Annotated in this window: 46 protein-coding genes (2 of these 46 cut by a window edge); 21 read left to right on the forward strand and 25 right to left on the reverse strand. The window is 65.8% G+C overall.

Annotated features, from left to right (window positions below; all coding sequences use genetic code 11):
- Positions 1 to 86, forward strand: partial view of an amidohydrolase family protein gene (locus ACIPPQ_RS01655; protein ID WP_446542472.1) — the final stretch only. Its footprint begins 1,372 nt before the window's first position; the window shows 86 of its 1,458 coding nt (coding positions 1,373–1,458); its start codon lies beyond the left edge, outside the window; its stop codon occupies positions 84 to 86.
- On the opposite strand, the gene ACIPPQ_RS01660 is transcribed toward ACIPPQ_RS01655, so the two are convergent.
- Both ACIPPQ_RS01660 and acnA read right to left on the reverse strand, forming a co-directional pair.
- Positions 83 to 358 (reverse strand): CBU_0592 family membrane protein, encoded by a 276-nt coding sequence (locus ACIPPQ_RS01660; RefSeq protein WP_446542473.1) that lies wholly within the window; start codon positions 356 to 358, stop codon positions 83 to 85. The two genes, ACIPPQ_RS01655 and ACIPPQ_RS01660, sit on opposite strands and share 4 nt — an antisense overlap.
- A 73-nt stretch (positions 359 to 431) precedes the next feature.
- Entirely contained in the window at positions 432 to 3,104 is a 2,673-nt protein-coding gene (gene acnA, locus ACIPPQ_RS01665) for an aconitate hydratase AcnA (protein ID WP_446542474.1), read from the reverse strand.
- Positions 3,105 to 3,438: 334 nt separating this feature from the next.
- Between acnA and ACIPPQ_RS01670 the strand changes: the two genes are divergently transcribed.
- The 4 genes from ACIPPQ_RS01670 to ACIPPQ_RS01685 all read left to right on the forward strand — a co-directional run bounded on the left by ACIPPQ_RS01670 (position 3,439) and on the right by ACIPPQ_RS01685 (position 7,624).
- Positions 3,439 to 4,470, forward strand: coding sequence for a PP2C family protein-serine/threonine phosphatase (locus ACIPPQ_RS01670; protein WP_446542475.1), 1,032 nt, complete (start codon positions 3,439 to 3,441; stop codon positions 4,468 to 4,470).
- Positions 4,463 to 5,527 carry a serine/threonine-protein kinase gene (locus tag ACIPPQ_RS01675; protein ID WP_446542476.1) on the forward strand — a complete coding sequence of 355 codons (1,065 nt, stop codon included), beginning with the start codon at positions 4,463 to 4,465 and terminating at the stop codon, positions 5,525 to 5,527. Before ACIPPQ_RS01670 ends, ACIPPQ_RS01675 begins: the two co-directional genes overlap by 8 nt.
- A complete protein-coding gene (locus ACIPPQ_RS01680; RefSeq protein WP_446542477.1) occupies positions 5,527 to 6,600 on the forward strand; it encodes a serine/threonine-protein kinase in 1,074 nt (357 codons plus the stop codon). The genes ACIPPQ_RS01675 and ACIPPQ_RS01680 overlap by 1 nt, the downstream gene beginning before the upstream one ends.
- Positions 6,601 to 7,024: 424 nt before the next feature.
- On the forward strand, positions 7,025 to 7,624 hold the full coding sequence (locus ACIPPQ_RS01685; protein ID WP_446542478.1) for a hypothetical protein: 600 nt from the start codon (positions 7,025 to 7,027) through the stop codon (positions 7,622 to 7,624).
- 50 nt (positions 7,625 to 7,674) lie between these two features.
- Here the strand turns inward: ACIPPQ_RS01685 and ACIPPQ_RS01690 are convergent, their stop codons facing one another.
- From ACIPPQ_RS01690 to ACIPPQ_RS01730, 9 genes are all read right to left on the reverse strand, one after another.
- Complete coding sequence (locus ACIPPQ_RS01690) at positions 7,675 to 7,836, reverse strand: Flp family type IVb pilin (RefSeq protein ID WP_446542479.1); 162 nt, start codon at positions 7,834 to 7,836, stop codon at positions 7,675 to 7,677.
- 5 nt (positions 7,837 to 7,841) lie between these two features.
- Entirely contained in the window at positions 7,842 to 10,178 is a 2,337-nt protein-coding gene (locus ACIPPQ_RS01695; RefSeq protein ID WP_446542480.1) for an EAL domain-containing protein, read from the reverse strand.
- 115 nt (positions 10,179 to 10,293) lie between these two features.
- Complete coding sequence (locus ACIPPQ_RS01700; RefSeq protein WP_446542481.1) at positions 10,294 to 11,475, reverse strand: GGDEF domain-containing protein; 1,182 nt, start codon at positions 11,473 to 11,475, stop codon at positions 10,294 to 10,296.
- Positions 11,476 to 11,576: 101 nt separating this feature from the next.
- Positions 11,577 to 12,581 carry a LacI family DNA-binding transcriptional regulator gene (locus ACIPPQ_RS01705; RefSeq protein ID WP_446542482.1) on the reverse strand — a complete coding sequence of 335 codons (1,005 nt, stop codon included), beginning with the start codon at positions 12,579 to 12,581 and terminating at the stop codon, positions 11,577 to 11,579.
- A 101-nt stretch (positions 12,582 to 12,682) separates the two neighbouring features.
- Positions 12,683 to 13,675 (reverse strand): DUF2891 domain-containing protein, encoded by a 993-nt coding sequence (locus ACIPPQ_RS01710; protein ID WP_446542483.1) that lies wholly within the window; start codon positions 13,673 to 13,675, stop codon positions 12,683 to 12,685.
- Position 13,676: 1 nt separating this feature from the next.
- Complete coding sequence (locus ACIPPQ_RS01715) at positions 13,677 to 14,615, reverse strand: DUF979 domain-containing protein (RefSeq protein ID WP_446542484.1); 939 nt, start codon at positions 14,613 to 14,615, stop codon at positions 13,677 to 13,679.
- On the reverse strand, positions 14,612 to 15,295 hold the full coding sequence (locus tag ACIPPQ_RS01720) for a DUF969 domain-containing protein (protein ID WP_446542485.1): 684 nt from the start codon (positions 15,293 to 15,295) through the stop codon (positions 14,612 to 14,614). The genes ACIPPQ_RS01715 and ACIPPQ_RS01720 overlap by 4 nt, the downstream gene beginning before the upstream one ends.
- 234 nt (positions 15,296 to 15,529) lie before the next feature.
- The gene (locus tag ACIPPQ_RS01725; RefSeq protein WP_446542486.1) at positions 15,530 to 19,138 is read right to left on the reverse strand and encodes a hydantoinase B/oxoprolinase family protein; all 3,609 of its coding nucleotides are present in this window, start codon (positions 19,136 to 19,138) and stop codon (positions 15,530 to 15,532) included.
- Positions 19,122 to 20,741, reverse strand: a complete 1,620-nt coding sequence (locus ACIPPQ_RS01730) for a CHASE domain-containing protein (RefSeq protein WP_446542487.1) — start codon at positions 20,739 to 20,741, stop codon at positions 19,122 to 19,124. Before ACIPPQ_RS01730 ends, ACIPPQ_RS01725 begins: the two co-directional genes overlap by 17 nt.
- Before the next feature lie 170 nt (positions 20,742 to 20,911).
- Here ACIPPQ_RS01730 and ACIPPQ_RS01735 point away from each other — a divergent pair, with 170 nt between their 5' ends.
- Positions 20,912 to 21,562, forward strand: a complete 651-nt coding sequence (locus ACIPPQ_RS01735; protein WP_446542488.1) for a glutathione S-transferase family protein — start codon at positions 20,912 to 20,914, stop codon at positions 21,560 to 21,562.
- A gap of 964 nt (positions 21,563 to 22,526) precedes the next feature.
- Here the strand turns inward: ACIPPQ_RS01735 and ACIPPQ_RS01740 are convergent.
- From ACIPPQ_RS01740 to ACIPPQ_RS01755, 4 genes are all read right to left on the reverse strand, one after another.
- Complete coding sequence (locus ACIPPQ_RS01740) at positions 22,527 to 24,125, reverse strand: ABC-F family ATP-binding cassette domain-containing protein (protein ID WP_446542489.1); 1,599 nt, start codon at positions 24,123 to 24,125, stop codon at positions 22,527 to 22,529.
- A gap of 200 nt (positions 24,126 to 24,325) precedes the next feature.
- On the reverse strand, positions 24,326 to 26,476 hold the full coding sequence (locus ACIPPQ_RS01745; RefSeq protein WP_446542490.1) for a S9 family peptidase: 2,151 nt from the start codon (positions 26,474 to 26,476) through the stop codon (positions 24,326 to 24,328).
- A gap of 75 nt (positions 26,477 to 26,551) precedes the next feature.
- Complete coding sequence (locus tag ACIPPQ_RS01750; protein ID WP_446543092.1) at positions 26,552 to 27,871, reverse strand: L,D-transpeptidase family protein; 1,320 nt, start codon at positions 27,869 to 27,871, stop codon at positions 26,552 to 26,554.
- On the reverse strand, positions 27,868 to 28,116 hold the full coding sequence (locus tag ACIPPQ_RS01755) for a hypothetical protein (protein ID WP_446543093.1): 249 nt from the start codon (positions 28,114 to 28,116) through the stop codon (positions 27,868 to 27,870). The genes ACIPPQ_RS01750 and ACIPPQ_RS01755 overlap by 4 nt, the downstream gene beginning before the upstream one ends.
- A 229-nt stretch (positions 28,117 to 28,345) precedes the next feature.
- Here ACIPPQ_RS01755 and pip point away from each other — a divergent pair, with 229 nt between their 5' ends.
- On the forward strand, positions 28,346 to 29,437 hold the full coding sequence (gene pip / locus ACIPPQ_RS01760; protein ID WP_446542491.1) for a prolyl aminopeptidase: 1,092 nt from the start codon (positions 28,346 to 28,348) through the stop codon (positions 29,435 to 29,437).
- Here pip and ACIPPQ_RS01765 read toward each other — a convergent pair.
- A complete protein-coding gene (locus ACIPPQ_RS01765; RefSeq protein ID WP_446542492.1) occupies positions 29,417 to 32,257 on the reverse strand; it encodes a M16 family metallopeptidase in 2,841 nt (946 codons plus the stop codon). The genes pip and ACIPPQ_RS01765 overlap by 21 nt on opposite strands.
- A gap of 234 nt (positions 32,258 to 32,491) precedes the next feature.
- Positions 32,492 to 33,112: a hypothetical protein gene (locus ACIPPQ_RS01770; protein ID WP_446542493.1), complete on the reverse strand. Its 621-nt coding sequence runs from the start codon at positions 33,110 to 33,112 to the stop codon at positions 32,492 to 32,494.
- A 162-nt stretch (positions 33,113 to 33,274) separates the two neighbouring features.
- On the opposite strand from ACIPPQ_RS01770, the gene ACIPPQ_RS01775 reads away from it, so the two are divergent.
- The 5 genes from ACIPPQ_RS01775 (at position 33,275) to ACIPPQ_RS01795 (ending at position 37,184) form a co-directional block, all read left to right on the forward strand.
- The gene (locus ACIPPQ_RS01775; RefSeq protein ID WP_446542494.1) at positions 33,275 to 34,177 is read left to right on the forward strand and encodes an SPFH domain-containing protein; all 903 of its coding nucleotides are present in this window, start codon (positions 33,275 to 33,277) and stop codon (positions 34,175 to 34,177) included.
- Positions 34,178 to 34,186: 9 nt separating this feature from the next.
- Positions 34,187 to 34,390 (forward strand): toxin-antitoxin system HicB family antitoxin, encoded by a 204-nt coding sequence (locus ACIPPQ_RS01780; protein WP_446542495.1) that lies wholly within the window; start codon positions 34,187 to 34,189, stop codon positions 34,388 to 34,390.
- 2 nt (positions 34,391 to 34,392) lie between these two features.
- Positions 34,393 to 34,635: a hypothetical protein gene (locus ACIPPQ_RS01785; protein ID WP_446542496.1), complete on the forward strand. Its 243-nt coding sequence runs from the start codon at positions 34,393 to 34,395 to the stop codon at positions 34,633 to 34,635.
- Between the two features lie 95 nt (positions 34,636 to 34,730).
- Positions 34,731 to 35,402 (forward strand): ribulose-phosphate 3-epimerase, encoded by a 672-nt coding sequence (rpe, locus tag ACIPPQ_RS01790; protein WP_446542497.1) that lies wholly within the window; start codon positions 34,731 to 34,733, stop codon positions 35,400 to 35,402.
- 3 nt (positions 35,403 to 35,405) lie between these two features.
- Positions 35,406 to 37,184 carry a heparinase II/III family protein gene (locus tag ACIPPQ_RS01795; RefSeq protein WP_446542498.1) on the forward strand — a complete coding sequence of 593 codons (1,779 nt, stop codon included), beginning with the start codon at positions 35,406 to 35,408 and terminating at the stop codon, positions 37,182 to 37,184.
- A 42-nt stretch (positions 37,185 to 37,226) separates the two neighbouring features.
- Here ACIPPQ_RS01795 and ACIPPQ_RS01800 read toward each other — a convergent pair whose 3' ends face one another.
- Positions 37,227 to 39,572 (reverse strand): TonB-dependent receptor plug domain-containing protein, encoded by a 2,346-nt coding sequence (locus tag ACIPPQ_RS01800; RefSeq protein ID WP_446542499.1) that lies wholly within the window; start codon positions 39,570 to 39,572, stop codon positions 37,227 to 37,229.
- Positions 39,573 to 39,790: 218 nt separating this feature from the next.
- On the opposite strand from ACIPPQ_RS01800, the gene ACIPPQ_RS01805 reads away from it, so the two are divergent.
- The 4 genes from ACIPPQ_RS01805 (at position 39,791) to ACIPPQ_RS01820 (ending at position 44,785) form a co-directional block, all read left to right on the forward strand.
- Positions 39,791 to 41,212, forward strand: coding sequence for a fibronectin type III domain-containing protein (locus tag ACIPPQ_RS01805; RefSeq protein ID WP_446542500.1), 1,422 nt, complete (start codon positions 39,791 to 39,793; stop codon positions 41,210 to 41,212).
- 11 nt (positions 41,213 to 41,223) lie between these two features.
- Positions 41,224 to 42,246 carry a phytase gene (locus ACIPPQ_RS01810; protein ID WP_446542501.1) on the forward strand — a complete coding sequence of 341 codons (1,023 nt, stop codon included), beginning with the start codon at positions 41,224 to 41,226 and terminating at the stop codon, positions 42,244 to 42,246.
- Between the two features lie 198 nt (positions 42,247 to 42,444).
- The gene (gene purH / locus ACIPPQ_RS01815) at positions 42,445 to 44,037 is read left to right on the forward strand and encodes a bifunctional phosphoribosylaminoimidazolecarboxamide formyltransferase/IMP cyclohydrolase (protein ID WP_446542502.1); all 1,593 of its coding nucleotides are present in this window, start codon (positions 42,445 to 42,447) and stop codon (positions 44,035 to 44,037) included.
- A gap of 94 nt (positions 44,038 to 44,131) precedes the next feature.
- Complete coding sequence (locus tag ACIPPQ_RS01820) at positions 44,132 to 44,785, forward strand: YqaA family protein (protein WP_446543094.1); 654 nt, start codon at positions 44,132 to 44,134, stop codon at positions 44,783 to 44,785.
- A 36-nt stretch (positions 44,786 to 44,821) separates the two neighbouring features.
- Here ACIPPQ_RS01820 and ACIPPQ_RS01825 read toward each other — a convergent pair whose 3' ends face one another.
- The 6 genes from ACIPPQ_RS01825 to ACIPPQ_RS01850 all read right to left on the reverse strand — a co-directional run bounded on the left by ACIPPQ_RS01825 (position 44,822) and on the right by ACIPPQ_RS01850 (position 52,688).
- A complete protein-coding gene (locus ACIPPQ_RS01825) occupies positions 44,822 to 45,367 on the reverse strand; it encodes a VOC family protein (RefSeq protein WP_327453301.1) in 546 nt (181 codons plus the stop codon).
- Positions 45,364 to 46,452, reverse strand: a complete 1,089-nt coding sequence (gene hppD, locus ACIPPQ_RS01830; RefSeq protein ID WP_446542503.1) for a 4-hydroxyphenylpyruvate dioxygenase — start codon at positions 46,450 to 46,452, stop codon at positions 45,364 to 45,366. The genes ACIPPQ_RS01825 and hppD overlap by 4 nt, the downstream gene beginning before the upstream one ends.
- Positions 46,453 to 46,594: 142 nt before the next feature.
- The gene (locus ACIPPQ_RS01835; protein WP_446542504.1) at positions 46,595 to 48,475 is read right to left on the reverse strand and encodes an ABC-F family ATP-binding cassette domain-containing protein; all 1,881 of its coding nucleotides are present in this window, start codon (positions 48,473 to 48,475) and stop codon (positions 46,595 to 46,597) included.
- A gap of 45 nt (positions 48,476 to 48,520) precedes the next feature.
- Positions 48,521 to 50,080: a DHA2 family efflux MFS transporter permease subunit gene (locus ACIPPQ_RS01840; RefSeq protein WP_446542505.1), complete on the reverse strand. Its 1,560-nt coding sequence runs from the start codon at positions 50,078 to 50,080 to the stop codon at positions 48,521 to 48,523.
- A gap of 17 nt (positions 50,081 to 50,097) precedes the next feature.
- The gene (locus ACIPPQ_RS01845) at positions 50,098 to 51,261 is read right to left on the reverse strand and encodes an HlyD family secretion protein (RefSeq protein WP_446542506.1); all 1,164 of its coding nucleotides are present in this window, start codon (positions 51,259 to 51,261) and stop codon (positions 50,098 to 50,100) included.
- On the reverse strand, positions 51,261 to 52,688 hold the full coding sequence (locus ACIPPQ_RS01850) for an efflux transporter outer membrane subunit (RefSeq protein ID WP_446542507.1): 1,428 nt from the start codon (positions 52,686 to 52,688) through the stop codon (positions 51,261 to 51,263). Before ACIPPQ_RS01850 ends, ACIPPQ_RS01845 begins: the two co-directional genes overlap by 1 nt.
- Positions 52,689 to 52,753: 65 nt before the next feature.
- Between ACIPPQ_RS01850 and ACIPPQ_RS01855 the strand changes: the two genes are divergently transcribed.
- Positions 52,754 to 53,386, forward strand: a complete 633-nt coding sequence (locus ACIPPQ_RS01855; RefSeq protein WP_446542508.1) for a TetR/AcrR family transcriptional regulator — start codon at positions 52,754 to 52,756, stop codon at positions 53,384 to 53,386.
- A gap of 83 nt (positions 53,387 to 53,469) precedes the next feature.
- Entirely contained in the window at positions 53,470 to 54,762 is a 1,293-nt protein-coding gene (locus tag ACIPPQ_RS01860) for an Hsp70 family protein (RefSeq protein ID WP_446542509.1), read from the forward strand.
- Here the strand turns inward: ACIPPQ_RS01860 and ACIPPQ_RS01865 are convergent, their stop codons facing one another.
- Positions 54,763 to 55,659, reverse strand: coding sequence for an EamA family transporter (locus tag ACIPPQ_RS01865; RefSeq protein ID WP_446542510.1), 897 nt, complete (start codon positions 55,657 to 55,659; stop codon positions 54,763 to 54,765). It lies immediately after the preceding gene.
- A gap of 82 nt (positions 55,660 to 55,741) precedes the next feature.
- On the opposite strand from ACIPPQ_RS01865, the gene ACIPPQ_RS01870 reads away from it, so the two are divergent.
- The 3 genes from ACIPPQ_RS01870 to ACIPPQ_RS01880 form a co-directional block, all read left to right on the forward strand.
- The gene (locus ACIPPQ_RS01870) at positions 55,742 to 56,239 is read left to right on the forward strand and encodes an Lrp/AsnC family transcriptional regulator (RefSeq protein ID WP_446542511.1); all 498 of its coding nucleotides are present in this window, start codon (positions 55,742 to 55,744) and stop codon (positions 56,237 to 56,239) included.
- 183 nt (positions 56,240 to 56,422) lie between these two features.
- A complete protein-coding gene (locus ACIPPQ_RS01875) occupies positions 56,423 to 56,929 on the forward strand; it encodes a hypothetical protein (protein ID WP_446542512.1) in 507 nt (168 codons plus the stop codon).
- Positions 56,930 to 56,932: 3 nt separating this feature from the next.
- A protein-coding gene (locus tag ACIPPQ_RS01880; protein WP_446542513.1) for a DNA-packaging protein crosses the window boundary here: on the forward strand, positions 56,933 to 57,671 show its 5' portion. Its footprint extends 596 nt past the window's final position; the window shows 739 of its 1,335 coding nt (coding positions 1–739); its start codon is at positions 56,933 to 56,935; its stop codon lies beyond the right edge, outside the window.

Here is a 57,671-nt window from a genome sequence, read left to right on the forward strand (position 1 = left end):
TGCTGGATCGTGCGGCACTCGACAAGATGCTCGCCGACGCGCGCGCGAAGGTTGTGGCCTGGAATGCCGAGGCGGCCAAGCCTTAGAGCAGCGCAGCGCGCGCGACCTGCCGTGCGCGCCAGACACTCCACAGGGTGAACAAACCCATCGCGGCCCAGATGACGTTGAGCACCGCCGAGGGCAGCGCGCCATTATAGCCCGAATTGATGATGAAGCCGCCGGCGCCGATCACGTTCATCCATTGATAAAGATAGCTGCGCCCTTCGAGCCTGCCGAGCGACAGCAGGATGTATGCGGCGAGGATGATGACGGCGGCCGCCCAGCCGATGGCTTCGATCACGATCACTTCGGCGCTCATGCGCATCCTCTCCAAACAAAAACGCCCGCCCCGGTGAGGGGGCGGGCGCTTTTAGCATCAGCTGTCTGCCGCGTCAGGCGGCAAGCTTGCGCAGCACATAATGCAGGATGCCACCGTTCATATAATATTCGACCTCGTTCGCCGTATCGATGCGGCAGAGCGTGTCGAAGCTGAAGGTCGAGCCGTCCGCGCGCGTGACGTTCACGGTGACGGTCTGGCGCGGCTTCAGATCCGCGACACCGGTGATGGTGAACTGGTCGTCGCCGGTCAGGCCCAGCGTTTCGCGGCTCTGGCCTTCGAGGAACTGGAGCGGCAGCACGCCCATGCCGACGAGGTTCGAGCGGTGGATGCGCTCGAAACTCTCGACGATCACGGTGCGGACGCCGAGCAGGTTGGTGCCCTTCGCCGCCCAGTCGCGCGACGAGCCGGTGCCATATTCCTTGCCCGCAATGACGACGAGCGGGGTGCCGTCGGCCTTGTGGCGCATCGCGGCGTCGTAGATCGGCATGACTTCGCTGCCATAGCGCGACATGCCGCCTTCGATGCCGGGGACCATTTCGTTCTTGATGCGGATGTTGGCGAAGGTGCCGCGCATCATGACGTCGTGGTGGCCGCGGCGGGCGCCGTAGCTGTTGAAGTCGGCCTTGCTAACCTGATGTTCCATCAGCCATTTTCCGGCCGGCGAGTCCGCCTTGATCGAACCGGCGGGGCTGATGTGGTCGGTCGTGATGCTGTCGCCGAGGATCGCGAGCGGCTTTGCGTTCACGATATCCGACACCGGCGCCGGCGTCATCGTCATGCCCTCGAAATAGGGCGGGTTCGCGACATAGGTCGAGCCCGCGCGCCACTGATAGGTGTCCGAGCCTTCGACCTCGATCTTCTGCCAATGCTCGTCGCCCTTGTAGACATGGGCGTAGCGCGCCTCGAACATGTCGCGGTCGACCGCGCCCGCCACCGTCTCGGCGACTTCCTGGTTGGTCGGCCAGATGTCTTTCAGGAACACGTCGTTGCCCGACTGGTCCTGCCCGATCGGGGTGGTGGTGAAATCCTCGATCACCGTGCCCTTCAGCGCGTAAGCGACGACGAGCGGCGGCGAGGCAAGGAAGTTCGCGCGCACGTCGGGCGACACGCGGCCTTCGAAGTTGCGGTTGCCGGAGATGACGGCGGCGGCGACGAGGCCGTTTTCGTTGATCGCCTTCGAAATCGGCTCGGCGAGCGGACCCGAATTGCCGATGCAGGTCGTGCAGCCATAGCCGACGAGGTTGAAGCCGATATTGTCGAGATGCTTCTGGAGGCCCGCCTTGACCAGATAGTCGGTCACGACCTGCGACCCCGGCGCGAGCGAGGTCTTGACCCACGGCTTGGGCTTGAGGCCCAGCGCGTCGGCCTTTTTCGCGACGAGCCCCGCGGCGACGAGCACCCCGGGGTTCGAGGTGTTGGTGCAGCTGGTGATCGCGGCGATGGTGACGTCGCCGTCGCCGATGTCGAAATCCTCGCCCTCGACCGGAACGCGCGTCTGCGCCTTTTTATAGGTGTTGACCATGTCGGCGTTGAACACATCGTCGACGTCGGGAAGCGAGACGCGGTCCTGCGGACGCTTCGGCCCCGCAAGGCTGGGGACGACGGTCGACAGGTCGAGTTCGAGCGTGTCGGTGAACACGGGGTCGGCGGCGCCCTCGACAATCCAAAGCCCCTGCGCCTTGGCATAGGCTTCGACCAGCGCGATATTCTCGTCGCTGCGCCCGGTCAGGCGCATATAATCGAGCGTCTTGTCGTCGACGCCGAAGAAGCCGCAGGTCGCGCCATATTCGGGCGCCATGTTGGCGAGCGTCGCGCGGTCGGCGAGGCTCAGCGAGGCGAGGCCGGGGCCGAAATATTCGACGAAGCGGCCGACGACGCCCTTGGCGCGCAGCATCTGCGTCGCGGTGAGCACGAGGTCGGTCGCGGTGACGCCTTCCTTCAGCGCGCCGGTGAATTTGAAGCCGACGACTTCGGGGATCAGCATCGACACGGGCTGGCCGAGCATCGCGGCTTCCGCCTCGATCCCGCCGACGCCCCAGCCGAGCACGCCGAGACCGTTGATCATCGTCGTGTGGCTGTCGGTGCCGACGCAGGTGTCGGGATAGGCGACGGTTTCACCCGACGCATCCTCGCTCGACCACACCGCCTGCGCGATATGTTCGAGATTGACCTGGTGGCAGATGCCGGTGCCCGGGGGGACCGCCTTGAAGTTCGACAGCGACTTCGAACCCCATTTCAGGAAGTCGTAGCGTTCGCCATTGCGATAATATTCGATTTCGACATTCTGCTCGAACGCCTTGGGGTGGCCGAATTCGTCGACCATCACACTGTGGTCGATGACGAGATGGACGGGGACGAGCGGGTTGATCTTCGTCGTGTCGCCGCCGAGCGTCGCGATCGCATCGCGCATCGCGGCGAGGTCGACGACGCACGGAACGCCGGTGAAATCCTGGAGCAGCACGCGCGCGGGGCGATACTGGATCTCGCGGTTCGAATGCGGGTCCTTCTGCCAGTCGACGATCGCCTGAACATCGTCGGTCGACACGGTGAAGCCGCCATCCTCGAAGCGCAGCAGGTTTTCGAGCAGCACCTTCATCGAGAAGGGTAGGCGCGAAACGTCGCCGAGCTTGGCTGCAGCCTTGTCGAAAGAATAATAGGCGTAATTCTTGCCGCCGACGCTCAGCGTCGAGCGGGTGCCCAGCGTGTCGTTGCCCGTGGTCGTCATAGGATTGCAGTCCCCATGTTGGCGCGGCGGGGAATGACTGTCCGGTGGCGAAGCGGGAGAGCGGGGCCAACGGGAGTCGCACGCGCGGGTTTATGTTGGCGCCGCCTTACGCCGAGGGGTGGGAAATGCAAGGGGGTGGGGGAGGGTGGCGAAGGATTGGACCGTATATCTGTCCCGACCGAGCCTTCGCCAAAATCACACGCTTTTAATCTGCCAGTTGCAAGGCTAGCTACAAGCGATGTCAACAGATTCCTTTTCACCCTACGCATCCCTTCGCCGAGAGATCGCAGAACGTCTGAGTTCATTCTTTGTCACGACGACGGATGGACGCAGTATGAGCCTTGATGCGGGAGCAGCGGTCGCCACATCGCAAGGTCCGCATAGAGAGCGGAACGAAGACCGATGTGCAATCGTGAGATTTCGTTTCGGCTCAATGCGACCAGATTTGCGCCTCGGTATATTGTGTGACGGTATGGGCGGAATGGCGAAGGGGGGCGAGGCTGCATCACTCGCTCTCGGAGCGTTTATTGCAGAATTTGCGACGATAGACCCGGACTGTCCACTCCATGATCGTCTCGACAAAGCTTGCAGATTTGCAAACGTTGCGGTGTACAATTCGTTCAGAGGTGAGGCGGGTACGACGCTGACCGCAATTGCATTCGGTGTAAGCACCCGCTGGGCTGTCCATGTCGGGGACAGCCGCTTGTATGGACTTGATGATCGAAGGCAAATTGACCTCCTCACTCAAGATGACACAGTTTCAGGGGCGGTAAATGCTCATCTAGGCCAGAGTGATGAGGACGATATGGATAATCGTCTTCTCCAGTTTGTCGGAATTGGCGACACTCTCGATCCGCACTTGATGGACGTTTCGCAAGATTGGGATCACAGCCTTTGGCTGCTCACTTCTGACGGCGCTCATAGCGTTGGGCGAAAGGTCTTGGCGGGAGTTTGTGAGGGGAGCAAAAACCCTCTCGATTTGGTTCGAAAACTGGTATTCGTTTCAGAGGCCATCAACACACAAGATAATGCGACTGCTATTTGCATTAGATCAGGACACGTAAAGTCCAGCGACGAAGAGCACGAAGGCTTAACCATTCAAATCACTGCGCCAGATAGAAATTTGGATATTTGGCTCCCGCCCAGCGTAATCAAAATTCCCCCCATAAAAGAGGCGAGTACTGCAACGATAGAAACGGCCGATGTGGGCGGAAATGATTCGAAAATTCCACTTCCTCGTGCCGCTCGGACCAAAAAGTCACGTGCCAATCGCAAGAAACGGGGCGCCCAAAAGTCAATGGAAGAGGCAAAAGATTCTGAACTTCCAATGGACGTTATTTTTCAGATAGGTGATGAGAATGATTAATCTTCCTCATCGCTATTCAAATATATTGAAACAGTTCCCTAATGGAGGAATGGCTGATACTCTGCTGTGTGAGGATTCCAATCTTCAGCGTCAGGTGGTCGTTAAGAGTCTGAAGCCGGGAATAGAGGCGCATAGATTGCTTGACGAATTAGCAGCGCTTTCAGCAATCCGCTCCCGATATGTCGTTCAAGTGTTAGATGTAATTATAGACGGTGGGCAGCCAGTGGGCTTCGTCGAAGAGTATCTCCCTGGGGATGAGCTGGCACCATGCGACCCCGCTACAGCGACGACCGACGATGCTCTAAGAGTACTTTACCCAATTGCGGCCGGGATATCGGAAATCCATGCGCATCAACGGGTACATAGAGATATCAAGCCGGAAAATATGCGCTACGACGCAGAGGGGCATCTCAAGATATTCGATTTCGGTCTAGCGAAACTTGAGACAGCGATTGGTACTAATGTTCTCTATTTCTCCGACGGTTACGCTGCTCCGGAATCGTTCAAGAAGAATTCTAGCGGGCTATACACTTTTGACTATCCGCTTGACGTATACGCGTTTGGCTGTGTTGCTGTTTGGTTGCTTAACGGCGGAGCAATTTTCCCGGAGATGACGGGTGTTGTGCCTTCCATACCGGCTGGATTTGATTTCAATAATCTTCCAGTAAAAGTGAGCCCGGTCACGGCCGGAATCTTGCTCCAATGCTTGTCAGCTGACCCCGCCGCCCGTCCCACAATGTCTCAGTGCAGAGATCATTTGAGCGCCGAGCTCTTACGTGACCGGCATAAGATGATGCTAACCTCAAAATCGGGTCAGGCCATTCTCAGTTCGAGCCAAAGAAGTGGTACTATAAAGGGGAATGGTAGTTCGATTAGCGTAAATTACGATGGCCTCCATTTCTCGGTATCTTCCGTGACGGGGGTAGTCGCAATTAACAACGCGGCTGCTGTGGTCGGCCAAATATTGACAGGGTCTACGGTCATAGTTTTGCGGCAGGCTGGAAGCTGGGCGCTTTCTGTGACGTGTGATGTCTCTCATCCGGAGGTCGTATTGTAGTGGCCATATTGAACTCTCATTCAGCACCAATTTCAGGTCGTTACCAAATAATAAAATGGATCGGTGCAGGCGGTATGCAAAATGTATACGCTGCTCATGATTTATTATTTAAGCGAGACGTCGCCATCAAGACTCCGAAAGAAGGTGCAACTCTTAAGAGATTTGAAAAATCAGCAGTGATGAGTGCCAAGGTGAATCATATAAATGTGGCTAAAACTTTGGACTATGTCGAAGATATTGGAGTTCCTTTTCTGGTAGAGGAACTCGTGAACGGCGAAGATTTCTCAAAATTCTTTCCTAAAATAATACCGATAATGCCTCCATCGGCCTGCGCGCGTATCTTTCATCAATTGGCAAGGGGGTTGGCAGCCTCGCACCACGCTGGCGTGGTTCATAGAGACTTGAAGCCAAGTAATATAATGGTCGTAAATGGCGCGCGGCTTTCATCCGTCAAAATTACCGATTTTGGGATTGCCAAAATGGCAGAAGCTGAGATCGGAGAGTGGGCGGAGGTAGGCAAAGGCGGCACTACCTCCTCTAAAACCGTGCTAGGAGCGATCCCGTACATGGCGCCAGAAAGCGTCACAAATTTCTCTGAGGCCTCCGCACCAGCGGATGTGTGGGCTATAGCTGCCATTGTTTATCAGCTTTTGTCTGGAAAACTTCCTTTCGGAGAAGGGCTTTTGAGTATTCCTGCCATCCTTAAAGGCGATACGCCGCCGGTTCCTCAAGCAATATCAGCGTTGCAGTTTCGGGAATTAGGCACAGAGTTGTATGACATTATAGTGAAGTGCTTAAACCCTGACCCTAAAATCCGAATAACGGCAGAAAATCTAGTGTTAGCTTTGGAGCCGCTTTGTTATGCGGTTGATGAATATGAGATGGGAAGCATCACGAAGGTGCATACCTCCTATTTGGGATTTCTGCGCTCCGATGATGGTGTTGATGCAATGTATCACATCGAGAGCTTCTATGGAGGTGTGAGTCCGGCGGTGGGTCAGCGAGTTTGGTTTGCTCGCCATCCGGGAGAGGGCAATGATCGAGCCTTCCCACTTGTTAGGTTGGCAGGTTGAGTTTCTAACTCGCGGTTACAGTTGCATCAGACTCAAGCACTACCCCACTAGCCATCCAGCCAATACTAACAACTGCCGATACCGAGTATCACCGATATTTTGATCATTCCCCCACTCCAATGAGTAATAACGGTCCGCCTAGGCCAAGTGCCGGGTCGCAATCCTTGTTGGGGAAATTTTGCTTTCCTAATTTGTCCAAATAGGTTCAAAATCATTCCGATTCATTCCAGGTGATTCGGGAGATGGAGCTATGGGGCGTAAGGTAGCGCGTGGTTCGCAAGGGAAATCGGGGGAGACGGGCGGCGTGGGGGATCATGCCCTCCCCGCTGCGACTAGCGGGCAAGCCCGCAAGTCTCGCACCCCCTCCCGCAAGCGGGAGGGGATCAAAGAGGGGCGGGAGGGGTTTAAGCACGCCAATCCCTTCATGCCGGGGCTGCGCGTACGATCGGACGGGTGGACTGCGGCGCGGACGCGGGTGTTCCTTGCGACGCTGGGGCGCACGGGGTGCGTCACCGATGCGGCGCGGATCGCGGGGGTCAGCACGACCTCGGTCAATCGATCGCGCGCGCTGTTCGCGCCGTTCGACAAGGCGTGCGGCGAGGCGATCGCGCGGGCGCTGCGCGGGCTGGAGGCGGTCGCTTACGAGCGCGCGGTCGAGGGGCGCGAGATGGTGATCCTGCGGAACGGAAAGGAGGTCGAGCGGCGGATCGTGCCGTCGGACGGGCTGCTGGGGCTGCTGCTGAAACGTGGCGATCTGAAGAGTGGACGCGACATTCAGCTTACGCCGGAGGAGGCGCGAGCCTATGAGCTGCCCGAGGCGGTGCGGCACCGTTTCCTGTCGCGCGAGGAATATTTCGACGGCATCGTTTTCGACAAGTCACGCCGCGACTGGGACGCGGGCAAGGTGCAGGGGCCGACGTCCGAAGAGACCGACGCCGCGATCATCGCGCGGCTCGCCATCCTGCGCAAACAGCGCGGGTGGAATACCCCGCTTTGCAGCAAGTGCGGCGAGGAGGCCGATTAGCGGGAACGCGCGCGGCGCGCGCCTGCCGCCGCGCGCCGCGCCGCCGGTGGTCAGGGCAGCGCGTCGGCGATCGTCGTGAAGATCGCCGCGAGGTTCAGCCCGAGCATCTGGAAGGCGATGATCGACGCGAGCGCGATCAGCGCCGCGATCAGCCCATATTCGATCGCGGTGGCGCCGCGCGTGTCGCGGAGGAGGCGGGGTTTCGTTGTCATCGGGTTCACCCGTCCGAGCGCGCTTCGCGCGGGGTTGCGGCGGCATAGGGATCGCCCGCGGGATAGCCGAAGAAATAGCCCTGCGCCTGCGGGCATCCCTCGTCGAGCAGCATCTGGCGCTGTTCCTCGGTCTCGACGCCCTCGGCAACGATCGGCATGTTGAAGCTGCGCCCCAGACCGACGATCGCGCGCACGATCGAGCGCGCCGCGTCGTCGTCGTTGAACGAACTGACGAAGCTCTTGTCGATCTTGATCTTGTCGAACGGAAACGCCTTGAGGTTGCTCAGCGACGAATAGCCGGTACCGAAATCGTCCATCGCGATGCGCACGCCCATCGCGCGGATTTCGTGCAGGATCTTCAGCGCCGCCTGCCGGTTGCGGATGAAGGCGGTCTCGGTGATCTCGAGCTCGAGCCGGCGCGCGTCGAGCCCCGACTGCTCCAGCGCGTCGCGGACGATCGCGGGCAGGTTGGGAACCTGGAACTGGATCGTCGACACATTGACCGCGATCGAGACATTGTCGGGCCAGCCCGCGGCGACCGCGCACGCCTCGCGCAGCACCCATTCGCCGATCGGGAGGATCGCGCCAATCTCTTCGGCCACGGGGACGAAATCATCGGGCGGGATATCGCCGCGTTCGGGATGCTCCCAGCGCAGCAGCGCCTCATAGCCGACGACCGATCCGAAGGCGGTGGCGACGAGCGGCTGGAAGACGAGGTAAAGCTCGCCGCGACCGATGGCGTGGCGCAGGTCATGCTCGAGCGCGCGGCGTTCGCGCGCGATCTCGTCCATTTCCTGGTCGAAGAAGGCGGCATGCCCGCGGCCGTTGTTCTTGGCGCGGTAGAGCGCGGTGTCGGCGTTGCGCTGGAGCGTTTCGGCATTGTCGCCGTCCTGCGGGAACAGCGAGACGCCGATGCTGACCCCGACCGCCATCGGATCGTGCGCGACGTCCATGTCGATAGCGACATTTTCGAGGATGCGGCTGGCGAGCTTGCGCGTGTCGTCGGGGCTGGACACCGCCGTCTGGATGATCAGGAATTCGTCGCCGCCGATGCGCGCGACGAGGTCGTCGCCGCGCACCGATGCGCGCAGGATGTCGGCGATGCGGCACAAGATCTCGTCGCCGGCGCCGTGGCCGAAAATATCGTTCACCGCCTTGAAGCGGTCGAGGTCGAGCGCGAGCAGCCCGAAGGGCTCTTTCGCATCGATCGCCGCGTCGAGCGCGTGCACGAAATGCGCGCGGTTGGAGAGGTCGGTCAGCGCGTCGTGCGACGCCAGATGCTCGATCGCGCGCTGCGCGCGCTTGCGGTCGGACAGGTCGCGGATCGCGATGACCTGACAGCTGCGGCCGCGATATTCGATCGTCCGCGTCGCGATTTCGAGGATCTGGTCCTCGTCGGGACTGCCCCGCAGCCGCGCCTCGGCCGAATAGCCGGTGGGAATGTCGAAGGGGCCGCCGTCGATCGCGACGAACCAGTCGCCCGGCGCGCTGCCGAGCAGGGCGCCGCTGCTCACCCCGGCGAGTTCGCAAAGCTGGCCGTTGACCTCGACGATCCGGCCGTCGTGCGTGATCGCCAGCGCTTCGAGCGTCGCTTCGGCCAGGCCATGCGCGTCGGTGAGCCAGCGGTCGACGAGCGAGCCGGTGAGCGCGAGCGCGATGAGCGCGGCATTGGCGAACACGATCGCGGGCACCAGCCAGTCGCGGCTGGCATAACCGGTGAGATCGGCGCCGCGCGTCGGGTCGGGGACGAGCGTCGTCGCCGACATCGCGGTGAAATGCAGCGCGACGATCGCGAGCACCGACAAGGCGGCGGGCAGGGCGATCTTGCGCCACCCCGACGCGCGCGAAAAGACGAGGAGCGCGGCGGAGAAACACGCCCACGACAGCGCGGCCGACACGAGGATCGGGACGACCTCGTAGGTGACGCGCGCGGGGGCGATGATCGAGGCCATGCCGGTGAAGTGCATCGCCGCGACCCCGACCGCCGCGCCGGCGCCCGAAATCACGCAATCGCGGGCGGTCGGCGCCGCGCCGAGCCAGCGGAAGGCGGCCCAGAAGAATGCGATCGCGATCGTGACCGACAACAGGGTCAGGCTGGCATCGAAGCGGATCGGCATCGACCCGCGATAGGCGAGCATCGCGACGAAGTGCGTCGCCCAGACCCCGACGCCCTGCGCAATCGCCGCGACGACGATCCAGTGCCGGCGGCGCGTGTCGATGCAGAAGGTCGACCGGTTGAGGATGACGAACAGGCAGGCGTTGCCGAGGATGCAGACAAGCGCGGCGACCAAGACCAGCCGCAGGTCATGCTGATAGGCAACGCATTCGAGGACAGTGAACATAATAATCCCCCCGGTCCCCGCATTGCTTCCTATCGGGAACGAGTAAAGATTATCTTATTTAGAGGCGGTCGATACTTTTTTCTGCCAGTCCATTGTTATATCTGACTTTAAAAGATCAGCTGCCGTTTGCGGCGAGGCGGATCGCCTTGGGGGTGAAGGCGCGGACGCGATTTCGCCCCGTTCGCTTTGCTTCGTAGAGCGCCTGATCGGCGTCGGCCATCAGCGCCGAGAGGCTGGTGCCGGGCGCGCCGATCGCGATCCCGATGCTCGTCGTCGGACAGAGCCTGGCGGGGATGCGGTCGGCACAGGCTGCGGCGAGCCCCTTGCGAACCGCTTCGGCGAGCTGGCGTGCGGCCTCGATCCCCGCGCCGGGGACGAGCAGCGCGAATTCCTCGCCGCCGATGCGCCCCGCGATCATTCCCGGGGGGCCGATCAGGCGGACATGCGCGCCGAAGGCGGCGATGATCGCGTCGCCGACCGCGTGGCCGTGATTGTCGTTGATCGACTTGAAATGGTCGAGGTCGGCGATCATCAGCGCGACGGGGCGATCCTCGTCGATGCAGCGGCGAAGCGCGGCGCCGGCCTGCGCCTCGAACCCGCGACGGTTGAGCAGGCCCGACAGATTGTCGTCGTCGACCTGCCGACGCAGTTCGCTGATCTGGTCGATCGCGACCGCGACCATCAGGCTGATCGCCGCGACCACCGACACCATCGCCTGGCTGAACTGGACGGTGGTCCAGTAGACCGACTGCTGGAAGCCGACATAGTTGTCGAAGCCGCCGACAAGCGAAAGCAGCACGATGGGACGGATGATGAGGTTCAGCGCCGAAAGCGCGGCGACCCAGAAGAGCACGCGATCGATGAGATAGGGTTTGTCGATCGGCCAGAGCGAGCGCACGACCATCGCGGCGATGATCCCTGCGCCGATGCTGACCGACAGGATGCGCGCGGCGATGTCCGGCTGGCCGAGGAGAAACCAGAGGAAGACGGTGATCGACACCGCGACCGTTAGGCCCATCGCGCGCCATGGCACGGGCAGGCCGTAGCGCTTGATGATCGCCGCGGCGAACAGCACCCCGGTCGCGAGGAAGCCGAGATTGGCGGGCAGCCGCTGCAATTCCATCGGCAGCACGGGGCCGACATCCTGGATCAGGAAGGCGAGCGCCGAGGCGGTATAGGCGCCCGCCGCATAGGCGACATAGCGTTCGCGGCGGTTCAGCCACAGCAGGAAAAAGGCGATGGCGAAGAGCAGGCCGATGCCCGGGTTGAGCAGCGAAATGAAAAATTGACCGTTCACACTACCGCTTTCTGCCCCCGCCCCCATGGGTAGCAGTGCATAGATAACGACTTGTTACTTTTCGGGGAGTTAAGTCACGGTAACGCGTCCGAAGCGGGGCGTCAGGCGGTGCCGCGCACCACGAGGTGGACCGGGATGCGCGTGCCGCTGCGCGTGCGTTCGTCATCCTCGAGCGCCATCGCGACGAGCGCCTCACCCGCAGCGTCGAGGTCGGGTTCGAGCGTGGTGAGCGCGGGATCGGCGAGCGTGCCGGCGCGGATGCCGTCGAAGCCGATCAGCGCAACGTCCTGCGGCACACGGCGTCCCGCGTCCTTGAGCCCCTGCAATACTCCGAGCGCGAGCATATCGCTCGCCGCGAAGATCGCGTCGGTTTCGGGATGCGCCGCGAGCAGCGCCTGCACCGCGGCGACGCCCTGCGCGTGGCGGTCGGCGGCGGCGGGCGGTTCGGCGACGACGGGAGTGATGCCGTGCGCGCCAAGCGCCGCGGTGAAGCCGTCGCGGCGCTCGTCGAACTGGCGCTGCGGCGACTGCTGCGGCCCGACGAAGGCGATGTGACGGCGGCCCGTCGCGACGAAATGTTCGGCGGCGAGTTGCCCGCCAATGTCATTTTCGCTGCGCATCCAGTGGAAGGGGCTGCCGGGGCTGCCCCAGCAGACGAAGTCGAGCCCCGATGCCTGTGCATCCGCGAAATATTTCCACGCGTCGCGGTTGCTGGTCGTGCCGATCACGATCATCGCGTCGGCGAGTCCCGAGGCGACGAAATCGGCGCGGAAATTGTCGGGATTTTCCTGGAACGAGACGAGCAGGTTGAAGCCGCGCGCCGAGGTCGCCGCGGCGATGCTGCCGAGCAGCGCGAAATAGAAGGGGTTGATCGCGCTGCGATCCTCGCCGGGACGGCAGATGGTGACGAGCGCGATCGTCTCGCTGCTTTTAAGGCGAAGCGACGAGGCATGGCGGTCGACGACATAGCCCAGTTCGCGCGCCGCGGCAGAGACACGCGCGCGTGTTTCCGCGTTGACGCCGGGGCTGTTCCTGAGCGCACGCGACACGGTCGATTGCGACACGCCGGCGCGCTCGGCAACGTCGAACGAAGTGGGACGCAGCATCTTTCCGTTCACCTTGGCCTCTCTCCCCCCTTGCGCCGTCTCTCGCCGCGAGGGCGGGGCTTGTCAATCGGCGAGGCCGTCCGCTTCTCGGCAATAACGGCCTAAAGACCGTCGAGCGCGAGGAGCGCGAAGCTCGCGAGCCAATGTTCGCCCATATAGTCGCCGGTGACGTGCGGGAGGGCGGCGGCAAGGTGGCGCTGCGCCGCGGCTTCGGCAACGGGCGCGACGCGGTGGGCCGGGCCGAGCGCGGCGGCGATGGCGCGCCAGCTCCACGCGCGGCTGAGATTGAGACCGTCGAGATGCGCGATCTTGCCGTCGCTGCGGTCGGAGACGGTGGCGGGGGTGAAGAGGGTCGCGGGACGCTGTTCCGCCGCGCGCGGCAGGAAGGTGTCGAACCAGCTGGCGAAATTGCCGCCGAGGACGACGGCCATCAGATGCGCTTCGGTAAGTGCCGAGGACAGGAATTCGTCGCCGCCGGGTTCCCATGCCTGACAGTCGCGGTCGCCGGTGAACCAGTCGCGGGTTCGGGCATCGATCAGGCTGACCAACGCGGGATCGCGGGTTTCAGCCCAGTGGCGCGCGAGGAACAATGCGAAGCTGATGTTGAAATGGGTGCCGACGCGCAAGGGGTAGGTGAGCTTGGGCAGGAAGACGTGGAAGCGCGCGGCGAAAGCGGCGGCGAGCGGTTCGAGCGCGGCCGCCCATGGTGCGTCGTGGCGTGCCGTCTCGGCGTGGAGCGCGAGGAGCCAGGCCCAGCCATAGGGGCGCTCGAAGGCCGCTGCGTAGGGCCGGTCGAGGAAGACGAGCTCGCCTGCGACCTTTTCGGGGACGAGCATCGCGTCGGCGCGGTCGCGGATGTCGGCGACGATGGGGAGATCGGGGAAACGGCGCGCGAGGCGGAGGATCTGCCACCAGCCATGGACGCAGCTGTGCCAGTCGAAGCTGCCGTGGAAGATGGGGTGGTGCTCGCGCGGGGGTTTTGCGTCCCCGGGGCCATTGAGCACGAGGTCCATCTTGTACGGATACTCGCGGCCCAGATGCGAGAGGGTTGCGGTAGCGAAACGGGTCGCGTGATCGGGGGTGAGGTGCGTCATATCAGAATGCGAAAAGCCAGATGAAGGCGATGTTCACCGCGAGCAAGGGCAGCGCGGTACCGATCTGCGCCTTGATCACGCCATAGGGATTTTTGAGTTCGAGCAGGGCCGCGGGGACGAGGTTGAAGTTCGCCGCCATCGGGGTCATCAGCGTGCCGCAGAAGCCTGCGAGCATACCGATCGCCGCGACGACCGCGGGGTCGCCTTCATATTGCATGATGAGCAACGGCATGCCGACCGCGGCGAGCATCACCGGGAAAGCGGCGAAGGCGTTGCCCATCACCATCGTGAAAAACGCCATGCCGAGCCCGTAGGCGAGCACCGCGCCGAACAGGCTGCCGTGCGGGATCGCGGTGCCGATCAGGTCGCCGACGACTTCGCCGACGCCGGCCAGTGCAAAGACCGCGCCGAGGCTTGCGAGCATCTGCGGCAGGATTGCGGCCCAGCCGACCGCATCGAGCAGGCGGCGGCCCTGCTGCGCGGGCAGCAGGAGCGGCGGCTTGAGGCGCGCCATGCCGACGCCGAGCGCGATGAGCACGCCGAGCGCGAGCGAGATCAGCGTCGCCTGCTTGGGGTCGGCGAGGCCGGGCACCCATTTGAAGAGAAAGGTGCCCGCGAGCGCAACCGCGGGGATGATCAGCGCGACGAGGAGCAGGAACGGGCCGTGGCGCGCGGCGCGTTCGGCTTGGTCATCAGCGGGCACGTCGCCGCCCGGCGCGCGGCCGATCTGGCCGGTCCCCGCGATCGCGACGAGCGCGAGGACGAGCAGGCCATTGCCGAAGTCGCCGAGCCAATCGCCGCCGAGCATCGAGAGCGCGAGCAGCGCCCAGAAGGCGGCGTTGCCGAAACGTTTCGGGTTACTGCGGTCGGCGACGCCGAGCGCGGCGAAGAGCGCGAAGGTGAGGCCCGCGAGGACATAGACGAAGCCGAGCGTGATCATGCGCCCGCCTCCTGCGCCAGGGTCTTTTGCGCCATGCGTTTCTCGAGGCGGCGGAGACGGAAGCCGTGGATGAGGAACGCCGCGATCGCGGTCGGGATCGCCCAGAGCGAGAAGTGCAGCGGTTCGATGACGTAACCATAGCCTTCGAGCAGGCCCTTCATCAGCAGGATCGAGCCGATCGCGAGGAAGATATCCTCGCCGAAGAAGAGGCCGACATTGTCGGTCGCGGCGGAGAAGGCTTTCACTTCCTCGCGCTGGTCGTCGGTGAGCGCCTCATTCCGAGCCTCGGCCGCGGCTTCGGCCATCGGCGCGACGAGCGGACGGACGGTCTGTGGATGCCCCGCCACCGAAGTGAGGCCGACCGCCGCCATCGCCTGGCGGAGCAGGAGGTAGGAGGTGAGCAGGCGGCCGAGCGTCGCGCCCTTCATCCGGCCGATGAGGCTGCGCGCATGTTGCTGGAGCCCATAGGCTTCGAGCAGGCCGATGACGGGGAGGACGATCCAGACGATCGAGACGTAGCGCGTGTCGTTGAACGCCTTGCCGAAGGCGGCGATGATCGCAGCGACGTCGAGTCCCGCGGCGAGGCCGGTCGCGAGCGCCGAGGCCATGATGACGAGCAGCGGATTGAAGCGGAGCAGGAAGCCCGCGATGATGATGAGGATACCGATCAGCACGAGCATGACTATTTTCCTCCCCCTAGATGGGGGAGGCAGTGAGCCCCGGACCTGATCCGGGGCGCAGCGGTAGGGGTGCGGTCTCGGCCTGAAGTGGTGGCGCGAGGACGCACCGTCACCCCCATCCAACTCCGCCTAGCCGCTTCGCGACAAGGCTGCGTATCCTTCCCCCATCGAGGGGGAAGAAGGATTGCGTTCATCCCGTCATCCCCGCGTGGGGTAGACCGCGCTGTCGCCAAATTACCTCTCCCCTGATTTCCCGTATCCGCCGCCGCCGGGCGTTTCGATCACGAAGGCGTCGCCCGCGGCAAGGTCTGCGCTCCCGGTGGCGGCCAGTATCTCGACGCGGCCGTCCGCGCGTTCGACCCGGTTGCGCCCCGGTGCGGCGTCTTCGCCGCCCGCGAGACCTTTCGGCGCGACCGTGCGGCGGTTCGCGAGGATGTTTGCGGCCATCGGCTCGCGGAAGCGGATGCGGCGGGTGGCGCCGTCGCCGCCGTGCCAGCGGCCCGCGCCGCCCGAGCCTTTGCGGATCGAGAATAGCTCGACGATCACGGGGAAGCGCGTTTCCATGACTTCGGGGTCGGTCATCCGGCTGTTGGTCATATGCGTCTGGATGACGCTGGTGCCGTCAAAACCGGGACCGGCGCCCGAGCCGCCCGCGATCGTCTCATAATATTGGTAAGCGTCGTTGCCGAAGGTGAAATTGTTCATCGTGCCCTGCGCGGGGGCCATCGCGCCGAAGGCGGCGAACAGCGCGTCGGTGATGACCTGGCTCGTCTCGACGTTGCCCGCGACGACCGCGGCGGGATAGCGCGGGCTGAGCATCGAATCGTCGGGGACGATCAGCGTGACAGGGGCGAGGCAGCCCTCGTTCATCGGGATCGGGTCGTCGAGCATCGTGCGCAGGACATAGAGGGCTGCGGCGCGGACGACGGGCATCGGCGTGTTGAAATTGTCGGGGAGCGTCGCCGACGATCCGGTGAAGTCGATCGTGACATGGCGCGCCGTCCGGTCGACTCTCACGGCGACGGCAACCTCGGCGCCATTGTCCATCGCATAGCGGAACGCGCCGTCGTCGAGGCGCGCGATGAGCTGTCGCACCGCGGCTTCGGCTTGGGCTTGGCCGTGCTTCATATAGGCCGCGACGGTTTTTGCGCCGTGCGCGGCGGAAAGGTCGGCGAGCGCGCTGGCGCCGCGCTGGCAGGCCGCGACCTGCGCCTTCAAATCGGCGATGTTGAGCGCGGGGTTGCGCGCGGGCCATGGGCTGTCGACGAGGTGCGCTGCGACGGCGGCGTCGCGGAAATGGCCGTCGTCGACGATCAGGACATTGTCGAAGAGAATGCCTTCGTCGGCGATGCTCTTGCTGTCGGGGGGCATCGAGCCGGGGGCGATGCCGCCGAGGTCGGCGTGGTGGCCGCGCGCCGCGACGAAAAAGCTCGGGATGTTGCCTTCAACGAACACCGGCATGACGACGGTGATGTCGGGGAGGTGGGTGCCGCCGTCGTAGGGGGCATTGAGGGCGTAGGCGTCGCCGCGCCGGATGCCGCGGCCGTCGGCAGGTCGGCCGTCCGCCCCGGACCGTTGGCGGAGGATGGTGCGGACGCTCTCGCCCATCGAGCCGAGATGCACGGGCATGTGCGGCGCGTTGGCGACGAGGCGGCCGGTGCCGTCGAAGATCGCGCACGAGAAATCGAGCCGCTCGCGGATGTTGATCGACGAGGCGCTGTGCTGGAGCGCGCCGCCCATTTCCTCGGCGATCGCCATGAACAGGCTGTTGAAGATTTCGAGGCGGATCGGGTCGGGGGCGGCGAGGTCTTCGGTCCCGGTGGCGGGCGTTTCAGCGGCGCGGGTGCGGGCGAGGAGCAAGCTGCCCTCGCTCTGGACCGCGGCGTTCCAGCCGGGCTCGACGATGGTCGTCGAAAGCGCGTCGATGACGATTGCGGGGCCGGGGAGGGTGCGGCCGGGGGGCAGGGCGTCGCGCTGGTAGAGCGGGACCCGATGTTCGGCGCCCGCGAGCCATGCAGTGACGATTTCGGGTTCGGGTTCGGTGGTCGGCGCGGGCAAGGACAGGGCTGCGGGAGCGTCGCCCGTTTCTGTCAGCTCGACGCGGATGCGATCGACGACGAGATTGGCATGCGGCGCATAGCCGAAGCGCTGGCGGAAGGCGGCGGCGAAGGCCTCTGCGATTTCGGCGGGCGGGGCGAGCGGGAGCTCGATTGCATTGTCGCTGTCGGCGAGGCGGACGAAGAGCAGCGTTTCGCAGGCCGTTTCGGCGCCGGGCGCAAGGTCGGCGCGGGCCTGTTCCGACAGCTCGGTTTCGGCGCCCGCGAGCATCGCCGCGCAACTTTCGTCGAGTTTGAGGCCGAGCGTGCGTTCGCGGATCGCCGAGGGGCGCGCGAGGCCCATGCCATAGGCCGAGAGCACGCCCGCGAGCGGATGGAGCAGGATTTCGTCGATCCCGAGCGCGTCGGCGACGAGGCAGACATGCTGGCCCGCGGCGCCGCCGAAGCCGACGAGACTGTAACCCTGCGTGACGTCGTGGCCGCGCGCGATCGTGATGCGCTTGATCGCGTTCGCCATTTGCTGGACCGCGATTCTGAGCAGGCCTTCGGCGAGGGTTTCGGGGGTGATGGTCCCGACCTCGGCGGCCATCGCGGCGAACTTTTGCACGACGACGTCGCGGTCGAGCGGCTGGTCGCCGTTCGGGCCGAAGAGCTTCGGAAAATGATCGGGCTGGATCTTGCCGAGCAGGACGTTGCAGTCGGTGACCGTCAAGGGCCCGCCGCGGCCATAGGCGGCGGGGCCGGGGTTGGCGCCGGCGCTTTCGGGGCCGACGGTGAGACGCGCGCCGTCCCAGCGGCAGATCGAGCCGCCCCCGGCCGCGACGGTGTGGATCCGCAGCATCGGGGCGCGGATGCGCGTACCCGCGACGATCGTCTCGTTATCGCGCTCGAGCCGGCCGGCATAATGGCTGACGTCGGTCGAGGTACCGCCCATGTCGAAGCCGATGAGGCGGTCCTTGCCGAGCGGCGCGGCGCTGCCGACCATGCCGACGATGCCGCCCGCGGGGCCCGAAAGGATGGCATCGCGGCCATGGAAGGCGGCGGCGGACGCAAGGCCGCCCGAGCTTTTCATGAACTGCGGATCGACGCCCTCTCCGAGCTGCGCGACGAACTGGCGGACATAATGGTGGAGGACGGGCGAGAGATAGGCGTCGGCGAGCGTCGTATCGCCGCGGCCGACCAGCTTGATCAGCGCGCTGACGTCATGGCTGGTCGAGATTTGGGTGAAGCCCGTTTCGCGCGCGATGTCGGCAAGGCGTACCTCGTGCGCGGGGTAGCGATAGCCGTGCATCAGCACGATCGCGATGCTGGTAAGGCCGCGTGCGCGCGCGGCGGCAAGCGATGCACGCGCCGCGGCTTCGTCGATCGGGGTCAGGACATCGCCGTCGGGACCCACGCGCTCGACGATTTCGGCGACCTCGGCGTGCGGCGGCGGAATGCGGTCGAGGCGGCGCGCGAAGAGGTCGGGGCGATCCTGGTAGCCGATGGTGAGCGCGTCGCCGAAGCCGCGGGTGATCGCGAGCAGCGTCGGCTGTCCCTTGCGTTCGAGCAGCGCGTTGGTGGCCACGGTACTGCCCATGCGGATCGCGAGCGGGGGTAATGCGCCGTCCCCTGCGCCGGTGAGATCGCGGATCGCATTGACCGCCGCATCGCCGGGACGCGAGGGATCTTCGCTGAGATATTTGGTCGTGACGACGGTGCCGTCAGGGCTTCGCACGACGACATCGGTGAAGGTGCCGCCGCGGTCGATCCAGATCTGCCAGCGGTGATCAGTCGGGGGTGCCATTGTCCGGCCAGCGAATGACGATGGCGAGGCTGTTGTCAACCGCCGTACGCTGCCAGCTTCCCTTCAATTGGCGCTCGATCAAGGTACGGATGAACTGGGTCCCGAAGCTTTCGGCGTCGATGTGCGGCGTTTCGCGAAGGTTGCTTTCGACCCAGTTCAGCTCGATGTCGTCGCCGATGCGCCGCCAGCTGACCGCGAGATCGCCCTCGCCGGCGAGCGCGCCATATTTGATGCTGTTGGTGACGAATTCGTGCACCGCGAGCGAGAGCGCCTGCGCGCCCTCGTCGTCGAGGCGGACATCGGGACCGGAGACCGCGGCGAGCTGGTCGGGCGACCGCCCCGCGAGTTCAAGCTCGCGGTGGACGATCCGGCCGAGTTCGACGCTGTCGACAGCACCGGTGACGAGCATCTGCTTGGCGTCCGACAGCGCACGCATCCGGCCGTCGAACTTCGTCTCGAACTCTTCGAGACTTTGGGATTCGCGCAGCGTGATGCGCGCGAGCGCACCGATGCGCGCGAAGGCATTTTTCATGCGGTGCGCCATCTCGCCGATCATCAGTTCGCGATCCTCGGCATGGCGCGCCTTTTGCGCGGCGAGCGCCTGAAAGGCGGTGAGGCGTCGCCGCTGGACGCGGTGGAGCTGCGTCGCGAGCAGGGCGAGCGCGACGCCGAAGATGAAGATGCCGAGCGGGCGGCCGAGGCGTTCGAGGAACCGGCCATAGGAAATACGCATCGTCCAGATGCGGTCGGCGACGCGCAATTTCTGTTCGTGCGCGTCCCAGCCGACCTTGCCCTTGCGAAAGACGAGCGGCGCCGACGGCCCCTCTCCGGCATAGACTTCGAGCCCGTCGACCCCCTTGAGCTGCGACCCGAGGACGGCGTTCATCATATCGCGGGTGCGGAAGGGCGCATAAACAAAGGCTTCGATCGGGCGCACTCCGTCGGCGGTGACGACGGCGCCGGGGCCGGATCCGGCGGGTGCGCGCGCATAGACGGGGAGGTAGATCAGGAAGCCCGGCTGCTTGACCTTCGCCGCCCGTTCCTGTGCGAGCTGGACGATGCCGCTCGCCGCCGGCTGGCCGGTTTGCCAGGCGCGGCGCATCGCCGCGCGGCGGACCGGTTCGCTGTACATGTCGAACCCCAGCGCGACGTGGCGGCGCGGCGTATAGGGTTCGACGAGGACGACCGCGAAGCCGATCGGCTGGTCGGTCGCGGGCCAGACCTTGATGTCCTCGCCATAATTTTCGCGGAGCTTGGCTTCGAGCGCGGCGGGGGTGGCGGCGCGCATTGCCGCAGCGATGCCGACCCCTTCCATCCCCGGCGCGCGGACCTGCGGCTGGAGCGCGTTGAGATAGGCGCGGATGCCGGGGCCGCTTGCGGCGCTGTCCGACTGGTAGAGCGCGCGCACGCCTTCGAGCACCGCGACATGGTCGCGCAGCCGCATATTGACCTGTGCCGCGACCTGTGCGGCCTGGTCGGCCTCGTCGGCCTGGTTGTAAAGGAAGCTGGCGGCGGCGGCAGCGATCGTTGCAAGCAGGATGACCAGCCCGACAAACCGGACCAGCAGCGCCAACAGCCGATCAGCCCATGACGAAGGGCGCATGATTTATCCTGCCTGATGGCTGCCGTAGCAGCGCCCCCCTCCAGCGCCGGATGTTCCATGGCGCGCGGCCGATGGCAAGCCCATTTCGCACACCGCGGCGCGACGGTGCCGGACGGGTTGCGACGCGCAACCTTTCGCCTATGCTGCACCGATCAAAGGGAGGATGCGCGATGATAATCTATGGCTCGCTGGTGTCGCCGTTCGTTCGGAAATTGCTCGGATATCTGGGTGAAAAGGGAATCGAGTTCGAGCTGAAGGGCGTCGGGATCGGCGACCCCGATCCGGGATTTCAGGCCGCATCGCCGCTCGGCAAGATGCCCGCGATGGACGACGATGGCTTCCTGCTCGCCGATTCGAGCGCGATCATCCAATATCTGGAGGCGAAATATCCCGAACCCGCGCTGATCCCCGCCGACCCGCAGGAGCGCGGGCGGGTGATCTGGTGGGAAGAATTCGGCGACACGGTGTTTGCGGCGTGCAGCGGCAAGATGTTCTTCAACCGCATCGTCGCACCGAAATTCCTCGGCCGCGAAGGCGACCTTGCGGCGGCGGCGCAGGCCGAGGGCGAGGAATTGCCGAAGCTGCTTGCCTATCTCGAAAGCGCGATCCCGGCATCGGGCTTCCTCGTCGGCGACCGGCTGACGCTCGCCGACCTCGCGGTTGCCTCGCCGCTGATGAATTTCCGCCATTGCGGCGCGTGCATCGACGCGGCGGTGCATCCGAAGATCGCGGCATGGAGCGACGCGATCCTGTCGCGGCCGAGCATGGCGCCGTGGATCGCGAAGGAAGAGCGGCTGATCGCGCGCGTGATGGCGGCTTGATCGGGATCTGATCGCGTAAGATGGTATCAGCGGCGGGTTTCGACTGATTGCGGACGCGCTATATGAATCGGTTAGCGTTCAAAATCAGACATTCGAATGCGATTTGTCAGAGGTCTGGGTCAGGCATACCAACTCCGCCGCCACCTTTATGAGGCCTCGCGTAATATCCCTCGGGCGCGTCGGGAATACGGGCCGTGCATATCAAAGAGCAGGTATAAGCCAGCAAGGGCGCCACATCAGTCCCGATCCGCTGTGTAGTCCAGAAAGGCTTCGCTTCACGCCCCTCGAATAGCTCATCGCAAACGCTGCAAGTCTCAGGTTGTAAAGCAGCTAGTGGAGCTGACAATCTCGGAAAGGGCAGCCGTGTTTTGATGTTCCCGTACAACGCGCGCGTGCTCATTCTCGTATCGTGCAGGCGGGTGCAGCGTGTGACCTCATAGGGAAGCCAATGCAACGAGTAGGACGTATAAATGTCCAGATTTCTGAGCGAGGACAGCCGTCCAATCTCGGGAGGAAGGCGTCGCAAGTGGCTACCATAGAGCCGTAATTGTTCAATCGCCCTAAGAAATTGTATTTCAGACGGCAAGGTGATGACGCTCGTCCATTGATCTGCAGATATTGCCGCCAATGGTTCTAGAACGGACACTGTTTGTTTGCTCTTGATCAACGTCAGCAGCGCCTGCCAGCCGGGCGCTGATGCATCTTGTTCTTCCACATGCAAATTGGGGACGCTCGGAGTACCCCTCTTTCCTCTTGAAGCGAGACAGGGGCAATGCCCGCCACGATCAACGCGCTGCGCCGTTGATAGGGTTACAGGGTCGATGGTAAAACTTTGCCTCGACCCGCCATTTTCAGATTTACCTAGCAGACGCCTGATTATTGACATTACAACCCCCACGTCCGCTCGTTTATGGCAGTTAGTCGGAGAATATCAATCAACGACGGCCGGTCCGCTTTCCACCCCCTAACGGACATCGTCATTCGCTGACCCCAACTCGATCCTCCGTTCGATCCCTATCGCGCCGAGAAACGCGGTGTCGTGGCTGACGACGAGCAGCGCGCCGTCATAGGCGGCGAGGCCGGTTTCGATCGCGGTCAGGGACTCGATGTCGAGATGGTTGCCGGGCTCGTCGAGGATCAAAAGCTGCGGCGGCTGCGGTGCGCCGAGGACGCAGGCGAGGCCCGCGCGGAGCATCTGGCCGCCGCTCAAGGTTCCGACGATGCGGTCGGCGGCGTCGGCGCGGAAGCGGAAGCGCGCGAGCGCGGCGCGGCACTGGTTGTTCGTCGTCCCCGGATTGAGGGCGAGGAAATTGCCGGCGATCGACAGCGCCGGATCGAGCAGGCTGACACGCTGGTCGAACAGCGCGAAGGGGACGCCGACGCGGACCGTGCCCGACCAGGGCGCGAGCGTGCCGGCGATCAGAGCGAGCAGCGTCGACTTGCCCGAGCCGTTGGGGCCGGTGATAGCCACGCGTTCGGGGCCGGTAATGGTGAGCGACAGATGTTCGATGACGGGCTGCCCCTCGGCATAGCCGGCCGTGACACGGTCGAGGGCGAGCACGGTCCGCGACGCGGGAAGGCCGGTCGACGGCAGGCCGACCGACAGGGGGGCGACGATCTCGATCTTCGCGCGGGCGGCGGCTAGCAGCTCTTCGGCCTCGCCGCGCTGGCGCTCGGCGAGGCGGCTTCCCGCGGCGCGCGTCTCTTCGGCGCGGCGCTTGAGCCCGCCGATAAGGATTTTGGGCATGTCGCCCCGCGCCGCCTTCGCGCGCCCGCGCGAGTCGCGGCGGTCCTGTTTTTCGGTTGCGGCCTGCGCCTGCCGCTGCGCCGCGTCGGCGCGCTTTTCAGCGCCCGCGAGTTCGGCTTCGCGCGCCGCCTGCTCGATTTCCTTGCGCGCCTGATAGGCGCTCCAGCCGCCGCCATAGCGGGCGCCGCCAAGGCTGGTGAGTTCGACGATCGCGTCCATTTCCTCGAGCAATTCGCGGTCGTGGCTGACGATGAGGGCACCGCCGCGCCAGCCGGCGAGCAGGTCGCGCACGGCGTCGCGCCCTTCGCGGTCGAGATTGTTGGTGGGTTCGTCGAGCAACAGGAAATCGGGTGCGGCGAACATCGCGCCGGCGAGCGCGGCGCGCGTGCGCTGGCCGCCCGAGAGCTGCGCAAGCGGGGTGTCGGCGGGGAGCGGCAGGCCAACGCCCGCGAGCGCCTCGTCGATCCGCGCCTCGAGCGTCCAGTCGGCGTCGCCGATTTCCTCGATCGTCGCCGCGCCCGCCTCGGCCTTGCGCAGCAGCGCGAGGCCGGCGCGCGCGCCGAACAGGTCGGCGATGCTTTCGTGCGCCGCGACCTGCACTGTCTGGCGCAGCATCGCGATGCTGCCGTCGATCGCGATGCTGCCCGTCGCGGGCGTGAGCTCGCCGGTCAGCAGGCGCAGCAGCGTCGACTTGCCGACGCCGTTGCGGCCGACGATGCCGGCACGTTCGGACTGGAAGTTAAGGTCGAGGCCCGAAAGGACGGCGCGGCCGTCAGGCGTAGACCAGCCGAGGTTGGAGATTGTGATCGAAGGCATGGATATGGACTTTCCTGGCGGCAAGGCAGTGGGGCGTTGCGGGCAGGTTGTTGTCCATGACGAGATACTCCGATGCGATCGATTGCCCGGCCAATGTAGGGTGGTTGGCGGCCGGGTGCAAATTTTGCCGGCCTCCGCCGGGATGATATATAAGGCGACGCCTGCTTCCCGCCCCAAGGGCGACGCGGCGGGCGGCTCGCCTATTTTGCCGCCATATCCCCCGCCGGGCGGGTCCAGCCTTTCTTGTATTTTTCGAACCAGGCGAGGATCGCCGACGCCTTGGCGGCCGATTGCGAGGGGCGCGCGGCGATGCTGCCGTGGCTGGCGCCGGGGACCTTGATCAGCGCGCTGGGCACGCCGCGGAGGCGGAGCGCGGTGTAATATTGTTCGGATTCGCTGACCGGGGTGCGGTAATCCTCGGCACCGACGATGACGAGCGTCGGGGTTTCGACATTGCCGACGAGCGAGAGCGGCGAGCGCGACCAGAAAAGTTCGGGCTTTTCCCACGGCTCGGCGCCGAGCCAATAGGGGCCGAAGAAACCGGGGCCGTCGGCGGTGAGCGCCTGCGTCGTCCAGTTGATCACCGGTTTTTGCGTGACCGCGGCCTTGAAGCGGTTCGTTTTGCCGACGATCCAGCTGGTGAGCACGCCGCCGCCCGAGCCGCCGGTGACGAAGAGCGCGTCGGGGTCGGCGACGCCAAGCTCGATCGCGCGGTCGACGATGCTGATCAGGTCGAAATAGTCGTTGCCCGGATATTGCTTGTCGATCTCGTTCGCGAAAGCGGCGCCATAGCTGGTCGAACCACGCGGGTTCGCCGAGAGCACGGCATAGCCGCCCGCGGCGTAGAGCTGGTTGTCGGTCGAGAAATGGCCGCCATAGGCCGCGAAGGGGCCGCCATGGATTTCGAGGATCAGCGGCACGCGCTGGCCGTCGCGGTAGCCGGGCGGGAGGGTGAGCCAGCCCTCGATCGTCTTGCCGTCGTGGCTCGATGCCACGGTGATCTTGCGGACCTCGCCGAGCGATTTCACTTCGCGAAGCGAACGGTTGAGGTCGGTGAGGATGCGCGCGGTGCCGCCGCGATTGAGCTGGACCTCTGCCGGGCGGGTCGCGGTGCCGCCGGTGAAGGCGATCGCCCCGCCGTCGGACACGGTGAAGCTGCCGCCCGTATAAGGCCGGTCGAGCCCGCCGCCCGAAAGCCCGGTCGCGGCGGTGCGCACCGCGCCGTCGAGCCCGATGCGTGCGACCTTGGTTTCGCCGTGATCGTCGTACTGCGCATAGAGCGACTTGCCGTCGGCGGCCCACTGGATCGCGTCGATGCCATAGTCCCAATTGCCCGTCAGGCTGCGCTTGCCCGATCCGTCGCGGTTCATGACGTAGAGCTGGGTGTTCTCATAGGCGCGCAATTTGTCGTCGAAGCCGAGATAGGCGATCTTGCTGCCGTCGGGCGAGACGAGCGGGTTGGTGTCGGGGCCGTTGCGGTCGGTCAGCGCGGTGACCACGCCGCTCGTCACGTCGAGCGCATGGATTTCGCTCTCGACCGGGTCCTTCTCCCAATCGGGTTTGCGGTTCGCGCTGAAATAGAGGGTACGGCCGTCGCGCGACCAGCTCAGCGGGCCGCCGTCATGATAGGGGCCGAAGGTGAGCTGCCGCGGCGAGCCGCCCGTCGCGGGAACGACGAAAATCTTTCCGAAGCCCGATTCGAGATAGCCTTCGCCGTCGGCGCGGTAGGCGAGAAGGTCGTGGACCTCGAGCGGCTCGGCCCATTTCGCGCCCTCGGGCTTGTTCTTCGGTGCCGAACCGAAGCTGGGGCCGTCGTCCTTGACGAGCATCGTGTAGGCGATCGAGCGACCGTCGGGGGACCAGGCGAGGTTCGACGGGCTGGTCGGAAGGCCGGTGAGGCGCACCGCCTCGCCGCCGTTCATCCAGCGCACCCAGAGCTGCGCACTGCCGCCCTCGGTCGAGGCGAAGGCGAGGCGCTTGCTGTCGGGCGACCAGCGCGGCGAAAAGGCGCCGCCGCTGCGGCCCGCGACGGGAGTTTCTTCGCCCGTCGCGGTGTCGATAAGCCAGATCGAGCTGACCGCGCGGTCGGACATGATGTCGTTCGAGCGGCGGACATAGGCGATGTGGCGGCCGTCGGGGCTGATCTGCGGATCGGACGCGATCGAGAGGTCGAAGAGGTCGGCACCGGTGAGGCGGCGCTCGGGGCCCTTGCGCGCGCTGCCGACGGCGGCGGCGGACACGGGCGCGGCGGTTTCCGCGGCGGGTGCGGTAGCCGCCGGCTCTTCCTGCGCGAAACCCGGCTGGGAGGAGAGCGCGAGCAGGCTCGCACCGAGGATGGCCAGTTTGCGCATGAAGATTCGCCCCTTTTTCAGTGAGGAGGCAGGTCTGTACGTTTCGCCGGAGCGGGTCAACCGCCCGGCCGCGCCTCAGCTGTCGCGGCCGTAGACATCGTCGCGGAAGGCGAGGCCGCGGTCGGTCGCGACGGCGGTGATATAGGTGAGGTAGACGGGGACCTCGACGGGCAGCGCGACCGCCTGTTCGGGGGTTTTCGATTTGGTCACGATCGAGCGATGGAGCAGCCACTGGCCGAGCGCGGCGGCATTTTCGAGGCGGATGCAGCCGTTCGAAAAATGGCGGTCGGGCTTTTTGAGCAGCGCACGCTCGGGGGTGTCGTGAAGGTAGATGCCCTCGTCGTTCGGGAAGAGGAATTTGACGCGGCCCATCGAGTTGGCGCCGCCGGGCAGTTCGCGGAGGCGCAGCACCTCGTCGCCGGCGGCGACCGCGGGCCAGTCGATTTCGGACGCGTCGAGCTTGCGCGGGTTGGGACCCCAGTCGGAGAGCGCCTCCATGCGCAGCGAGGCGAGGCTGCGCCCGGCGAGCACCTTGGGCGCGATGCTTTTCTGCGCGAGATAGTCGGGGACGTTCCAATAGGGGTTGAGGATCGCCCATTGGAGCTTGCCCGCGAGCATCGGGGTCTGCGTTTCTGGGGCGCCGACGACGACCTTCATCGACCCCGCGCGCTTGCCTGCGTCATAATACCAGAGCTGGCCCGACGAGGCGTCGACGACGATATGATGGACATAGGGGCCCGGCAGGAGGCGCGCGCGGTCGAGGTTGAGGCGGAGGCGCGCCATCGCGTCCTTCGAGGTCCCCTGTGCCTGCGCACGGCCCATGAGGGTGCGGAGGCGGACATAATGTTCGCTCATCCAGCCCATATTTTTCATATAGGCGCCGAAATCCTTGGGGAAGGCGGCGGCGCGGAGCACCGTTTCGGGGTCGGCTTTTTTCGGGCGAAGCGACTTGTCGGCATAATCCATCTTTGCCCCGCCGGGGCTGCGCATGTCGCGGACATAGCGTGCGAAGGCGGCCGAGAGCGCGACTTCGGCGCGCGCAAGGTCTTGCGGGGCGCCGCCGCGGGCGCGCGCGATCAGCGCTTCGAGCTTTTCAAGGTCGTAGGATGCGGATTTAAGGTCGTCGCGCGAGGCGGTCGAAAGATAGCCGAGCAGCGTCACCGCCTCGGGGCCGAGCTTGCCCGAGCGGAGCCAGAGCGGCTTGAAATTGCGTGCGGCGTAGAAGCGTTTGACGTCGCCGCCGGCTTCTGCGCGGATCGCTCCGGCGAGCGGGATCGCGGCCCCCTGCGCTGCGGGCGCGGCGAGGGCCGGCGGGGCGAGGGGCGCGCCGAGCGCCAGAAATGCGAGGAAAAGGGGAGCGCAGCGATGCCGCGCCCCCCGAAGACAGGTAATCAGCCGCGTTCTCCCAGCCGCGACGGGGCGGGCGGCGGCGGGGGCGGCGGCGGCACATAGTTGGGGTGATAGATGCCGTCGGCGGTATAATAGCCGTCGATGATACCATCGCCGTCGCGGTCGGCGGCAACGCTTCCCGGAACCGCACCCGGCGGCGGGGGCGGTGCCATCGCGACATCTTCCTTTTGCGAACAGGCGGAGAGCGCCAGTGCGCCGAGCGCACCGAGCAAAATGGGTTGGAAACGCATGAGACCACTCCTTTTTGATGCCCATGGAAATCGCTTTCCACGCGCGCGTGCCCAACCCCGGAATTTCAGCCATGCGCCGCTTTGGGGGCGCGTCATCCGTCCCGCGATCAGAGGTGTTTTTTGAACGATGGCCCGCGCGATAAGTTCCCCGCAGCCCGCGAGACGGTGGACATAGCGCCGCGACCGTTTAGGCCCGTGGAAACGGAATCATCGACAAGGGTGCATGGACATGGATTTTTCGCGGTTGCAGGCTTCGAGCAAGATCGGCGACGACTGGGCCTATCCGCAGCCGCCGTGCCTGAACTTCGGCTGGCTCGAAGTCGATCGCGACCCGGCGCATCGCATTTACTGGGAGGAATATGGCAATCCCGACGGTGAACCGGTGATGTTCCTGCACGGCGGGCCGGGCGGGGCGTGCGCGCCGGTCATGGCACGCTTTTTCGATCCGAAGCGCTATCGCGTCATCCTGTTCGACCAGCGCGGGTGCGGGAAGAGCGAGCCGACGGTGGCGTCGGCGGGCCCCGCGGTTGCGCTCGCCAAGAATACGACCGCCGACCTGATCGGCGATATCGAGAAATTGCGCGAGGAGCTGGAAATCGGCGGGCCGATGCACGTGTTCGGGGGGAGTTGGGGGAGCACGCTGGCGATGGCGTACGCGATCGCGCACCCCGACCATACCGCAAGCCTGATCCTGCGCGGCATCTTCCTCGGCGCGCCCGAGGATCTGCTTTACCTCTATCAGGGCAATGCCGCGACGTGGGAGGCGGATCCGTACGGGCTGACCGAACCCGGCGCCTATATGAAATATCCCGATGAATGGGCCGAGCTGTTGTCGGTGCTGACGCCGGCCGAGCGCGGCGACGTGATGAAATCGTACAAGGCGATTTTCGACATGGTGCCTGCCAACGACGCCGAGAAGGAGCGCCAGCTCAAGGCCGCGCTGACATGGTCGTTGTGGGAAGGCGTGATCTCGAACATGATTCCCGAGACCGCCGATACGGGCAAGTTCGGCGAGGCCGATTTCGCGCTGAGTTTTGCGCAGATCGAGGCGCATTATTTCGCGAACGAGCTGTTTATCCCGGCGGGGCATTTCTTCAGGCATATTGCGACGCTTGCCGGTATCCCGGTCCATATCGTGCACGGGCGTTTCGACGAGGTGTGTCCGCTGACGCAGGCGTCGCGGCTGGTCGCGGCGCTGCGCGATGCGGGGTCGGAGCCCGCGACCTATGTCGTCACCAACGCGGGACATAGCGCGATGGAGCGCGAGAATGCCCTCGCGCTCACCGCGATCATGGACGGGCTACCGCGGATCGGCGCCTAGTGTCGGCGACTCGAGGTCGAGCTTGTCGGCGGGGATGACGACGAGGTCGGGACGGAGCGCACGGAGCTTGTCGATGAATTTGGCGGAGTCGCCGACGACGATCAGCGAGGCATTTTCGGGCGTGACATTCTTTGCCGCGATCGCGTTCGCGGCCGCGGGGGTCACCGCGCCGAGCCGCGCGGCGTAATCGAGCGCGTCGGCGGGCTGGAGCCCCTGCAGGATCAGCCCCGCGACGATCGCGCCGTATCCGCCGCCGGTTTCCTGTTGGCGGCCATAGGCGCCCTCGAGAAAGGCGCGGCGCTTGGCGAGCGCGTCGGGGGTGATCGGTTCGGCGCCGAGCCGTTTGAACTCGTTCAGGAAGATTTCGGCCACCTCGGTCGCGGTTTCGTTCTTCGTCTGCGCGCTCGCGCTCAAAAGCGCGGCGTCGGCGCGCGCGGGCATCGAACTATACGCGCCATAGCTGAGCGCGCGCTTGCTGCGCACCTCGTTGAAGAGGCGGCCGTTCGAGCCGACCCCGAGCACCGAATTGGCGAGGAGGAGCGAGGAGTAGTCGGCGTCGGCGCGGCTGACCCCGCGCACCGCGGCGAGCACCGCCGCCTGCCCCGCGCCGGGGAGGTCGACGACGATCGTGCGCGGCGGCAGCGCGGCGCCCGCGCGCGATTTGGGGAGCGCAGGCGCGCGGCCTTCGGGCTTCCAGTCGCCGAACAGGCGCTTTGCGAGCGCGGCGCCCGCGGCGGGTTCGATCCCGCCGGTGACGACGACCGACATGTTCGCGGGATGCCACCAGGCGCGGCGATAGGCGACAAGGTCGTCGCGGGTGATCGCGGCGAGGCTTTTCATCGTGCCGCCGGCTTGTCCGCCATAGGGGGCGGTTCCGTAAAGCAACGGCTGCGCGACCATCGCGGCGATCGCGCCGGGATTGTTGAGCGCGACGCGGAGGCCGTCGGTCATGCGCTTGCGTTCGAGGTCGAATTCGGCCTGCGGATAGCTGGCGTTGCGGATCACGTCGGCGAGGATCGTGCCAACCGCATCGAGGTTCGCCGCGGGCGCGGTGACCGAGAAGATGCTGCCGTCCGGGCTGGCGCCCGCGTTGATCGACGCGCCGAGGCTTTCGAGCGCGGCGGCGATCTCTTCGGCCGAGCGTGTCGCGGTGCCCTTCGCGGCGAGGTCGGCGGCCATGGTCGCGACGCCGGCGCGGCCCTTCGGATCGGTCGACGCGCCGCCGCCGATCACGACGCTGAGGGTCGCGAGCGGGACGCTGCCGGTCTTGACCGCAACGACGCGGACCCCGTTGTCGAGACGGCTTTCGGCGATCTTCGGCGGGGTCACCGCGGGCGCGGCGGCCGGCGCGGGGGGTGCCTGCCGCGCGGCTTCGGCGGCGAGTTCGTTGGGCGTGCCGGTCGCCGCGGGGACGCTGGGGAAGACGGGCATCGGCTTGGAGTTCGCCCAGCTTTTGGGATCGCCGTCGCCCGCGGCGTAGCGCAGTTCGACGCGCGCCTTGGGATCGAGATAGGTTTTCGCGACGCGCGCGACATCGGCCCTCGTCACGCGTGCGATCGCATCGAGGCGCTTGTTCGCGGCGGCGGGATCGCCGGTGAGGACGAGCGCCTCGCCGAGTTCGAAGGCGCGGCCCGAGAAGGTTTCGCGTTCCTCGAGCGTCGAGGCGAGCAGTTCGGTCTTCGCCTCGGTGAGTTCGGCATCGGAGACTTCGGCCGAGGCGATGCCCGTCAGCACCGTATCGAGCGCGGCGGCCACTTTCTCGGGATCCTGCCCGTCGCTGAGGATCGCGAAGGGGGTGAGGCCGCCCGCTTCCTCGGTGAAATCGACGCTCGCGTCGATCTGGCTCGCCATGCCGGTGCGCACGAGCGCCTTGTGCAGCCGCGAATTCTCGCCGCTCGACAGGATCGCGTTCATCACCTCGAGCGCGGCGGTGTCGGGGTGGCCGGCGCCGGGCACCTTGTAGATCGCACCGACCGCGGGCAGCGGGACATTGGGGCCGGTCGCATTGACGCGGCGCGGGGCCATCGGCGGTTCGGTGCCCTTTATCGCGAGTGGGATCGGCTTTGCGCGCTTGGGGATCGCGCCGAAATAATTGTCGACGAGCGACTGGAGCCGCGCCTCGTCGAAATTGCCCGCGACGATCAGGGTTGCGGTGTCGGGCCCGTAGAAGGCCTCGTGAAAGGCGCGCGCGTCGTCGAGCGTCGCGGCGTCGAGGTCGGCGATCGTGCCGATCACCGGGCGGCGGTGCGGCAGGACGTCGAAGGTATTTTCACTGAGGGCAAAGAAGAAGAGGCGGCCGTAGGGCGGCGCGAGGACGCGCAGGCGCAGTTCCTCCTTCACGACATTGCGTTCGGTCTCGAACACCTCCTTGTCGACGACGGGGCGCGCCATGCGCTCGGCGTGCGTCCAGAGCATCGTTTCGAGATATTGGGCGGGGACGGTCTCGTAATAGTTGGTGCGGTCGAAGCTGGTCGACGCGTTGCGCACCCCGCCGACATCCTCGGTCAGCCGGTTGATCATGTTGTACGGCATGTTCACCGTCTTGCGGCTGAGGATATGTTCGAACAGATGCGCGAAGCCCGAGCGTTTTTCGGGGTCGTGCTTCGACCCGACGTCGTACCACACCGACACCATGACATTGGGGGTCGAATTGTCCTGCAGCGAAAGGACGCGCAGGCCGTTGGCGAGGATGCGTTCCTTGTACGCGATCGGCGGCACCTGCGTGGCGGCGCCCGCGGGTTTCGCGGGCGTTTGGGCGTCGGCGGTGACGGCGGCGGCGAGCGCGAGCGTCGCGGCGCCCAGCAACGGAAAGACTTTCATGAAGATGCCCCTTCGAACCTTGAGCCGGAAAACCGGTCGATGGAGGAATTTTGCGAGCGCGGGGGCGATGTCAACAGCTGTTCTACGAAGCGCCGACGGGGTGGGGACGACGGGCATTGGACCGATGAGCCGAGACCGATAGATTTCGGCAGGTCGCTGTTGCTTCGTCCGGGAGAGTGGAGAGGGCGCCTGACGGCCGGTTGCTGACGCCGCAAGGCCTGAATATTCCAGATTTTACCGTTCAAATAACAGATAGGTATCCGCTGGCTCTCCCGGGTGCGCCTTGGAAAGATATGAGCAACCCGGCAAGCCCGGCACTGAGTAGTAATATGCCGTATGCTTCTTTTCCCATTTCGGGCTGAGATTCAGTAGATTAAGTCCAAATGGTATGCTCCCGCATGGCGTAACGAAAACCCCGGAAAGTAGCGCTTTTGCGCCGCTCATCATCGCCCGGTTTAATCTGAATGTCGGGATGCTCTCGCACTCCGCGTAAGCCGCTGGCCGGACCCTGAAATTGCCTAAGCCACGTGCTTCTAAAGACGCTACTCGAGAGGGTAGCGCATCTACTGCTCGAGCGACTTCATTTAGGTCTTTAAGATAATCTAGTTCTTGGCCGCTTTTGCGATCTGGCCCAGGGAATCTCTGCAGCCGTTCGATCTTGGTCGCATCAAGATCGCGGAGAGTGGTATTGAAGCAGAAGGAGCTGGGTTCCCAATCCGTCATGTCGCCCACGAGGAACGCAGCGATTAATGCGTCTTCATGTTGCGTATCTTCAACCGCTCGCACCGGTGACGTGATCGATAGCGATATGATGGCGGTTGCAAGAGCAATCTTTGTCGTGGTGCGATGTCGCATGACGTCGACCCCTATATTGGGTGAGCAAGCTTATCATTTATGCGCAATTCGCTAATGACAGCTTTCCACCCCAAAGTCGCCCCTGCTGAAATCCCGATTGACCGCCGCCCAGTTCGATATAAATATGATATCATCATTATATCGAGTGATTCGGAGGGAAACATGGTCGAAACAGGGACGCCGGCGCTGAACCGCAGTCGCGAGACGCGCGCCGCCACGCAGAGCGGCTATCTGATGCTGTTCATCTGGTTGGTGCTGCTGGGGCTCGCGGCGTGGGCGGGGATCACCAACGCCAACGCCGAATATATGGTCGCGTGGAAATGGGTCGTCGTCGTCGCCTCGGCGGTCGTCGGCCTGCTGATCCTCTGCGGCTTCTACCTCATCAACCCGAACGAGGCCGCCGCGATCCAGCTGTTCGGCGCGTATAAGGGCACCGACCGCGAAGAGGGGCTGCGCTGGGTCCTGCCCTGGCTGACGCGCAAGAAGATCGCGGTGCGCGCGAACAACGTCATTTCGGACAAGATCAAGGTCAACGACCTGCGCGGCAATCCGATCGAAATGGCGGCGCAGGTCGTGTGGCGCGTCACCGACACCGCACAGGCGCTGTTCGACGTCGACGATTACAAGGAATTCGTGATGGCGCAGATCGAGGCCGCGGTGCGCTCGATCGGCTCGCGCTATCCCTATGACGATATCGAGCATCAGGAAGTCACGCTGCGCGGCAACCATGACGAGGTTGGGGTCGAGCTGCGCAAGGCGCTGATCGAGCGGCTGAGCGTCGCGGGGATCACCGTCGACGAATGCGGGCTCACCCACCTCGCCTATGCGCAGGAAATCGCGGGCGCGATGCTCCGCCGCCAGCAGGCCGAAGCGGTGATCGCGGCGCGCAAGAAGCTGGTCGAGGGCGCGGTGACGATGGTCGAGATGGCGCTGACCCAATTGTCCGAGAAGGGCGTCGTCGACCTCGACGACGAGCGCAAGGCGGTGATGGTATCGAACCTGATGGTCGTGCTGTGCGGCGAACGCGACACGCAGCCGGTGGTGAACGCCGGATCGCTCTACTGAGGCTGTCCGGTGTCTGCGTCGTCCAGAAAAGCCTTTGCCCTCCGTCTCGATCCCGCGCTCTATGCGGCGATCGAGCGGATGGCGGCGGCCGACTTGCGCAGCGCCAACGCCGAAATCGAGGTCTTGCTGCGCGAGGCGCTGGCGCGGCGCGGGATGGCAGTCAAACCGCCGGTTCCCGCGAGGCGCGGGCGGCCGCCCAAAGAGGAAAGCTGATCATGCTCCACCTGTTCATGCGCAAGGGGCCATGGTTTCGCGCCAAGCGCCGCGGCTATGGCACCGGCCTGCCGATGGTCTGGGAGGGCTGGTTCTTCCTCGCGCTCCATATTGCGATGATCACGGGGCTGGCGACGGTGCTACAGGGCCAGCCGGTGGCGATGACGATCGCGGTCGTGCTGGCGGGGCTCGCGCCGATGCCGATCTATCGCGCCAAGACCGAGGGCGGGTGGCGCTGGCGATAGGTCCGCGCGACATTACGACATTATTTGGGGATAGCTGTCGATAGCGGCCCCACCCCGCTTGCCCCCGACTCGCTTGATGGTTAAGGCCGGTCTCTATGACCGCCGCCACCGCTCCCGTCCGTATTGCCCCGTCGATCCTCAGCGCCGATTTCGCGCGCCTTGGCGAAGAGGTGCGCGCGATCGAGACCGCGGGCGCCGACTGGGTCCACATCGACGTGATGGACGGCCATTATGTCCCCAATCTGACGATCGGCCCGATGGTGGTGAAGGCGCTGCGCCCGCATTCGACCTTGCCCTTCGACGTCCATCTGATGATCTCGCCGGTCGACCATTTCCTCGACGCCTTTGCCGAGGCGGGCGCCGACATCATCACCGTCCATCCCGAGGCCGGGCCGCACATCCACCGCACCGTCCAGCACATCAAGTCGCTCGGCAAGCAGGCGGGCGTGTCGCTCAATCCCGCGACCCCGGCGAAGATGCTCGATTATCTGATCGACGACATCGACCTGGTCCTGATCATGAGCGTCAACCCCGGCTTCGGCGGGCAGAGCTTCATTTCGAGCCAGCTCCGCAAGATCGAGGCGGTCCGCAAGATGATCGAGAAATCGGGCCGCGACATCCGGCTGGAAGTCGATGGCGGCATCGACGCGGGCACGGCGCCGCTGGCGATCGACGCGGGCGCCGACGTGCTCGTTGCGGGCACCGCGACCTTCAAGGGCGGACCCGACGCTTACGCCGACAATATCCGGCGTTTGCGGGGCGCCTGATCGATGAAGGGGAGACCGCCCAACGCTGCCCCCGCCGACCCGCCGCTCGACTCCGGTGACGAGGCCGCGCCGATCGACGACACGATCGAGCCCGGCAAAAGGCTGATCCGCCTTCCCGCCGACAAGGGGCTTTCGCTCGGCGACCGCGTCGCCAACGCGATCACGCGCCTGACCTGGCGTACGCCGCTCCACGCCTTTCGGCTGAAGGGGCGCTTCCCGCTCAAGCTGCTCGGTGTGCCGACCGACCCCGTGCCGGGCGACGCGCGCGCGGGCACCGCGATCCGCGCCGGCCATTTTCTCCACCGCGGACTGAAGCTGCCGCTCGGCGAACTCGATTTCGCCTCGCTCGCTGTGGCGCCGGCCTTTGCCGATTATCTGCACAGCTTCGCCTGGCTGCGCGACCTCGCCGCGACCGGCTCGCGCGCCGACGGCGCCCCGATCGCCGAAGCGGTCGTGCGCCACTGGCTCGGCACGCATGGTGAGACGGTCAGCGAACCCGCGTGGAAGGCCGACAACACCGCGTGGCGCATATTGTTCTGGGCGTGTCACGCGCCGCTGATCCTGTCGTCGAGCGACCTCGTCTACCGCTCGGCGGTGCTCAACCATCTCGCGCGCGCGGCGCGCCATCTCGACCGCGTTGCCGACAAGACGCGCCCCGGCACCGGCCAGATGGTCGCGTGGGTCGGCATCGTCGCCGCGTCGCTGCTGATGCCCGGCGGCGAACCGCGGCAGGTCTTTGGCGAGGCGGGTTTGCGCAAGGTGCTGGAGACCAGCTTCTACGCCGACGGCGGCAATATCTCGCGCTCGCCGCAGGCGCAGCTCGATGCGATCATGGCGCTGTCGATGCTCGCGAAAATCTATGACATGCGCCGCATCGAAGTGCCGCCGTTCGTGCAGGAAGTGCTCGCGCGCACGGTGCCCGCGCTGCTCGGACTCACCCACAGCGACGGCGGCATGGGCAGCTGGCAGGGCAGCGGTGCGACCTCGGCGGAGACCATCCAGGCGATCGTCGCGGCGAGCGGTATCCGCACCCGCCCGCTGAAGCAGGCGCGCGACTGGGGTTACCAGCGGCTGGTCGCGAACAAGGTCGTGCTGCTCGCCGACGCGGCGCCGCCGCCGATCGCCCGCGTGACCGAGGCGGGCTGCGCCTCGACGCTCGCTTTCGAACTCAGCGACGGCGACGAGCGTATCGTCGTCAATTGCGGCGGCGCGGCGCTGACCGGCGCGACGATCCCCGCCGACCTCGCGCGGGGGCTGCGCACGACAGCGGCGCATTCGACGCTGACGCTCGGCGACAGCAATTCGACCGCGATCCTGCCCAATGGCTCGCTCGGCAAGGGCGTGACCGAGGTCGAGCTCGACCGGCGCGAGACGCCGCAGGGCAGCCGGGTCGAGATGAGCCATGACGGCTATGCGCGGCGCCATGGCCTGATCCACCGCCGCCTGCTGATCCTCTCGCCCAACGGGCGCGAGCTGCGCGGCGAGGACATGCTGCTTCCGGCCCCGCGCACGCGGCGCAAGGGCGACAAGGGATTCACGCTGCGCTTTCACCTTGGTCCGCATATCTCGGCGAGCCTGACCGCGGACAAATTGGGCGCGCTGCTGCGCATCAACGGCGGCCCGCTGTGGCAGTTCCGCACGTCCGAAGGCGCGCTCGATATCGAGCCGAGCCTGTGGGTCGACGGCGAGGGACGGCCGCACCCGACCGAACAGATCGTCGTCACCGGCACTGCGCCCGCGGGCGGCGCGAGCATCGGCTGGATCTTCAAGCATATCGGCTGACGGCGGCAGGCAAGGGACTGCCCGCCGCCGCAACCCGGCGCGTCAGAAGGCGTAACGCGCCATCAGCTGGAAGACCGGGCCGGCCTTTTCGCTTTCGAGTTCATATTCGTCGAAGCTGCGGTCGTTCTGGTCGTCGATCGTCGTGAACTTGTTGAACGTCTCGCGCTTCGCGCCGTTGAGCAGGTTCGAGCCCACCGCGCGGATCGTGAAGCTCTTGCCGAACCGCTTTTCGACGAAGATTTCGAGATCGGCGCCATAGCTGGTGAAAACCTCCTCGCCGACGGTGCGGTCGAAGGCGCCGCCCTGCTTGCGATAGGTCGCGCCGAACGCGGCGCCGATCGACGGAATGTCCTGGATCGCGCCGAAGTTGTAGACATATTTGCTCTGGCCGTTGAAGCGGCGCTCGCCGAATTCGTCGACGATCTTGCTGTCGAGCCACGAGACGTTGCCGAAGACGCCGGTGTCGGGCAGGCCGATGAAACCAAGGTCGGTCGACAGGTCGAACTCGACGCCCCACACCTTGCCGTCACCGATATTCTGCGGCTGGTAGGTGAAGGCGCCCGGTCGGCCGACGATCGGCCCCGTGTTGGTCAGCTCGATCAGGTCCTCGACCTTGCGGTAGAAGACATTGATCCCCGCGATGCCCGAGCGGCCAAGGCGTTGTTCATAACCAAGGTCGAAGCCCCACGCGGTTTCGGGATCGAGCAGCGGATTGCCGAGCAGGTCGTTGTCGCCGAGCTCTTCCTCGAGCGTAGCGGGCGAGAGGAAATTGAATTCGGGGCGCCGGCTGGTGCGGGCGACCGATGCGGTGACCCGGCCGCGCGCGCCGACGTCGATCTTCACCGATGCCGAGGGGAGCAGCTTTTCATAATCATTGTCGATGCGCGTCGCGGGCGGGGTCAGGTCGTTGATGGTGAGGTCGGTCGTTTCATAACGGAGACCGGCCTCCCATTTCACGCCGGGCATGTCGCCCTCGACCAGCACGAAGCCGTCGAGACGCTTTTCCTCGATCGTGTTGATCCCGCCGACGGCGGGCACGAAGGCGCCGAAGGTGCGAACGAACTCGGTCGGGTTGCGCGCAAACTGATCATAGCCCTGCCGATTGGCGGCGGTCAGATTGTAGCGGTCGCGCGGCGCCTCGGTGATCGAGGTCGAGCGGTCCTTGTCCTGCCACAGGCCGCCGAAGAGCAGCTTGGTATTTTCGCCCAGCGGGAATTCATGTTCCAGCCGCACCGAAAATTCCTTGTCGGTGATGCCCGTGCGCGTCTGGTCGCCGGTGAAGCGTGGCAGCGCGCGGTCGAATTCGACCTCATATTCGGTTTCGAACCGGTCTTCGTCGAACCAGGCGTAGCCGATTTTCAGGCTGGTTTCGCCCAGCGACCAGCGGTGCGCGAGCTTGCCGTTGACGCTGTAGTTATCCTGATTGATCTTCGCGACATTGGCGTTGTCGACGGTCAGATTGCCCGGCGGCGTCGCGCGGACCGGACCATTGATGTTCGTCGGGTGATTATATTCGAAGCTGCGCTCGGTCTCGGTGCGATCGGTGTGGACGTAAAAGCCGTTCACCGAGAAGTCGGTGGTGTCGCCCTTGATGTCATAGGTCGCGTTGAACGAATAATCCTTGCCGTCGCGGGTGTCGGTCTGGTCCTCACGATTCTCGAAATCGTCGGTCGCGAAATTCGGGTTGTTCTCGGGCGAATCGCTGTAACGCAGCGAATATTTCTTCTTGGGGTTGTGGCGCCCCTGGAAATTGCCGCCGATGAGGAAGCGGCCCGGGCCGAGCGCGCCGCCGAACACGCCGCCGACGCTGGGTTCGAGTTCCTTGTCGTCATAATAGAGGCCGCCCGCGCGCAGATAACCGCCGTCGAGTTCGTAGCCGTCGCGCAGCTTGATGTTGAGCGTGCCCGCGACTGCGTCGCCGGTGCGGCGTGCCGACGACGAACGGACGATTTCGACGCGGTCGATCAGCTCGGCGGGGATGCGGTCGAGGAAGAAGCTGCGGTCGGCGTTCGATCCGGGGACCTTTTCGCCGTTGATCAGGATCTGCGTATAGCCCGGCGGCAGGCCGCGCAGCCGCGCGCCGTCGCTTTCGATGACGTCTGACAGGAAGGTGACCGACGGCACGCGCTTCAGCGCGTCGCCCGCGGTCAGCGGCTCGAAACGCTGGAAAAATTCGCTGTCGTAGCTGATCACCGGTTCGGCCTGGTCTTCGCTGCGGTTGCGATAGCCGACGCTGCCGAGGACGACGATGTCGCGCGCCGAGGTGATCGTGCCGTCGCCGCTTTCGTCGACGATCGGCGCGCTGTCCTGCGCGGCGGCGGGGACGGCGACAAGGGCCGTGGCGATGGCAAGCGCGGCGGCGTTATGCAGGCTGAAACGTCGAATCATTTTGTCGTACCCCCTTATTGGTTGCCGGGCCTCTAGGGGGGGCGTGTGACAGTTTGCGGCGAGCGTCATGACGTTTTGATGACAGTTAAGTGACGGAAATATTGTGGGATTGACGTCAAGCCCCTTTGCTGGAACGGGGCCGGGCGCAGCGCCGCGCAACCCGGATTTTCCGGCGTGGCGAAGCCGGCATCGCCGATCAAAGGGGGCAGCGAGACGCTATGATTCGGAAAAGACGGAGCTTTCATTTCGGGCTGTCGCTGACCGCGGCCGCGTTGCTCGGCAGCGCCGCATCACTGGCGGCGCAAGAGGCGGCACCGGTCCCGCGCTCGCCCGGCCTTCCCTACGCGCCCCGCAACCTTCCCGATCGCATCGTGCTGACGCCCGGCGCCGACCCGGCGCGCGACATGGCGGTCGCCTTTCGCACCGACACCGGGCAGGCGGCGGCGGAAGCCCAGATCGCGGTGTCGGTCGACGGCCCGACGCTCGAGGAAAAGGCCCGGCTGGTTACCGGCACGACGACGTCGGTGAACAGCAGCTATGGCCCCGCGCTCTATCATCAGGTCCGCTTCACCGGTCTCGCCCCCGACACCGTCTATACCTACCGCGTGAAGGGCGCCGCGGGCTGGAGCGAATGGTATCAATTCCGCACCGCCGCCGAGGAAGCCAAGCCCTTTCGCTTCCTTTATCTCGGCGACATCCAGAACGGCATATTGACCTATGCCAGCCGCGTGATCCGGCAGGCGTTCCATGCCAATGGCGACATCCGCCTTGTCGTCCACGCCGGCGACCTCGTCGGCCAGCGCGACGACCTCGACCATGACGACGAATGGGGCGAGTGGAACCAGGCCGGCGGTTATAATTATGCGATCGTCCCGCAGGTCCCGGCGACCGGCAACCATGAATATGTCGATGTCCTGAAACCCGACGGCAGCGAAAGCCGCAAGCTCGGTCCCTATTGGCCGGCGCAATTCGCGCTGCCCGCGAACGGCGTCGATCCGGTGAAGGCGACGACCTATTATACCGATTATCAGGGGGTGCGCTTCATCGTCCTCGACGGGACCGCGGCGATCGACCTCGGGTCGATGAAGGCGCAGACCGACTGGCTCGATGCGACGCTCGCCGCGTCGAAGGCGAACTGGAACGTCGTGCTGTTCCACCAGCCCGTGTTCACCTGCGCGCGCCCGAACGACACCGCCGAGATCAAGGCGGCGTGGAAGCCGGTGTTCGAAAAGCGCAGGGTCGACCTGGTGCTGCAGGGCCATGACCATTGCTACAGCCGCCTGACCGCCGAAGCGGGCCGCGCGGCCGGGGCAAAGGCGCGCGCCGACGGCAAGGTGCAGGGCCCCGTCTATCTGGTATCGGTGACCGGATCGAAGATGTATCGGCTCAACGACCGCGCGGGCAGCCAGCCCGACAAGATCGCCGAAGCGACCGAACTCTACCAGATCGTCGATGTCGAGCCGAAGCGGCTCCGCTTCCGGACGTTCACCGCGTCGGGCAAGCTTTACGACGGCTTCGACCTCGAACGCACCGCCGCGGGCAACCGCCTCAGTGAAATCGCCGAACCGACGCTCGCTGCGCGCACCTGTTCGGGCAACGTCGGTCCCGACGGCGGCCGCTGCGTCGCCAAGGGCAAATGAAGGGAATCGTCATGATCCGCATTTCGAACCGGATTGGCGCCGCCGCGCTCGCTGCCGCGTTGACGGGGTGCACCGGCACCCCCGCGCCCATGATCACGGGCCTGCCGCCGGCGCAGGTCAGCGCGAACGGCGAAACCGAACCCGTCGGGACCGGCCGCGCCGATGCCGCCGACGATCCGGCGATCTGGGTCGATCCCGCCAATCCGAACCGCGCGCTGATCGTCGCAACCGACAAGAAGGCGGGGCTGCACGTCTATGACCTGACCGGCAAGGATATCGCCTTCACCAAGGCAGGCCTCGTCAACAATGTCGACGTCGCGGGCAACATCATCGTCGCGAGCGATCGCAACGATGGCGTGAACGCGCACCTCGCGGTCTTCCGCCTCGACGCCGACAAGCCGGCGGTCACGGCGCTTGGCCGCGCCGCGGCGGGCACGGGCGAAGCTTATGGCCTCTGCCTCAAGAAGACCGCGCCGGGCGCGCCGGTCACCGCGGCGCTGATCGTCAAGGACGGCACGGTGCGCGTCGGGACGCTGACGGTCGAAGGCGCCGCGCCGAGCTTTGCGATCGCATGGGAATATAAGATCCCGACCCAGTCCGAAGGCTGCGTCTTCGACGGCGACACGCTCTATGTGGGCGAGGAAGATGCAGGCATCTGGCAGCTTGTCCCGAACGGCAACACCGCGACCGCGCGCCTCGTCGCGCCGGTCGACAACCAGCGCCTCGTCGCCGACGTCGAAGGCCTCGCGACGATCGACCACAAGGGCCAGCGCTACCTGATCGCGTCGAGCCAGGGCGACAACGCCTATGCGGTCTTCCGCCTGCCCGGCGTCGACTATGTCGGTCGCTTCGCCGTCGCTGCGGGGGCATTCGGGGCGACGAGCGAGACCGACGGGATCGAGGCGGTCGCGGGCAATTTCGGCCCCGACTATCCCGACGGCATCTTCCTTGCGCAGGACGGCGACAACGCGCCCAAGGCGCAGAACTTCAAAATGGTGCGCTGGGACCGGATCGCGGCGGCGCTGGGATTGTAAGCCCCGAGTGACTCAATAAGCCGTGTGCACCCGCGAAGGCGGGTGCCCATCTTCCGCAGGCGCTGCCTTGAACCCACGGGAGATGGGTCCCCGCCTTCGCGGGGACACGGTGCTTTTCTGCGCCAACGCGGCTTGCGATAGCGGGCGCACCCGCCTAGGGGGGCCGCGTCTTTCCCATCCTCAAAGGCCGCCCTTCCCATGACCGACCTGATTCCCGTCCGCCGCGCCCTTCTGTCCGTCAGCGACAAGGCGGGGCTCGCCGAGCTTGCCGCTGCGCTCGTCAAGCATGGTGTAGAGCTGGTGTCGACCGGCGGCACCGCGAAGGCGCTGCGCGAGGCGGGACACAATGTCCTCGACGTGTCCGACCTCACCGGCTTTCCCGAAATGATGGACGGCCGCGTCAAGACGCTGCACCCGACGGTCCACGGCGGTATCCTCGCGGTGCGCGACGACGCGGCGCATGTCGCCTCGATGGAAGAACATGGCATCGGGGCGATCGACCTGGTGGTCGTCAACCTCTACCCCTTCGCCGCAACCGTCGCGAAGGGCGCCGCGCGCGACGAGATCATCGAGAATATCGACATCGGCGGCCCCGCGATGGTGCGCTCGTCGGCGAAGAACCACGCTTTCGTGAACATCGTCACCGAGCCCGAGGATTATGCCGCGGTGATCGCCGAGATGGATGCCAACAATGGTGCGACGACGCTGGGCTTGCGCAAGCGCCTCGCCGCGACGGCGTTTGCGCACACCGCGACCTATGACGGGATGATCGCAAGCTGGTTCGCCTTTGCCGACCAGGGCAAGCTCTTTCCCGACACGCTGCCGCTGACCGCGAAGCTCGCCACCGAGCTGCGCTATGGCGAGAACCCGCACCAGAAGGCGGCGCTCTATCTGCCCGCCGGTCCCGCCGCGCGCGGTATCGCGCAGGCGGAGCAGGTGCAGGGCAAGGAGCTCAGCTACAACAATATCAACGACGCCGACGCGGCGCTCGAACTCGTCGCCGAATTCCGCGAGGCCGATCCGACCTGCGTTATCGTCAAGCACGCCAACCCGTGCGGCGTCGCGAGTGCGGCGACGATCGCTGAAGCCTATGACGCGGCGCTGAAGTGCGACGATGTGTCGGCGTTCGGCGGGATCATCGCGGTCAACCGGCCGCTCGACGGCGCGACGGCGGAACTCATCAGCGGCATCTTCACCGAGGTCGTGTGCGCGCCCGACGCCGACGCCGACGCGCGCGCGGTGTTCGCGAAGAAAAAGAATCTCCGCCTGCTGCTGACGGGCGAACTGCCCGATCCGGCACGCGGCGGGCTGATGATGAAGACGATCGCGGGCGGCTGGCTCGCGCAGAGCCGCGATAACGGCGGGATCACACGCGCCGACCTCAAGGTCGTCACCGACCGTGCGCCGACCGAGGAAGAGCTGGCCGACGCGCTGTTCGCGTGGACGATCGCCAAGCATGTGAAATCGAACGCGATCGTCTATGCCAAGGGCGGGTCGACCGCGGGCATCGGCGCGGGGCAGATGAACCGCCGCGACAGCGCGCGCATCGCCGCGGTGAAGGCGCGCGAAGCCGCCGAAAGCCATGGCTGGGCCGAAGCCCGCACCGTCGGCAGCGCGGTCGCCAGCGACGCCTTCTTCCCCTTCGCCGACGGCTTGCTCGCCGCTGTCGAGGCGGGCGCGACCTGCGTCATCCAGCCGGGCGGCTCGATCCGCGACGACGAGGTGATCGCGGCGGCGAACGAAGCCGGCCTTGCGATGGTCTTCACCGGGATGCGCCACTTCCGCCACTGACCGGCTCGACTTCGTTCGAACCGAACGGCATAGAGTCGCGGCGCACTTCGCGCACCGAAGGACCAGCATGACCGCCACACCGCGTAACAAGTCCATGATCCAGAACCTTTATAACTGGACCATGGAGAAATCCGCGCATCCGCACGCCGAGTTCTGGCTGGCGCTGGTGTCCTTCGTCGAAGCGAGCTTCTTCCCGATCCCGCCGCACCCGCTCTTGGGCCTGATGTGCCTTGCGAACCCCAAAAAGGCGGTGCGCTATGCGATCATCTGCACGCTCGCGTCGGTCGCGGGCGGGGTGCTCGGTTACGGGATCGGCTTCTTCCTTTACGAGAGTGTCGGGCTGTGGCTGCTCGGGGTGCTCGGGCTCACCGACGCCTTCCCGCCGGCCGCCTGTTACCTGCGCGAGTTCGGCGCCGAGATCATCCTGATCAAGGGCGCAACCCCGATCCCGTTCAAGCTGCTGACGATCACCGCCGGCTTCATCCACATGAGTTTCTGGACCTTCCTGTGGGCGAGCCTCGCCAGTCGGGCCTTTTCCTTCATGCTCGTCGGCATATTGTTCCGGCTGTTCGGGGCGCCGATCAAGGCGTTCATCGACAAATATCTGATCTGGGTCACCGGCGCGTTCCTCGTCGCCGTGGTCGCGGGCTTCCTCGCGATCGGAGCGCTGTCGGGCGACGGCCAGAGCAAGGAAGCCGACAAGTGCAGCGGCGCGACGCTGGAAAGCATCGGGCTGGACCGGAAGTAGGATATTCTCCCTCCCGCACGCGGGAGGGTTAGGGAGCTACTCGTTCGCCGCCTGATGCAGCCAGTCGGCGTGGCGCGGCGCCTTCTTGGTCTGGCTCCATTCCTCGAGCATCAGCGGCGCGACGCGCTTCAGTTCGGCATATTGCTCGTCGGTGCCGATGTCGCACGCGAGTTCGACGCGGTGGCCGTTCGGATCGAAGAAATAGATCGACTTGAAGATGCCGTGATGCGTCGGGCCGAGCACGTCGATGCCGTTCGCGGTCAGATGCGCCTTCGCGGCGACGAGTTCGTCATAGCTGCCGACCTTGAACGCGAGGTGCTGGACCCACTTGGGCGTATTTTCGTCGCGGCCCATGTCGGGCTGGTTGGGCAGTTCGAAAAAGGCGAGGATGTTGCCGTTCCCCGCGTCGAGGAAGACGTGCATGTACGGATCGTACTCGCCGGTCGACGGGACATGATCCTCGGCAAAGGCGGTGGTGTAGGTCATGCCGAGCATGGTTTCGTACCAGTCGACCGTTTCCTTCGCATCCCTGCAGCGATAGGCGGCGTGGTGGACGCCGCCCAATTTGATCGGGCTCGTCATTCGGCGGGTTCCTCGACGGTCAGCGCGCCGCGGCGAATCTGGTCCATTTCCATCGATTTGAACAGCGCGGTGAAGTTGCCCTCGCCGAAGCCCTCGTCCTTCTTGCGCTGGATGAATTCGAAGAAGACGGGGCCGATCACGGTCTGGCCGAAAATCTGGAGCAGCAGGCGCGGATCGCCTTCGGTGGTCGAACCGTCGAGCAGGATGCCGCGCGACTGGAGGCCCTCGACCGACTCGCCATGGCCGGGGAGGCGTTCTTCGAGCATCTCGTAATAGGTCGCGGGCGGCGACGGCGCGAAGGGGTTGCCGAGTGCTTTCAGCTTGTCCCACGCGGCGTAGAGATCGTCGCAGCTGAACGCGATATGCTGGATGCCCTCGCCATTATAGGCGCGCAGATATTCCTCGATCTGCCCCTTGCCGCCCGCACCCTCTTCGTTGAGCGGGATGCGGATCTTGCCGTCGGGGGCGGTCATCGCCTTCGAGGTCAGGCCGGTATATTCGCCCTTGATGTCGAAATAGCGGATCTCGCGGAAGCCCGCGATGCGCTCGTAGAAGGCGGCCCAATGCGCCATGCGGCCGCCATAGACATTGTGGGTCAGATGATCGATGAGCTGCATCCCCGCGCCGACGGGGTGGCGATCGACGCCCTCTTCATAGACGAAATCGATGTCGTAGATGCTGAGGTCGTCGCCGTAGCGGTCGATCAGATAGATGATCGAGCCGCCGATGCCGCGGATCGCGGGGAGGCGGAGTTCCATCGGGCCGGGCGTGACCTCGACCGGCTCGGCGCCGCGTTCGACGGCTTCGCTATAGGCCTTGGCGGCGTCGCGGACGCGCCAGCCCATGCCGCACGCCGACGGGCCATGCTCGGCGGCGAAATAGGCCGCGGGCGATTTGGGTTCGTAATTAGCGATCAGGTTGATCCCGCCCTGGCGCCACAGCTGGACGTCCTTCGAACGGTGGCGCGCGATGAGCGTGAAGCCCATCGCTTCGAACACGGGTTCGAGAATGCCCTTCTCCGGCGCCGAAAATTCGACGAATTCAAAGCCGTCGAGGCCCAGCGGATTTTCGAAGAGGTCGGCCATGATCGCAATCCCATCTAGTTTCAATTGAAACTATTATGATGGAAGGAGGTCATCGAGTCAATGCAGGCCGATCCATGACGAAGCTGCCGCGATTGGCTGGACCCCGGATCAAGTCCTGGGTGACGATACAGGGACGAATAACCTAGGCCGCCGCCGTCTCGAACGCCTCCAGCGCCTCGCTCGCCGCGACCCAGCGCGCTTCGGCGGCTTCCTGCGCGGCGACGATCTTGCCGCGCCGCTGCGACAGCTCGCTCATCGTCAGCCCCTTATATTCGTTCGCGGCGCCCTGCGGGTCGAACATCGCGCGATCGATCGCGGAGAGGATGACCTGATATTTGGCGAGGTCGGCCTCGGCATCCGAGACGTCCTTCTTGATCTTCGCCGCCGCCTCGCGCGCCGCGGCAGCGGCCTTGCGGTCTTCCTTGCGATCGGCCTTCGACGCCTTTTCCTTCGCCGGCGCGCCCTTGCCGAGGATGAAGGCGACATAATCGTCCATGCTGCCGTCGAAATCGCGCGCGGTGCCGTCGTCGACGAGCACGAGGCGGTCGGCGGTGAGTTCGAGCATGTGGCGGTCGTGGCTGACGATCAGCACCGCGCCGTCGAAGCCGTTGAGCGCCTGCACGAGCGCCTCGCGCGCGTCGACGTCGAGGTGGTTGGTCGGTTCGTCGAGGATGAGGAGGTGCGGTGCGTCGCGGGTGATCAGCGCGAGCGCGAGCCGCGCGCGCTCGCCGCCCGACAGCTTGCCGACCTCGGTCGTCGCCTTGTTGCCGGTGAAGCCGAAGCGCCCGAGCTGCGCGCGCACCGCGCCGGGGGTCTTGCCCGTCATCACGCGCGTCATGTGGCCGAGCGGCGTGTCGCTGCCGTCGAGTTCCTCGACCTGATATTGCGTGAAATAGCCGACGCGCATCTTGCCCGACGCCGCCATCGCGCCGTCCATCGGCGTGAGCTGCGCCGCGAGCAGGCGCGCGAGCGTCGTCTTGCCGTTGCCGTTGCGGCCGAGGAGCGCGATGCGGTCATCGGGATCGATGCGCAGGTTGAGCCGCGTCAGGATCGGTGCGCCCGGCGCATAGCCGACGCTCGCGAGGTCGAGCGTGATCAGCGGCGGCTTCAATTCGTCGGGGCTCGGGAAATCGAAGGCGAGGCTGGGATCTTCGGAGACCGCGGCGATCGGCTGCATCTTCGCGAGCTGTTTCGCGCGCGACTGCGCCTGTTTCGCGGTCGAGGCGCGCGCGCTGTTGCGTGCGACATAATCCTGGAGCTTCGCGCGCTGCGCGTCCTGGGCCGCCTTCGCCGCGGCAAGCTGCGCGATCCGTTCGGCGCGCTGCCGCTCGAAGTCGTTATAGCCGCCGGGATAAAGCGTGACCTTTCCGCCTTCGAGGTGGAGGATATGGTCGACGACATTGTTGAGCAGGTCGCGCTCGTGGCTGATCACGACAAGCTGGCCCGGATAGGATTTGAGGAAGCTTTCGAGCCACATCGTCGCTTCGAGGTCGAGGTGGTTCGACGGTTCGTCGAGCAGCAGCAGGTCGGGATTCGAAAAGAGCAGCGCGGCCAATGCGACGCGCATCTTCCACCCGCCCGAATAGCTGTCGAGCGGGCGGCCCTGCATTTCTTCGTCGAAGCCGAGGCCGATGAGGATGCGCGCCGCGCGCGCGGGCGCGGTGTAGGCGTCGATCGCGATCAACCGCTCGTGGATGTCGCCGAGCCGGTCGGGGTCCTGCTCGGTCTCCGACGCGGCAAGCAGTTCGGCGCGTTCGGTATCGGCGGCGAGCACGGTGTCGAACGGCGTCGCGGTGCCGCTCGGCGCTTCCTGTGCGATATAACCGACGCGCGTCCGGCGCGGCATTTCGATGCCGCCCTCGTCGGCTTCGAGCTGGCCGATCATCACCTTCATCAGCGTCGACTTGCCCGCACCGTTGCGGCCGATGAGGCCCGTGCGGCTTTTACCCGGCAGGCTGGCGCCCGCGCGGTCGAGAATCGTGCGTCCGCCGAGGCGGACCGTGAGGCCATTGATCGTCAACATGGCGGCGCGCCTAGCATGACCCGCGCCGAAGCCCAAGCATCCGCGTCAGTGGCCGCCGCCACCCATCGAAATCTGTTTCGGCCGCGGCGCAAACCACACCGAAATAGCCGCGAGCACGAACACGACGCCCGACGCGAGGAACAGGTGGAGCACGCCCAGGGTCGAGGCCTGCACCTCGACGAGCCGCTCGATCGCGGCACGCGCCTGTTCGAGCGTGAAGCCGGCATTCTGGAGCGAGGTCATCGTCGCGTCGGGATTGTTGAGCGACGAGACGAGTTCGGAGCGCGAGGTCCGGCTGGCATCGTCCCACGCGGTCGTCGCGACCGCGGTACCGATCGCGCCGCACAAGGTGCGCAGGAAACTCATCAACCCGGCCGCCGACGTCTGGTGCTGCGCGGGCACCGAACTCAGCGCGAGCGCGGTCAGCCCGACGAAGAAGAAGGGCATGCCGATCCCTTGCAATATGTGCGGAAGCGCGAGCGTCCAGTAGCCGACATCGGCATTCCAGCTCGCGCGCAGGATCGACATGAACGCCATCCAGAGGATGCCGCCCGAGATGGTGATGCGCACGTCGACCCTCGTCATCAGCCCCGCCGCGACCGGCGAGAGGAGGACGGCGAACACGCCGAGCCAGGCGACGATGAAGCCCGTCTGCGTCGCGGTGTAGCCCGCCACCTGCTGGAGCCAGAGCGGCGTCAGCACGACCTGCGCAAAGAAGGCGCCGAATCCCAAGGATATCGCCATCGTCGCGAAGGTGAAGCCGCGGAAGCGGAAGATGCGCAGGTTCACGACGGGATTGGCGTCGGTGAGTTCCCAGATCACGAAGGCGGCGAAGCTGATTGCGGCGACGACCGCGAGCCCGATGATCCATGCCGAGCCGAACCAGTCATGCTCGCGTCCGGTGTCGAGCATGATCTGGAACGCGCCGACCGACACGACGAGCAGGATCAGGCCGATGACGTCGATTCGTGCCTTGGCGCGTTTGGTTTCGAACGGCGACAGCAGGGTGAAGACGCCGAAGGCGCAGATCGCGACGACGGGCAGGTTGATGAAGAAGATCCACGGCCAGGTCCAGTTGTCGCTGATCGTGCCGCCGAGGATCGGGCCGAGGATCGGCGCGGTGGTCGTCGTCATCGCCCAGATCGCTAGGCCGATCCCTGCCTTTTCCTTGGGGAAGATGCGCAGCAGCAATATCTGCGACAGCGGCATCAGCGGGCCGCCGGCGAGCCCCTGGAGCACGCGGAACAGCACCAGCGCGTCGAGGGTGCGCGAGACGCCGCAGAGGAAGGAGAAGATGCCGAAGCCGATGATCGAGATCATGAACCAGCGCACGGTGCCGAAGCGCATCGCGAGCCAGCCGGTGAGCGGCACGCTGATCGCGTCGGCGACCGCATAGCTGGTGATTACCCATGTGCCTTGTGTGGGCGACACCGCGAGCCCGCCCGCGATATGCGGCACCGACACATTGGCGATCGTCGTGTCGAGCACGACGACGAAATTGGCGAGCGCCAGCGCAAAGGCGGCGACGATCAGCCGCACGCCGGTCAGCGGTTGCGGCTCGGCCGGAACGCTGGCGGATAAAGCGGGGGCGGCGGCGCTGGCCATCTTTCGTCTCCCGCGCCTCAGTTGCCGCGCGTGTCGATCGTGGCTTCCATCGACAGCCCGACGCGCAGCGGATGCTCCTTGAGCTGCTTCGGATCGAGCGCGATGCGCACCGGCAGGCGCTGGACGACCTTCACCCAATTGCCCGTCGCATTCTGCGCGGGGATCAGCGAGAAGGCCGCGCCGGTGCCGCCGGCGATGCCGATCACCTTGCCGCGATAGACGACGTCGCCGCCATAATAGTCCGATGTCAGCTCGACCGGCTGGCCGATGCGGATATCCTTGAACTGGCTTTCCTTGAAATTGGCGTCGACATAGGCGGTCGCGATCGGGACCAACACCATGATCGGCGCGCCCGCGGCGATCCGCTGACCGACCTGCACCTGCCGGTTTGTGACGATGCCGTCGACCGGCGCGCGCAGGATGGTGCGCGCCAGGTCGAGCCGCGCCTTTTCGAGGCGCGCTTCGGCGGCCGCGACGTCGGGGGCGGTGTCGATCGTGGTGCCGCGCACGACGGCTTCGGCGGCGCCGAGGTCGCCGCTCGCCGAGCCGCGCGTCGCTTCGGCCGAGGCGATACCGGCGGCGGCAAGGTCGCGCGCGGCCGAGGCCGAGGCGAGCGCCGCGCGCGCTGCGGTCAGCTCTTCGCCCGACACCGCGCCGGTGCCGGCGATGCTTTCGCGGCGTGCGAGTTCGGCGCGTGCGCGCTCGACCGTCGCATTGGCGTCGCGCAGCCGCGCGCGGGCCTGCGCGATATCGGCGCCGCGTGCCGCGACGCGTGCGCGCGCCGCGTCGGCGGTCGCATCGGCCTGTCCGTAACGCTGGCGCGCGAGGCGCAAGGCCGCTTCGGCGTCGGCGACCGCGATGCGCTGGTCGGCGTCGTCGAGGATCACAAGGATGTCGCCCTTCTTCACCGCCTGCGTGCCGCTGACGCGCACTTCCTTGACGGGCCCCGCGATGAGCGCGGTGACCTGCGCCGAATCCGCGCCGACATAGGCGTTGTCGGTGTGGACGCGCCCCGCCTGCGTCAGGAAATACCAGAGGCCCCACAGGATCCCGACCGTCACCACGACGATCGCGAGGATGCGGAGCAGCTTCTTGCGCTTCGCGCCATTGGCTTCGGCGCCGGCCGTGTCGGGGATGGCTTGGGGAGCGCCGGTTTCGGTCGCAGCCGTTTCGTCGGCCATCATTCGTCTCCTGTTGGGTTTGGCGTGCGGTATCCGCCGCCGAGCGCGCGGATCAGGGCGATGTCGAGCGCGAGTTCGCGCGCTTCGAGGTCGGCGACCGAACGGCTCAGCGCGACCATGCTGTCTTCGGCGGTGAGCTGGACGATCTGGGTCGAGAGGCCGGCACGGTAACGCAGCCCGGCGAGCTTCGAGGCTTCGGCGGCGGCGGTCAGCGCCTCGCGCCGGGCGGCGAGCTGGCGTTCGTTCGCGGCGCGGCTCGCGACGATGTCGGCGACATCGCGCAGCGCGCCGATCAGCGTGCGGTCATAGGTCGCGACCGCGACATCATAGTCGGCACGCGAACCGCGGTAGCGGCCCTGGAGCCGTCCGCCGTCGAAGATCGGCAGGCTGATCGCGGCGCCGCCATTGCCATATTCGGAGCCCGATTTGAACAGGTTCGACAGGCCGAGCGATTGCAAGCCGACGAGCGCCGAGAGGCTGATATTCGGATAGAAATCGGCGCGCGCCACATCGATACGTTTCGCGGCGGCTTCGGAGCGCAACCGTGCGGCGACGATATCGGGGCGGCGTCCGATCAGGTCGATCCCGGCATTCGCCGGCAGGCCGACGGGCGGGCGCGCCATTTGCGGTCGCGCGATCGACAGGCCGCGGTCAGGACCGGCCCCGACAAGCGCGGCGAGCCGGTTGCGGGTGGTCGCGATCGCCTCTTCGAGTGCGACGACGTCGGCGCGCGCCGAGGCGGCGCGGCTTTCGGCCTGCCGCTGGCTCGCCTGATTTTCGATTCCCGCGCGCGCGCGCTCGCCCGACAAATCGGCGCTCGCGGTGCGGACGCGGACAGCCTCGTTCGCGGTATCGAGCGCCTGATAATAGCCCGCGAGATCGGCATAGGCGGCGGCGATCCCGGTCGTGAGCATCAGCCGCGCCTGCGCCGCGTCGACGCGGGCGGCTTCGGCTTCCGACGTCGCCGCCGCGAGTGCGGCGCGGTTCCTGCCCCACAGGTCGAGGTCGAAGGCGAAGGTCGCGGCGATATGGCCGGTGTCCTGGATGCCGTCGGGCACGAAGGCGGGCGGGATGCCCATATTCTTGCTTTGCTGGACCCCGCCCGCGCTCGCTTCGGCGCCGACGCGCGGCAACAGCGCGGCGCCCGCCTGCTGCGCCATCGCCTCGGCAGCGCGCACGCGCGCGGCGGCGATCGCGACGTCGGGCGAACCCTTGAGCCCTTCGGCGATCAGCGTGTCGAGCTGGGCATCGCCCAATCCCTGCCACCAGCCTTCGGCGGGCCATTCGCCGAGGGAGCCGGCGAACGTCGCGCCCGATTCCAGCGACCCGGCCGCCGCCGGCATCGGCTTTGGGCCAAGGTCGGGAACGCTCGCGCAGCCCGCGAGCAGGCTGAGAACAGCGGAGGAGAGAAAAATTGTCCGGGGCATGGCTTCCAACGATACTAGCTGGTATCATGCGCAAATGGACTTCGGAGGATGCGTTGTCAATCGAAATGATACCAGATAGTACGGCACCCCTCGACGATGCGGCGGCGATGCGCCGCAAGGCGTTCGTCGATGCCGCGCGCGAGCTGTTCTTCGCGAATGGCTATGCCGGGACGACGATGTCGTCGATCGCCAGCAAGGTCGGCGGATCGAAGACGACGCTCTGGACCTATTTCCCGTCGAAGGAGGATCTGTTCGCCGCGGTGGTCGACGATATCGTCGCGCAATATGGCGACGCGCTCGCGATCGACCTGCCGCTCGACGAGCCGGTGCCCGATGTCCTGCGCATTTTCGGCAATCTGCTGATGACAAAGCTGACCGCGACGCCGATCCTGTCGCTCTTTCGCCTCGTCGTCGGCGAGGCCGAGCGTTTCCCGCACCTCGCCGAAACCTTCTACGAACGCGGCCCGCGCCGCGGAAAGGCGCGCGCGGCCGTCTGGGTGGGCGAAAAAATGGTGCGCGGCGAGCTCAGGATGGGCGACCCGATGCGCGCGGTGCAGCAATTCACCGGCCTGTGCCAGTCGGGCCTCTATCAATTCGCGATGCTCAACCTCCCCGAAAGCCGCGACCTCGATCGCATTCAGGGCGATGTCGACGCCGCGGTCGACACCTTCTATCGCGCGTGGAAGCCGGACGCCTGATCGCCGGGCGGCGAACTTGCCCCGTCGTCCTTGCTGTGCAATAGGCGCCGCCCCGCAGGGAATCCCACTCACAGGAGCGTGTCATGGACAAGGCGGCCGCGAGCGCGCTCGGCCTCGATTTCGGCACGACGAACAGCGTCGTCGCGCTCGCCGACGGCGCGGGCGACACGCGGCTCGTCGCGTTCGGCGACGCGGGGGACTCGGTGTTCCGCTCGGCGCTCTGTTTCTGGGAAGAGGAGCGCGGCTGGAACGGGATCGCGCACGAGGCGGGGCCGTGGGCGATCGAAGAATATCTCCAGTCGCCGCTCGACAGCCGCTTTATCCAGTCGTTCAAGAGCGTCGCCGCGAGCCCGTTGTTCGAGCGCGCGATGATCTTCAACAAGCCGTTCCGCTTCGAGGACATGGGTCGCCTGTTCCTCCAGCGCCTCGTCGCGCATGCCGGCGGCGCGCTCGATGAGCGGCCGCGCCGCGTCATCGTCGGCCGTCCGGTCGAATATGCAGGCGCACGGCCCGACCCCGAACTCGCGCGCCGGCGGTATGATGCGATGCTCGCGGCGTTCGGCACCGAAATCCATTATGTCCACGAACCGCTGGGCGCAGCGCACAGCTATGCCTCGCGGCTGACCGAGCCCGCGACGATCCTCGTCGCCGACTTCGGCGGCGGGACGACCGACTTTTCGATCGTCCGTGTCGCGGCGCCCGGGAGCCCGCGCCGCTGCGTCCCGCTCGCTTCGTCGGGGATCGGGATCGCGGGCGACCGTTTCGACTATCGCATCGTCGACCGCCTCGTGCTGCCGTTGCTCGGCAAGGGCAGCCACTACCGGTCGTTCGACAAGATATTGGAGATTCCCGGCGGCTATTTCACCGATTTCGGCGACTGGTCGCGGCTCGCGATGATGCGCAACCGCCGGACGCTCGACGAGATCCGCCGTTTGCAACGCGACGCCGAGCGCCCCGAACTGATCGGCCGCATGATCGCGTTGATCGAGCATGAGCAGGGCTTCCCGCTCTATGACGCCGTGGGCCGCCTCAAGCGCGCGCTGTCGGGCAGCGAGTACGCCGAATTCCATTTCGCGGGCGGCGGGATCGAGATTGGCGCCGATGTGCGCCGCGCCGATTTCGAGCAATGGATCGCGGACGATCTTCGCCGCATCGAAGCCGCGATGGACCAGGCGCTGGCCCGCGCTGGAACGGCGGCCGAAGCGATCGACCGCGTCTTCCTGACCGGCGGGTCGTCGCTGATCCCCGCGATCCGCGCGCTGTTCGACCGGCGCTTCGGCGAGGATCGTATCGCGACGGGCGGCGAACTCACCTCGATCGCGCACGGTCTCGCGCTGATCGGCGAGGAATCCGACCCCGCCGAATGGGCCGCCTGACTAGATGGGCAGATCGCCGGGCGTCCGCCGCGGCAGCGATGCCGAGATCGCGCTCCCGCACGCGGCGAAGATGATGCAGAGGATGGCAAGCCATTGTAGCGGCGTGAGCCTTTCGCCGAGCACGAGATAGCCGACCAGCGCGCCGACCGCGGGCGAGGCGCTCAGCAATATGCCGAAGACGTGCGCGGGAAGGCGGCGCAGCGCCGCCATTTCCAGCGTATAGGGCAGGACGCTCGACAGGATGGCGATGCCGATACCGACGCCCAGCGCCCAGGGCGTGAACAGCTGCGTCCCCGATGCGGCGAGACCGAAGGGCAGTGTGATCAGCGCGGCGATCACCATGCCCCAGGCGACCGCATCGCGGCCGAGGGTCGCCGAGACCTGCTTGCCGCAGAGGATATAGGCGGCCCAGCAGGCCGCCGCGCCGACGGCGAAGGCGATCCCGACCGGATCGAGCGCGCTGTCCGCGCGGAGGGGGAGCAGGAGGAACAGCCCCGCCGCGGCCGCGGCGAGCCAGAGAAAGTCGCGGCGGCTGCGCGATCCCATCACGACGACGGCAAGCGGGCCGATCACTTCGATCCCGATCGCGATGCCGATCGGGATGCGGGCGATCGCCTGATAGAAAAGGAGGTTCATCAGCCCGAGGACGGCGCCATATCCGAGCAGCGCGGGCGAAAGCTGGCGGATGCCGGTCCGCTTCCACGGCCGGATGACGAGGCAGAGGATGATCGCGGCGAGCGTGATGCGCAGGCTGGTGATGCCATAGGCGCCGATCACCGGGAAAAGATGCTTGGCAAGCCCGGCGCCGAAATTCATCGACAGCAGCGAGCCCCACGCTGCGGCACTTCCCCACAGGGTCGCATTGTTGCGCGGCGAAACGGCTTGAGCGGTCGACATGGCGCACATAATATACCCGTCCAAGCGATGATTGGACGCAAAGATCGGCGTCTTTGCGCAATTTTGACCCGGAGAAGCCCCGATGAACGCAGCATCCACCCGGCCGGGCCGTAATCTCGACCGTTTCGACCGGGCGATTCTCCGCATCCTGCAAAAGGACAACCGGACGCCGCAGCGCGCGATTGCCGAGGAGGTCAACCTGTCCCCCGCCGCGGTGCAACGGCGGATCGCCGCGCTCGAGGCGAGCGGCATCATCGTCGCGAATGTCGCGGTCCTCGCACCCGACGCGTTCCAGGCGGCGATTACCGTGGTTGTCGAGGTCCATCTGCAGAACGACCGGAGTTCGATCGTCGAGCCGACCAAGGCGCTGTTCCGTTCGACGCCCGAAATCCAGCAATGCTATTATGTGACGGGCAGCGCGGGGTTCATCCTCGTCATGATCATTCCCGACATGACAAGCTATGAGGCGATATCGCGGCGCCTGTTCGCCGACAATCCGGTGGTCGAGACGTTTCGCACGCTCGTCGTGCTCGACACGGTCAAGGCCGGGCTGGAGATCGTCGTTCCCGACGGGACATGAGATCGGGACGCGTGCCGCTGCCGCAATCGACGGAGAAAGAAATAACCAAATAGGTGATTTTCTATTGACATCGTCACGCTGATATGGCACAAGTGTCACATCATGAAGAATTGCGAGTCGGGCGGGCGTCGACCTCTTTTCGGAGGGCGGCGTTCCGGCGTGATCGCGTCTGGAGGTTGGGCGATGGATCTGGTTGTGATGGGCGGCAAGAACCGGTTGCTGGTCAAGACGAAACGGTCGCGCCGCGAAACGTCCCAGCGCAGCCGTGACGCCTTCATCCTGTCGCTGAGCGAGACCTGCAATGTATCGCTGTCGGCAGAACGGGCGGGGATTGCCCTGTCGACGGTGTACAAGATGCGGCAGCGCGACGCGGCCTTTGCCGCCGCATGGCAACGCGCGCTCGACGACGGGTATCAACGGCTGGAAATGGGGCTGGTTCAGGCGGCGCTGGCCGCGGTTGAGGGTCGGCGTCCCGATGCGACCGACGGCGGAGACCGGCCGATCGTCGAGCCGATGACGATGGATCAGGCGCTCCGCCTGCTCGGGCGGCATGAAGGGAGCGTTCGCAGCGGACGGCTCAAGACCAACCGGCCGGGCAAGGGCCGAATGCCGACGTCCGAAGAGACCGACGAGGCGATCCTGAAACGGCTGGCGGTGCTGCGCCGCCAGCGCGGCTGGGACCAGCTTTGAGCGATGGCGCAGGCGACGCGTGATGTCGTCGGTGACGTTCTCGGACAGTTGAGCGGGCTCCGCCCCGGCCAGCTTCGGCGGCTGATGCGCGACCTTTCGGGAAGACACCGGCGCGAATTGATCGAACGCTGGCAAGGCTGGGCACAGGAGGGACAATGCGAGCCGCCGGGCGACTGGCGGATATGGATGATCCGCGCCGGGCGGGGGTTCGGCAAGACGCGCGCCGGGGCCGAGTGGATCAGCGAATGGGCGCGGATGCTGCCCGAGGCCCGGATCGCGCTGGTCGCTGCGAACGACGCCGACGGGCGGCGGGTGATGATCGAGGGGCCCAGCGGATTGCTCGCGGTTGCGCGCTCGGACGAGGAACCGCACTGGCGCGAGGGGCTGCGCGAACTGCATTTCAGCAGCGGCGCGGTAGCAACGCTCTATTCGGCGGCGGCGGCGGAGAATTTGCGCGGGCCGGAACATCATGTCGCCTGGTGCGACGAGCTTGCGAAATGGCCGGGCGGCGATGCGGCGTGGGACAATCTGGTGATGGGGCTGCGACTGGGCGTCTCTCCGCGCATATTGGTTACGACGACGCCGAAGCCGACATCGCTGATGCGGCGGATCATCGCGCTGCCGGGGTTTGAGGAAACGCGCGGCGGGACCAACGACAATGCCTATCTGCCCTCGAACTTCGTCGAGGCGATGCTGGCGAGTTACGGCGGCACGCGGCTGGGGCGGCAGGAACTCGACGGCG

This window comes from Sphingopyxis sp. LARHCG72 (assembly GCF_052871675.1).

Coding starts and splice junctions, on each gene's coding strand:
- ACIPPQ_RS01855 (WP_446542508.1), top strand. CDS start 52,754: ATGATACCAGATAGTACGGCACCCCTCGACGATGCGGCGGCGATGCGC.
- ACIPPQ_RS01660 (WP_446542473.1), bottom strand. CDS start 358: ATGAGCGCCGAAGTGATCGTGATCGAAGCCATCGGCTGGGCGGCCGCC.
- ACIPPQ_RS01850 (WP_446542507.1), bottom strand. CDS start 52,688: ATGCCCCGGACAATTTTTCTCTCCTCCGCTGTTCTCAGCCTGCTCGCG.
- ACIPPQ_RS01795 (WP_446542498.1), top strand. CDS start 35,406: ATGAAGGGGAGACCGCCCAACGCTGCCCCCGCCGACCCGCCGCTCGAC.
- ACIPPQ_RS01730 (WP_446542487.1), bottom strand. CDS start 20,741: ATGCGCCCTTCGTCATGGGCTGATCGGCTGTTGGCGCTGCTGGTCCGG.
- ACIPPQ_RS01685 (WP_446542478.1), top strand. CDS start 7,025: ATGCCGGGGCTGCGCGTACGATCGGACGGGTGGACTGCGGCGCGGACG.
- ACIPPQ_RS01765 (WP_446542492.1), bottom strand. CDS start 32,257: ATGAAAGTCTTTCCGTTGCTGGGCGCCGCGACGCTCGCGCTCGCCGCC.
- ACIPPQ_RS01775 (WP_446542494.1), top strand. CDS start 33,275: ATGGTCGAAACAGGGACGCCGGCGCTGAACCGCAGTCGCGAGACGCGC.
- ACIPPQ_RS01710 (WP_446542483.1), bottom strand. CDS start 13,675: ATGACGCACCTCACCCCCGATCACGCGACCCGTTTCGCTACCGCAACC.
- ACIPPQ_RS01835 (WP_446542504.1), bottom strand. CDS start 48,475: ATGTTGACGATCAATGGCCTCACGGTCCGCCTCGGCGGACGCACGATT.
- ACIPPQ_RS01695 (WP_446542480.1), bottom strand. CDS start 10,178: ATGTTCACTGTCCTCGAATGCGTTGCCTATCAGCATGACCTGCGGCTG.
- ACIPPQ_RS01675 (WP_446542476.1), top strand. CDS start 4,463: ATGATTAATCTTCCTCATCGCTATTCAAATATATTGAAACAGTTCCCT.
- rpe (WP_446542497.1), top strand. CDS start 34,731: ATGACCGCCGCCACCGCTCCCGTCCGTATTGCCCCGTCGATCCTCAGC.
- ACIPPQ_RS01805 (WP_446542500.1), top strand. CDS start 39,791: ATGATTCGGAAAAGACGGAGCTTTCATTTCGGGCTGTCGCTGACCGCG.
- ACIPPQ_RS01820 (WP_446543094.1), top strand. CDS start 44,132: ATGATCCAGAACCTTTATAACTGGACCATGGAGAAATCCGCGCATCCG.
- ACIPPQ_RS01690 (WP_446542479.1), bottom strand. CDS start 7,836: ATGACAACGAAACCCCGCCTCCTCCGCGACACGCGCGGCGCCACCGCG.
- ACIPPQ_RS01840 (WP_446542505.1), bottom strand. CDS start 50,080: ATGGCCAGCGCCGCCGCCCCCGCTTTATCCGCCAGCGTTCCGGCCGAG.
- ACIPPQ_RS01785 (WP_446542496.1), top strand. CDS start 34,393: ATGCTCCACCTGTTCATGCGCAAGGGGCCATGGTTTCGCGCCAAGCGC.
- ACIPPQ_RS01845 (WP_446542506.1), bottom strand. CDS start 51,261: ATGGCCGACGAAACGGCTGCGACCGAAACCGGCGCTCCCCAAGCCATC.
- ACIPPQ_RS01740 (WP_446542489.1), bottom strand. CDS start 24,125: ATGCCTTCGATCACAATCTCCAACCTCGGCTGGTCTACGCCTGACGGC.
- ACIPPQ_RS01720 (WP_446542485.1), bottom strand. CDS start 15,295: ATGCTCGTGCTGATCGGTATCCTCATCATCATCGCGGGCTTCCTGCTC.
- ACIPPQ_RS01800 (WP_446542499.1), bottom strand. CDS start 39,572: ATGATTCGACGTTTCAGCCTGCATAACGCCGCCGCGCTTGCCATCGCC.
- ACIPPQ_RS01705 (WP_446542482.1), bottom strand. CDS start 12,581: ATGCTGCGTCCCACTTCGTTCGACGTTGCCGAGCGCGCCGGCGTGTCG.
- acnA (WP_446542474.1), bottom strand. CDS start 3,104: ATGACGACCACGGGCAACGACACGCTGGGCACCCGCTCGACGCTGAGC.
- ACIPPQ_RS01860 (WP_446542509.1), top strand. CDS start 53,470: ATGGACAAGGCGGCCGCGAGCGCGCTCGGCCTCGATTTCGGCACGACG.
- ACIPPQ_RS01825 (WP_327453301.1), bottom strand. CDS start 45,367: ATGACGAGCCCGATCAAATTGGGCGGCGTCCACCACGCCGCCTATCGC.
- ACIPPQ_RS01670 (WP_446542475.1), top strand. CDS start 3,439: ATGAGCCTTGATGCGGGAGCAGCGGTCGCCACATCGCAAGGTCCGCAT.
- ACIPPQ_RS01770 (WP_446542493.1), bottom strand. CDS start 33,112: ATGCGACATCGCACCACGACAAAGATTGCTCTTGCAACCGCCATCATA.
- ACIPPQ_RS01875 (WP_446542512.1), top strand. CDS start 56,423: ATGGATCTGGTTGTGATGGGCGGCAAGAACCGGTTGCTGGTCAAGACG.
- ACIPPQ_RS01725 (WP_446542486.1), bottom strand. CDS start 19,138: ATGGCACCCCCGACTGATCACCGCTGGCAGATCTGGATCGACCGCGGC.
- ACIPPQ_RS01865 (WP_446542510.1), bottom strand. CDS start 55,659: ATGTCGACCGCTCAAGCCGTTTCGCCGCGCAACAATGCGACCCTGTGG.
- ACIPPQ_RS01735 (WP_446542488.1), top strand. CDS start 20,912: ATGATAATCTATGGCTCGCTGGTGTCGCCGTTCGTTCGGAAATTGCTC.
- ACIPPQ_RS01745 (WP_446542490.1), bottom strand. CDS start 26,476: ATGCGCAAACTGGCCATCCTCGGTGCGAGCCTGCTCGCGCTCTCCTCC.
- hppD (WP_446542503.1), bottom strand. CDS start 46,452: ATGGCCGACCTCTTCGAAAATCCGCTGGGCCTCGACGGCTTTGAATTC.
- ACIPPQ_RS01810 (WP_446542501.1), top strand. CDS start 41,224: ATGATCCGCATTTCGAACCGGATTGGCGCCGCCGCGCTCGCTGCCGCG.
- ACIPPQ_RS01715 (WP_446542484.1), bottom strand. CDS start 14,615: ATGATCACGCTCGGCTTCGTCTATGTCCTCGCGGGCCTCACCTTCGCG.
- pip (WP_446542491.1), top strand. CDS start 28,346: ATGGATTTTTCGCGGTTGCAGGCTTCGAGCAAGATCGGCGACGACTGG.
- purH (WP_446542502.1), top strand. CDS start 42,445: ATGACCGACCTGATTCCCGTCCGCCGCGCCCTTCTGTCCGTCAGCGAC.
- ACIPPQ_RS01870 (WP_446542511.1), top strand. CDS start 55,742: ATGAACGCAGCATCCACCCGGCCGGGCCGTAATCTCGACCGTTTCGAC.
- ACIPPQ_RS01755 (WP_446543093.1), bottom strand. CDS start 28,116: ATGCGTTTCCAACCCATTTTGCTCGGTGCGCTCGGCGCACTGGCGCTC.